We start from the raw sequence: 57671 nt of genomic DNA, 5'->3' as shown, positions 1-57671 counted from the left end.
TTAAAAATAGCATTGTCTCTGGAAGTTTTGACATTTTTCAAAGAAAAACAAACGACTTATTAGCTAAAGTCCCTCTTCCTCCAGGTCAAGGTCTATCTGATTCATTTGTAAAAAATGTTGGATCAACAGAAAGTAAAGGTTTTGAATTAAACTTGAATAGCAATGTAATTGATAATGATAACTTTAAATTTTCAATTAATTCTAATATCGCTTATGCTTACGCTAAGGTTTCTGATTTACAAGGCATTTCACAGATTCCTACTGGAGACTCCGGTTTACCAATTCAAACAAACATACAATTAGCTAGACATGCAGTAGGATACCAACCAAGATCTGCATGGGTTTTTGAACAATTATACAACTCAAATGGTCAACCAATTGTAGGTTCTTACGTAGATAGAAATGGAGATAATAAAATAACAAATGAAGACAGATATTACAAAGCTTTAACTCCAAACTGGACTTATGGTTTTGGCCTAAGCTTTAATTATAAAAACTGGGATTTGAGTTCAAATTTTAGAGGTCAACTAGGTGGTCAAGTTTATAATTCTGCAAAAGTTGCTCTTGGTTGGATTGACAAAGCAAAACCTATAAACACAAGTAGTTTAAGTAATGTTTTAAATTTCTATGAAGGTGCAGCTGACCCAAACTTTGTTAATATTCAAGGAAACATTCCTTTATCTGATTATTACTTAGAAGATGCAACATTCTTACGTTGTGAAAATATTGTTTTAGGATATGTGTTTAATAATTTCTCTAAGAATGCTTCTCTAAGAATTTATGGAGCTCTAAATAATGCCTTCATTTTAACTAAGTATTCTGGTCAAGATCCAGAAAATTTTAATGGTATAGACAGTAATTTTTATCCAAGACCTAAAGTATATACCTTAGGAGTAAACTTAAATTTTTAAAAACTATGAAAAAAATAAAATTAACAAGTTTCATTATTTTTGCATTTATTACATTTAGTTGTGTAAATGAATTAGATACTGAACCAAAAGTAGAGCTTTCATTACAAGAGCTTTTACAAAAAGACCCTGAAGCAATAACAGGTATAATGTCAAAACTATACGGTTCTTTCGCGTTATCAGGTCCAAATGGAGCAGGAAGTTCAGACATCTCAGATGACCCAGGAGAATCTCCGTTTTTAAGAGGAATTTTAAACCTACAAGATTTTACTGCAGATGCTATGAAAAACCGTTGGGGAGATGATGGTTTGGATCAACTAACTACCACTTCTCAATGGGACTCAAATAATAAGTTTTTTAGATATTTGTATAATCGTGTATATTATACTGTACCTCAATGCAACAATTTATTGGCTATTTTAAATAATGTTGATATACCTAATAAAGATCAGACTATAAGTGAAGTAAGGTTCTTAAGGTCTTTAGCCTATTATTACATGATTGATTGTTTTGGAAAAGGTGTACTATTAACAGAAGATGATTTAGGCACAACAACTCCTTTACCTCAAGCTTCAAGATTAGAGTTATTTAATTTTGTAGAAAGTGAATTATTAGATGTTGAAAATAAAATTTCATTAACTAATTCATATGGAAAAGCAAATAAATCTGCTGTTAGAATGTTATTAGCAAAATTATATTTAAATTCCGAAGTTTACACAGGAACTCCAAGATGGAATGATGCTTTTATATATTCTGAAAAAGTAATCAATGAAGGAGGTTATTCACTTGAAAGTAATTTTAGAAAAAACTTTTCAAGTGATAACAATACTTCTTCAGAAATTATTTATCCTCTTATAGCAGATGCTTTAAATAGTCAAAGTTTTGGTAACACTACTTATATCGTAAATGGGAGTTTAAACTCTGCTAATATGTCTTTAAACGATTATGGAGCACTTCAAGGTTGGGCAGGACATAGGTCATCAAAAGCATGGTATGGATTATTTGGTGATTTAAGCTCAACAACAGATGTTAGAGGACAATTATTTTGGCAAACTGGTCAAACTTATGAAATGACTGATTATAAAGAGTGGACAAATGGATTCCCTAGTGTAAAATTCACAAATCTTAATTCAGATGGAACAGGAATTTCAACAGACTTCTCATCAACAGACTTTCCTCTATTTAGATTAGCAGATGCTTATTTAATGAGTGCAGAAGCACAAATCAGAAAAGATGGAAGTGCTAATTCTCAATCTTTAGGATATGTAAATTTAATTAGAAATAGAGCAAATGCAACTCCTATAACTTCATTGCCACCAAGTGGCTATACATCTCACGTACTTGGAACAAGTGATGCATTATCTTATATTCTTGATGAAAGAGCAAGAGAATTAAACTTTGAAGGACATAGAAGGTCTGATTTAATTAGATTTAATGCTTTTACAGGAAGTAACTATATATGGCCGTGGAAAGGTGGTGTAGTTGATGGCACTTCAATTCCAAATACTTATAAACTATTTCCAATACCGGCAACTGCATTAGATGCAAACCCAAACTTAACACAAAACCCTGGTTATTAATATTTTAAAAACATAAAAAATGAAAAATATTTTAAAAACAAGTGCTTTAGCATTTTTATTTCTAGCAAGTTTATCTTGTGAAAATGACGACCAAACTATTGCAACTGCAAAAGGTGGCCCAGAGCTACTAACTCCTTTAGATGGCAGCTCATATGTTTTAACTCCAGATAATGCTCAAAATGAAGCAACTACTCTTGTATGGAATCATGCAGATTATGATGTACAAACCGAAGTTAATTATGAAGTTCAAACAGCATTGTCAGGAACCGATTTTACAACTATTGTTTCTGCTGGAACAACGACTAGTAGATTTATGGTATTAACAGTTGAACAACTTAATACAGTTGCCTTAGATTTAGGTATAAATCCTTTTCAAGCAACAGATGTAGATGTAAGAATTAAATCCTCTTTAGGATCAAATACATCTTTAGAAGCATATTCAAATACCATAAAAATTACAATAACTCCTTATACAACTGATTTACCAAAACTAGCAGTTCCAGGTAATCATCAAGGATGGGATCCACCAACAGCACCTTTGTTAGCTTCTTCTGGTTTTGGAGAAACTGATTTTGAAGGTTATATATGGTTAGACGGAGAATTTAAATTTGTTGAAAGAAACGATGCTGGTGTTTTTGAATGGGGTAACACTGACTATGGTGATGATGGTTCTTTTTCAGGTGTTTTAGCTGAACAGAATGAATCCAATGCAATTGCTACTGCTGGTTATTACCGTGTAAAAGCTAACACAACTGCGCTAACTTACTCTACTACTTTAACAAATTGGGCTGTTACTGGTTCTGGAACCCCTAATGGATGGCCAGATAATGGTGTAGTAGATCATAACATGACTTACAATCAAACTACAAAAAAATGGGAGATTATTCTTGCCTTAAGTGGAGGTAATGAAATTAAATTTAGAGCCAATGATGATTGGGCATTAAATTATGGAGACACTGGTGCAGATGGTTTATTAAATGAAAGCGGAGATAATATTGCCGTTCCTGCATCTGGAACATATCTTATCGAGCTAGACTTAAGCAATCCAAGAGCTTACACTTATACTTTAACTCCTCAATAAAATTATATAAAGGGCTGTTTCATAACGGCCCTTTTATTTTAAAATATTGTTATGAAAAAAAACTTATTTATATTATTTACATTCTTAATCTCATTTATATCAAATGCACAAGTTACAATATCACCAGCAACATTTAATGTAACTGATCCAATAACTATTACAGTAAATTTAGCACAAAGTAGTTGTAATTCAATTCCTACCACAGCAAATAAAGTTTATATGCATGCTGGTATTGGAGATGATTCAAATGCCTTTGGTTTTGCAGTTGTTGGAAATTGGGGACAAGATGACGGTGTTGGTTTAATGACAAACCAAGGTGGAGGAATTTGGAGTATTACAATTACACCAAGCACATACTTCAATTTAAACACTTCACAACAAGCAAATGCTACAAAAATTGGATTGGTATTAAGAAATGCAGCTGGTAATCAAGAAATGAAAAAAACACCTAGCTGTACAGATTTCATTTTTAATGTTGGAACATATCAAGTGAATTTAACTTCTCCAATAAATAATAGTACAACTATCATTAATGCTGGTGGAAATTTAAATATTACTGCAACAAACACTGGTGGAAATGCTTCCTATAATTTAATGGCTAATGGCGTTTCTATAAACACAAATGCTGCTACAACAAACTACTCATTTAATCACACAAATATTTCAACGAATACAAATTATGAATTAGTAGTTACTCAAAACTCTTCAGTAATAACTAGAAAGTTTAATGTAATTGTAAACCCTAATACTATTACACAAGCTATTCCTTCTGGTTTAGAAGATGGTATCAATTATAATGCAACTGATCCAACAAAAGCTACATTAGTTCTAGATGCACCAAATAAAGATTTTGTCTATGTAGCAGGAAGTTTCAATAATTGGCAACCCAATTCAGCTTATGCAATGAAAAAAGACCCAAGTTCTACAAAATTTTGGTTGGAATTAACTGGATTAACATCAGGTCAAACTGAAACTTACCAATATTGGGTTGTAGATCAAGCCCCAATTGCAAATTCACCTTCTTTAGTCAAAACTGCAGACCCATACTCTACCCTAGTTTTATCACCATTTGATGATCCATGGATTCCTGTAAACTCATATCCAAATATGCCAGTCTATCCTGCAGGTCAAGAAAGAGAAGTTACGGTTTTAAAAACTGGACAAACACCATACAATTGGCAAGTAACAAATTTTACAAAACCTAATAAAGACAATTTAGTTGTTTATGAAGTTTTAATCAGGGATTTTGATGCAAATAGAAACTTTCAAGACTTAATTAATAAAATAGATTATTTCAAAAATCTTAAAGTAAATGCCATAGAATTAATGCCTGTTATGGAATATGAAGGAAATGAAAGTTGGGGATATAACACTTCCTTTCATTTAGCTTTAGATAAATATTATGGCACAAGTGATAAGTTCAAAGAATTTATAGATTTATGCCACCAAAATGGTATTGCGGTAATTTTAGATGTTGCTCTAAATCATGCTTTTGGAAGAAACCCAATGGTAAGAATGTGGATGAATGATCCTGATGGCGATGGCTGGGGAGAACCAAGCTCTGAAAGTCCTTATTTTAATCAAGTGGCTACTCATAGTTATAGTGTTGGAAACGACTTTAATCACCAACAACCAAGAACAAAAACCTATGTCAAAAGAGTCGTTAAACAATGGATTGAAGAATATAAAATTGATGGTTTTAGATGGGATTTAACTAAAGGATTCACCCAAAATGCCACTGGTAGTGATTCTCAAACAAATGCATACCAACAAGATAGAGTTGATGTCTTAAAAGAATATGCAGATTATTCTTGGTCACTTGACCCAACTCATATTGCTATTTTTGAACATTTAGGTCAAGATAATGAAGAACAACAATGGGCAAACTATAGATTAAATGAAGGAAAAGGAATATTAATGTGGGGTGAATTGTATGAACCATACAAACAGCTTGAAATGGGATTTGCAACTAACGCTGACATTACAAGAATGGGGCATGTTAGTAGAGGATTCACAGGCAAAAGATTGATTGGATATCCTGAAAGTCATGACAAAGACAGATTAGTTTACGAGGCAATAACTTATGGAAATGGTGGTGGAACAAATCCTACAAATGGAAACCTTACGAATTCTATCATGAGAATGTCTGCTATCGGTGCAACAAGTATTTTAATTCCAGGTCCAAAAATGATTTGGCATTTTGGTGAATTAGGAATGAATAATTCAATCTATACTTGTGAAAATGGAACGGTAAACAATGAAACTGACCCAATTGCTGGTGATTGTAAGTTAGCAACTAAACCACAACCTCAATGGACTAATAACTGGTTAACTGACGCTACAAGAAGTGTTGTCTATAATAATTGGTCAAAATTTATTGATTTCAAGAAAAACCTTCCTGTATTTAACGGTAACTATACTATAAGTCCGGATGGAAATAATATTAGACAAAGAATCTATGTATATGATAATTCATTACCTTCAACAGAATTAAAAAATGTAGTCATCTTAGCTAATTTTTCTGTTGCTGCCCAAAATATAACTCCAGATTTTCCTTATACTGGAACTTGGTACAACTTAATGGACAACTCACCAATTACAGTTTCAAGCACAACAGCACAAATAAATATTTCATCAGGAGGATTTAGAATTTACGGAAATCAACCAGCTGTTCTAAAAGATGAAAAATTTAATTTCGACACAAGTTTTATTATTTATCCAAACCCAATTAATGATGCTTTTGCGGTTTCAATTGACACAAAAAAAATTGAAATTTACAATGTAACAGGACAATTGGTAAAATCTTATAACAATAAATTTAGTGATGAATTACTTTCAATTTCAGATCTCCAAAATGGAGTTTATCTAGTTAAAGTAATTGATAAAAATAATAATCAAGCTACAAGAAAACTTATAAAACAATAAAATAAATACCGAGTTAGTTTATTTTAAGATTCAAAACCTTCTAAGCAATTAGAGGGTTTTGTTTTTAAAAAAAGATTTAAAAAAATAAAAGCCCAAACTTACGTTTGGGCTTTTGTGCGGGTAAAAGGACTCGAACCTTCACACCTTGCGGCACCAGATCCTAAGTCTGGCGTGTCTACCAATTTCACCATACCCGCAAATTTGGTTTCTCGTATTATGAGGGTGCAAATATAAAAATAATTCTTATATTTAAATTAAGAATCGTAAATTTTTTTACCATCTATTTTTTTGTATTTTTGACATTATACTTAAAATAGCAAGATGAACAACATAAAAGCATACGTTCAAGAAAATAAAGAACGTTTTTTAAACGAATTAATTGATCTTCTGAAAATCCCTTCTGTTAGTGCTGATAGTGCTTATTCTCACGATGTTATTGCAACAGCTGATGCTGTTAAAAAAAGTCTTAAAAAAGCAGGATGTGATTTTGTAGAACTTTGTGAAACTCCAGGTTATCCTATTGTTTATGGTGAAAAAATCCTAGATAATTCTTTGCCAACAGTTTTAGTGTATGGACATTATGACGTTCAACCACCAGACCCAATGGAACTATGGACTTCTCCTCCATTTGAACCTGTTATTAAAACTACAGAAATTCATCCTGAAGGAGCTATTTTTGCACGTGGTGCTTGTGATGACAAAGGTCAAATGTACATGCATGTTAAAGCATTTGAATACATGATTGCTAATGATTGCTTGCCGTGTAATGTAAAATTCATGATTGAAGGAGAAGAAGAAGTTGGTTCAAAAAGTTTAAGTTGGTTTGTAGAACGTAATCAAGAAAAATTAGCCAATGATGTTATTTTGATTTCTGATACAGGAATGATTTCTAATCAACAACCATCTATTACAACTGGTTTACGTGGTTTAAGCTATGTTGAAGTTGAAGTTACTGGTCCAAATAGAGATTTACATTCAGGTCTATATGGTGGTGCTGTTGCAAATCCTATTAATGTATTAACAAAAATGATTGCATCACTTCATGATGAAAACAATCATATCACAATTCCTGGTTTTTACGACAATGTAGAAGAGCTGTCTTTAGAAGAAAGAGCAGAAATGGCAAAAGCTCCCTTTTCATTGGAAAATTATAAAAAAGCATTAGATATTGAAGATATTTATGGTGAAAAAGGATATACTACTAACGAAAGAAATTCAATTCGTCCAACATTAGACGTAAATGGAATTTGGGGTGGATATACTGGTGAAGGTGCAAAAACAGTTATTGCAAGTAAAGCATTTGCAAAAATTTCAATGCGATTAGTACCTAATCAAGATTGGGAAGTAATTACAGAATTATTTAAAAACCATTTTGAAAACATAGCACCAAAAAGTGTAAAAGTAAAAGTCACACCTCATCATGGTGGTCAAGGATATGTTACACCAATCGATAGCATTGGATATCAAGCAGCAAACAAAGCTTACACAGAGACTTTTGGTGTACCTGCAATTCCAGTGCGTTCAGGAGGAAGCATTCCAATCGTATCTTTATTTGAAAAAGAATTAAAATCAAAAACTATTTTAATGGGGTTTGGCTTAGACTCTGATGCAATTCACTCTCCAAACGAACATTTTGGAGTTTTTAATTACTTAAAAGGTATTGAAACAATACCATTATTTTACAAATATTTTGTAGAACTTTCTACACAATAAATCTACCTAGCATTTAAATTTAAATTCCGTTAATTCTTCAATGAGTTAGCGGAATTTTGATTTAAAAAAAATTTTATAAAAAATTAAAAGCAAAATTGATACTTGTTGTTGTTTTTTAATTTTTAATTACAATTATTCAAACAATTTCGCTATAAATTTTCTTTATTTTTTTGTTGTAATTTCCTACGAAAAAAACATACAAATTGTTATAAAAAAACTTCTAGCAAGTTAAAATGTTAGAAATTATTGACCTTTTAGATTCACAAAAATATATTTTTTGCATTATGAATTCGAGAATGTTTTAACATTACATTTGCGATATATACTAACATTTTTCAAATATGACAAAAAATTACGATTCAGTTGAAACCTTTCTATTGTCTGGTTCAACAATTTCTTCAAGTAAAGGAATTACATCGTACAAAACTAAAAAACGAACAAGGCTTTCGTTTTTAACAGTGTTTGTAGCGTTGTTTTCTTTTATTTTCGCGCAAGCACAGTCAACAGCAAATTATACTTTTAGTACAAACACTACTGGTTCATTAGCATTAGATGCAAATGGAAATACAGTTGACATGTCTACAGGAACAGCACAACTTATTGGTGCTGGGTTAGATGCAGCTTCATCTGGTGTTAACAACATTGGATTTAACTTTATTTTTATGGGAAATAATTACACCCAATATTCTGTTAATGAAGATGGTGTCCTTCAATTAGGAGGAAGTGCAGTAGGTACAAATATCTATACAATATCGGGTGGAACTTCAACATCCCCTAGATTAGGCGCATTCAATGCTGACATGAGAACGGGAACTATAACGGGAAAAGTTCATGCAAAAGTTATTGGAACTGCTCCTAATAGAGTTCTTGTTATAGAATTAAAGGACATGCAGCTATATTATACAAGTACTGCAGCCGCTGGAAATTCAACTTATCAAATAAGATTATATGAAACAACTGGAATTATAGAATACGTTTATGGCACTATGAATGTTACTGTTGGTACTCCTGCATCAGGAATGTCAATCGGATTTTATACTGGTTCAGCTGCTGGAAAGTTTGCTTCTGTTAATTATTTAACAAGTACGTACACAACAACTGGAACTTATACTGCAAACACTACTCCTTCTACATTAGGTGCGATTACCAACCTTGACTCAAGTGCAGATGGAAACAGAAGAACATATAGCTTTACTCCACCAATAATTTCAGGAAATGTAACTGGTTTAGCTTTTAGCTCTATTACAACGAACACAACTACTTTAGAATGGGTAGATAATGCTACTAATGAAGTTTCATTTTTAATTACTCGTGCAACAGATGCAGCTTTTACTCAAAATATAGTAAATACAACCATAGCTTCTACAACTTCTATAGGTGTAGGCACAAATTATAATTCTATTCAAACTGGCTTAGCTGCTGGTACAACTTATTATTACAAAGTAACAGCATTAACAGAAGGTAGTTCTTCTTCAGTTATTTCAGGTAGTCAAGCAACACTTAATGGAATAAGTTATTATTGGACGGGCTTAACTGGAGGTAATTGGAATGATTTTGCAAATTGGAATACTGCAGCAGATGGAACAGGATCTATACCAACTGTATGGGCTACTTCAGATGTACACATTATTGATGGTGCTGGTATTACTCCTGGTGGAGTTTTGTCAATATCAGTTGATAGAACAAGTTTTACTGTTGGTCAAATAAAAATTATTGATAATACTGACTTAACTTTATCTTCAAGTGCAACAACTACAAGAACAATAACTATTTCAGGTGGTCCAAATGATGATTTTATTTTAGAAGCAGGAAGTACTTTAAATCTTACTTCAGCTACAAACGCAGTTGCTTTTGCTTTTACTGGCTCTGGAAATACAGGAACTTTATCAGGAACTTATATTGCTAGTGGTTCAACATCAAATAATATTAGTACAACTGGAGGAACAGGAACTTTATTCACAGTGACTTCTACTGGAAATATAACGAGTAATTTAAATTCTAGTTCAGCTTGTATTACTGGTAATGCAACAAATTTAATTTTTCAAAATGGAAGTAATTATACACATTCAAATAGTACTACAGTAAATTATATTCCAACTGCAACTTGGCAAGCCAATGCAACTGCAACATTAAATGGAAATACTTCTGGAACAACTTTAACCTCTGGTTCTACTAGTTTAGGTAATTTAATTGTAAATAATACTTTGTCTACTGGAACTTTAAGCGCTTTCACATCTAACTCAAGAACAATTCAAGGAAACTTAACTGTAAACAGTACTGGTACTGGTAAATTCAGAGCAATTACATCTGGAGTTCTTCAAATCAATGGGGATTTAATTATCAATGGTGGAATTTTTGAAATTGGAAGCACAACCGGTGGTGGAGTTATTGTAAAAGGAAATACTTCAGTAGCTTCTGGAGGTATATTAGACCTGAATCAGTCTACTTTACAAAATGAAGGAAATATGATTAATAATGGATCTGTGTTGAGTTCTGAAACTACAACTGCCAATTCAAGATTAAATTTCCTTGGCACATCTACTGCACAAACATTATCAGGATCTGGAACTTTCACAGGAAGAGTTTCTTCTTTAGGTATCGCAAATCCAATGGGATTAACAATTTCAACTCCAGTTTTAGTTCAAAGAGTGAATTTATTTTATGGCTTAGTTACTGGTTCATCAAACATTACAATTGGAACAGGTTTAGCCCTTGGAGCTGCCGTTCAAATTGGTCAAGCATCTAATCCTAATTCAGGTGGAAATTTTGATGTTTCACCAATTTATAATCTTGGTACTGGTTCTTACACAATTTTATATTTGAGTGAAACAACTCCTAGAACAACAGGATTTGAAATACCTCCATCAAGAATAGTTAACAACATTACGTTAGACAATACAAATGGATTAACAATCGCTGGAGGTGTAATTGAAGTTTTAAATACTTTAACATTAACTAATGGAATTGTTTCTACAACTTCAGCTAACCACATTAGTCATGGTTCTGCAACCACAGCTGGAACCTTGACTGGTGGTTCTACGAATTCATTTATAGATGGTCCTATTGTAAGAACAATTAATGATGCTAATGCTGCTTCAAATTATGTACTATACCCAGTTGGTAAAGCTGGAGTGTATTCTCCTATTTGGTTAGCTCCTACAACAACATCAGCATCAAAATTTAAAGCAGAAGCATTTAATACTAATTCTGGCACAGAAGACGCGTCAATCATAGGATTATCAACTAACAGAAGATGGGAAGCTATTCCTACAACTGGTACTTTTACCGATATAAATGTTCGTTTGGCTGATGCTAATTTAGTTTCAACAAACATTCCAGTTCATGCAGTAACAGCAAATGGAGCCTATAGTTCCGCTTTTGGAAGTGTTGCTACTTTTACCGCTGGTACACCTAATACAGTTCAATCAAATTTTTCTTTACCAAGTGCAAACTATAATGGTTTTTTATCATATGCTAATTCAAATACTTGTAGTGGAACACCAACACCAGGAAATACAATATCTTCTTCAAATTCAATTTGTTTAGGTGAAAGCATAACTTTGAGTTTACAAAATATAACAACTGGTTCTGGGGTTACATACCAATGGAAGTCTTCAACAGATGGAATTACTTATACTGCAATAAGTGGAGCTATAAATCCAACACTAACGATTAGCCCTACGCAAGCTGAATTTTATATTTGTGAAGTAACTTGTTCTGCTGGTCCAACATCTGGAAGTTCATTACCATTTCAAATTATTTTCACTAACAATATTACGTCTACAATTCCTAATACAAGATGTGGTACAGGTTCAGTTGATTTAATGGCTACTGGTAACACTGGAACAACTATCAATTGGTATTCAGATTCAGTAGGTGGCTCACCTTTAGCAATAGGAAATACATTTACAACTCCAAGTATAAATACAACAACAACATATTATGCTGCAGCAACAACATCTTCTTCTGGAAACATAACTCTAGGTGCTGGTGCAACTAATTCAAGTAGTACTGCTGCAAGTTTTTTCCCTGGTTCTTGGGGAGGTGCTAAAACACAATATATTATTAGAGCATCAGAATTAATTCAAGCTGGAATAACTGCTGGTCCAATAACCAATTTAGGTTTTGAACCAACTAACTCTGGTCAAACCTATCAAGGTTTTTATGTAAATGTTGGTCACACTACATTAAGTACTGCTCCTACTAGTACATTTGTTCCTAATACGAACCTTACTTTGGTATATGCAGGAAGTGAAGCTAACGATGGATATACTCCAATAGCAAATACAATAAATAATTTAGTCTTTGGTACAGGAACAGGAACTTCAAATAGTTTTATTTGGGATGGTGCTTCAAACATTGTTATTTCGATCTCATGGTCAAGAGTTCCTTCTGCTTCTACTTCTACCTCTACAACTATGAAAGTGGACAATGTAGGATTCGTTTCATCAGCTTATAGACAAAGAGACAATGTTACACCTACCGCTATGCTAGATGAAACATCTGTAAACAGCACATCTTCTAATAGACCTAAATTTACAATTAATGGTCAATTATTATGTTCTTCACCAAGAGTTGCAATTGTTGCTTCTGTTACAACTCCTCCTAACTTGTCTTTAAGTTTACCTAATGTTACTATTTGTGAATCTGATACTTCTGCTACTATTACATTAACCTCTTCGGTTGGTGATTACAATACATATACTTGGTCTCCTTCTTCTGGAGTTACGGGTAATGAAAGTACAGGATGGCAATTTAATCCAACTGTTTCAACCTTATACACTTTAACAGCTTCACAAACTAGTGGCAGTTTATGTTCAACAACAACAACTTTTAATGTTATAGTTAACCCATTACCAACATCATTAATTATAACTCCTACATCAACTTCAACATGTATTGATACTATTCAAAGTTTAGTTACATCAGGAGGTATTATTGGTGTAGAAGGAAAAGTAGGTTCTGGGACTTCAACTAATACCACTTCAACACCTTTCAAAGGATATTGGGGAGGCTCAAAAACACAAGCATTATATACTGCTTCTGAGCTAACTGCATTAGGAATGGTTGCGGGACAAAACATCAACACAATTGGATTTGTAGCCTTATCTGGAACACCTAATTTATTGAATAACTTTACAATTAATGCTGGGTTTGTTTCTAATTCCACACTAGGCACAGATTTTATTTCTGGAGCTACAAATGTTGTATTAGCACCTGCAAGTTACACACCTAGTTCTGGTTCTGGAAATTTAGATTTTACAATGACTACACCTTTAAATTGGGATGGAGTTTCAAATTTATTAATTGAAACTTGTTTTAACAATAACAATGGTGGAGGAGCAATAGCAAATTCTATATCTGTTGAATCTTCAACTGTTGTATCTGGTTTGAATTTATATCGTTCACAAGATAACACGGCTGATGTTTGTTCAAACACAACTCTTCCATCAGTTTCAACAAACAGACCTAACCTTAGAATATCAACTATTGAATCAACTTTAATAACATGGTCTCCAGTAAATGATTTATACACTGATGCAGCAGCAACTATAGCTTATGTTGCAAACACTAATGCTCCTACAGTTTATTATAAGTCTTCAATTGCAAATACCAACACTTATACTGCAACTGCAACCACTGCATTTAACTGTTTTGTAAACACTACTGCTTCAATTACAACATTAGATTGTGGTATTCCTTATGTAAATTTACAATTTCCAGGAACAGCTACAATTGAAACATGTAACACTCAAACATTCTATGCTCAAGTATACAAAGCAGGTGTAACAGAAGCTGCTGGACAAGGCTCAGGCATAACAGCTTGGATTGGAACTAACACAACAAATACAGATCCTGCAACTTGGCCAGAAACTAGTTGGCAATTAGCTACATTTAATGTACAATTTGGTAATAATGATGAATATCAAGCAACATTTGGACCAATGGCAGCTGGAACATATTATGTTGCGAGTAGGTTTGTATTTACACCAGGGAATTATGTTTATGGTGGGTATACTCCAACTGGTGGTGGTATTTGGGATGGAACGAATAATATAAGTGCCGTTTTAACAGTTAATGATGTTACTGCTCCAACCGCATCATCTCAATCATTTTGTAATAGTGCAACAGTAGCTGATTTAGTTGCAACTGGAACCGCTTTACAATGGTACACTGCTTCTACTGGAGGAACTTCTTTGACAAGTACAACTCCTCTAGTTTCTGGAGATTATTATGTTTCTCAAACTATAAATTCTTGTGAGAGTATTAGAACAATGGTAAGTGTTACAATAAACGTAACTTCGGCTCCAACAGCTTCATCTCAATCATTTTGTAATAGTGCAACAGTAGGTGATTTAGTTGCAACTGGAACTGCTTTACAATGGTACGCTGCTTCTACTGGAGGAACTGCTTTGGCAAGTACAACTCCTTTATTTTCTGGAGATTATTATGTTTCTCAAACTATAAATTCTTGTGAGAGTATTAGAACAATGGTAAGTGTTACAATAAACGTAACTACTGCTCCAACAGCTTCATCTCAATCATTTTGTAATGGTGCAACAGTAGCTGATTTAGTTGCGACAGGAACTGCTTTACAATGGTACACAATGTCTACTGGTGGAACTGCTTTAGCAGATACAACTACGTTAGTTTCTGGAGATTATTATGTTTCTCAAACTTTGAATTCTTGTGAAAGTCCTAGAACATTAGTTACTGTTTCTATAACAACAGTGCCAACCCCAACAGGTAATACACTTCAAACCGTAACTGAAACCAATGCATCAGATGCAACTATTGAAGATCTTGTTGTTTCTGGAACAGGAATTATTTGGTATCCTAGTAGTGCAGATGCTGCGGCTGGAACAAACGCAATCGTTGCTGGAACACAATTAATTTCTGGAGCTACTTATTATGCGGTTTCTGTTTTAGGATCTTGTTCAAGTACTCCTTTAGCGGTGACAGTTACTGTAGTACTAGAAACAAAATCATTTGATGTGAAAGGATTAAAATATTATCCAAATCCTGTTTTAGATGTATTCACAGTTAACTATTCACAAAACATTACTTCTATAGAAATATATGATTTAAGTGGTAGAAAAGTGAAAGGCAACAAAGTAAACAAAACTGAAGTATCTATTGACATGTCAGAACTTGCTGCTTCAGTTTATGTTGTAAAAGTCTTTGCAGAAGGCCAATCAACAGAATTTAAAATAATAAAAAAATAATATATTATAATGACTTTGTAACTTAAACCAAGTCAAAATTTAAATCCGTTTATTCTTCATTGAGTAAACGGATTTTTTACTTTACTAAATTAGTTATCAACAACTTACAACATTTCGTAACATTTAGCGTTAAATTTGTACTTATAATCATCAATCAAATCAAAATCAATTATCATGTTAAAACGTTTTTTTATTCTTTGCTCTGGTGTCGATAAAGACATTGTTCAAAATTGTTCTGATGGAGAACAAAACAAATATGCCGGAATTGGAGCCACAGTTTTTTTTACAGCAGTTATGGCTTTCTTGGCAGGTTCTTATGCACTTTACACTGTTTTTGACGACTACTATGTGGCTATTTTCTTTGGCTTAATTTGGGGTTCACTTATTTTTAATTTGGACAGATTCATAGTTTCAACTATCAAAAAAAGTGATAATTTTATGGATGAATTTATTCAAGCAACTCCAAGAATTGCTTTAGCCATCATTATTGCAATCGTAATTTCAAAACCTTTAGAAATCAAAATCTTTGAAAAGGAAATCAATACAGTTCTCTTGAAAGAAAAAAATGCAATGGCTTTGAATAACAAAAAAGAAGTTGCTAATTATTTTCAAAGTGATTTGGACAAAAATAAAGCTCAAATTGACAGTTTAAAATCAGACATTACTAAAAAAGAAAAAGAAGTTAACGATTTATATGCTGTTTACATTACAGAAGCTGAAGGAACAGCTGGAACAAAAAAATTAGGAAAAGGTCCTGTTTACAAAGAGAAAAGAGAAAAACATGATGCTAGTTTGCAAGATTTAACTACTTTAAAAACTACTAATCAAGCTAAAATAGCCGATTTAGAAGCTAAAGCAAAAACATTACAAGCTGATTTAGATAAAAAAGTTTCTGAAACGCAACCTATAATCGATGGATTCGACGGTTTAATGGCACGAATTAATGCTTTAGACAAATTGCCTTGGCTACCTTCATTTTTCATTATGTTATTGTTTTTAGCCATTGAAACCTCTCCAATTATTGCCAAATTATTATCACCAAGAGGAGAATATGATTTCAAACAAGAAGATAAAGAAATGGGCATTATAAATGTCATTGCCCAAAATAAATATCAAAGTGAATTACAACGCAAAACCGATGCTGAAATTTATGATAAAGTGTATGAAGATATTAAAGACGACAAAGAACTTTATGACTACAAGAAAAAAGGTGCTATGGAATTGTTAAAGCTTCAAGCGGATGGATTTGTAGAAAAGCAGAAAAAAAGTATGTAATTTTAATCAACAAAAAAGAACTCTAATAACTTATAATTATAGGGTTTATTTTTCAATTTCAGCTTGTAGTTTTTTGGTCAAACTTTTAAAAACCAATTCATAAGAGTGGTTGATTAACTCTAAAATCATTTTATCAGAAACATCATTATTAAAATCAACTGTGTTCCAGTGAATTTTACTCATATGCCAACCTGGTTTTATAGCTTCATATTGTGCTCTTAACTCTAATGCTTTTTCTGGATCACATTTTAAATTTATCGCTGGAATTCCTTTTTCCCAATTGGATAATGAAGTTAAAGCAAACATTTTTCCACCAACTTTAAAGACTAAAGTATCTTCATCAAACGGAAAATGTTCGGTTACTCCTTTTTTGGATAAACAAAATTCGTATAGTTGTTGAATGTTCATGTTGATTTTGAATTAGATTGTTTGTCCAAAAGTTAGAAGTGTTCCATTTGGGTCTATTATAGCAAATTCTTTTTGATTCCAAGGTTTTGTTTCTAATGCTCCATTGGGATGAATTTTTACTTCTAAATCTTGTAATTTTTGATAGTATTTTTCAATTTCTGAATTAATTCGCAAATAAATCATAAAATCGGATTTTTCTGGGAGGAATGTTGGATAAGAGAAGAAATGTATTTCCACATTATCACAGCTTAATAGCAAATAATCTCCATAATCTGAAAGAAATGAAAAACCTAATTGATTTATATAAAAATTCAATGTTTTCTGCTTGTCAATAAACGGTAGTTTTGGAATTACTGTTGTTATCATAGCCTATTTAATTATCCTTTCCATCAATTTTTCAGGATTAGCCAAAGCTTTGAATCCAAATTTTTCATACAAAAAGTGAGCATCTGAAGTAGCTAATCTCCATATTTTTACTTGATTTAATTTTGGTTCATTCATTATAGCTTTCATCAAAAGATTAGAATATCCTTTTCCTCTGTGTTCGTCTACAATAAAAACATCCATCAAATAAGCAAAAACTACATAATCGGTTACTAATCTTGCAAAACCAATTTGTTCATCATTCCAATAAACTCCAAAACAAAAAGAACTATCAATTGTAGTTTGTACATCTTCAATAGTTCTTCCTTTTGCCCAGTAAGTTTCTTTTAAAAAATTATGAATAAAAGAAACATCAAGTTTATCTTTATCTGTTAAAATGGTTATCATATAGAATACTTACATAATTTTATACAAAATAGGCTTACTCGGACTTGCATCATTCTCAAAAGAAGCGAATTGTAAATTTAATAAATACTTTCCGTCTTCAACTTTATCATCAACGTAAATTAATTCTGTTATGGTACAGTTCATTCTTGCATCATCGTTCAAATTATTGACATCTTTTACATTCCAAAAAGCTTTGTGTGCCAATAATTTCCCTTCATCGTGTTCTTTATCAACACTTGGCAAATCAATTAATAAATGCTGAATTCCTTTTTCTCTAATAAAAATAGCAGCTTCTTCGGCCAAATAAGGTGGATTTGTATTTGAATATTTTAAATGCTTTTTAGTTTCAAAATTTGGAAGTGTTCTTATTATTATAGCTTCAGGTGAATTTCCTTTTAAAGCTTTTTCTATTTGTTTCTTCGAAATAATTAAATCTTCTCCCACTTTTTCTGGTTGAACTGAAATCACTTCAGCTAAAAAGAAAAACTGTTTCAAACATTGATTGATGCTGTAAAAATCTCTTGTAATATGTCCTAAACATTCCGTATGTGTTCCATGTGCGTGTGGATTGAAGAAAATATTATTGAAATTGGTTGATGAATTTCCTTCTGAAACTTTTCCAATCCAATCGTCCATTTTTACGGGTTCTATTTCTGGAATTCCTTGGTACCAAGCTATGGGATTTTTTTTGTCATTGCTTAATGGAATGGATATATCAATGGGTTTTGATAGATCGATTTCAAAGGTTTTATTTTGATGTGAAATAATAGTTTTCAAAAGAATAATTTTAATCCAAATTTACTAAAAACAAATCACTTGCAATTCCATCACATAGAAACTTTCCTTTTTTGGTGGTTTTTAGAATATTATTTTCAATTTCTAATAAATTATCATTGATAAATCTTTGGCTTTGTTTGTTTAAATAATTCAAAGATTCTTGTCCGAATTCTGATTCAATTCTTTCTAAAGAAACACCCCAAATGGTTCGTAAACCTGTCATAATGTATTCATTGTAACTGTCTTCTTTGGTAAGTTTTTCTGATGTTAATGGTAATTTATTTTCTTGAATAGATTTGATATACAATGCATTATTTGCAATATTCCAGCTTCTTGATGTTCCATCATAACTGTGAGATGATGGTCCAATTCCGATGTATTTTTTACCTAACCAATAACTCGAATTGTTTTTTGAAAAATAGTTTTCTTTTCCAAAATTAGAAAGTTCATAATGAATGAATCCGTTTTTCTCAAGAGTTTCTACCAAAATATGAAAATGTTCTTGAGCAACTTCGTCATCTGGTTCTTTTACAATTCCTTTTTTGATGAAAGTATCTAAAGCAGTTTTGGGTTCAACTGTTAAAGCATAACTTGAAATGTGTGGAATATTAAATGAAAGAGCTTTTTCAATGTTTTGTTTCCATTTTTCGTTACTCATGCCAGGAATTCCATAAATTAAATCCAAGGAAATATTATCAAAATATTTAGTTGCAATTTCCAAACATTTTGAAGCTTCATCTGCATTATGAGCACGATTCATCATTTTTAAATTATCTTCAAAAAAAGATTGAATTCCGATTGACAAACGATTGACTTGATTTTTAGATAATTCTATTAATCTTTCTTCAGTCAAATCATCTGGATTGGCTTCAACAGTGATTTCAGGATTCTCTAAAACTTTATAATTTTTATAAACTTCATCAATCAACAACCTAATATTTTCAATTGATAAAATACTTGGAGTTCCTCCACCAAAATAAATGGTTTCGATAGTTTCATTCTCAGCTTCATTTTTACGCATAGCAATTTCCTTAGCTAATGCAAAAATCATTTCGTCTTTCTTTTTCAATGAAGTAGAAAAATGAAAGTCGCAATAATGACATGCTTGTTTGCAAAATGGTATGTGGATGTAAATTCCTGACATAAAAAAAGCAAGTTAAACTTGCTTTATTAAATTAGTAACTTGAATATACTGTTTTAAATGTTCCGTTTGTTACTTGGGTCTGATTACTATTTACGGGGTTTGTTGCAGTAAAACTGAAAGTTCCAGCTAAGACTGTAATTTGAGATCCAATTGTTTTTTCAGTAATTGTCAAAGTCCCTGAACAATTATAATCATCATGATAATCAGTTGCAGTATTATAAACTGATAAAATAGCTTTATTGTTAGTTGAACTAGAGGTAAAAGAATATGTACCTTCAGATGTAGTACTTTGATTAATAATTATAGCGATATTATTTTTATCTGAATTATAGAAGTTTAATCTAATATCAGAACCTGGAAAAAAACCTCCTTCTTGATCTTCACTTGAACTGTACCAATCTTCATTGTTTATTTTTGCATTTAACCATAATCCTGAAACAGCTGGAGTAACTACTGAATATTTTACAAGAAAACTTCCAGAAATGTTTACAAATGCAGAAGTTAAATCATGTTCGTCTTCATAAACTTTCCCTGAAAAATTTACTTCAACAGTTTTGTTTGTTTCATCAAAATTGACCATTTCAAAATTAAATGATTCTTCAGAGTAATAAGCTTGAGAATATCTTGATGGTACAGAAAAATCAGAAGAATATGTACTAGCACTTCCTAAATTTCCTTGTGCATTAAACTCAAATTGTAAGCTTTTACCTTGAGAAGTTGCAGCAGTTACAGCTAAACTGTTTTCACTTCTATATGCTTGCCAAGAAGTTACTGTTAATACTTGGCTATCGTCTGTATAATTAAAATACTCAGTTACTGATTGCGAATTGTTGCCATCATCAGACGAACAAGAGAAAATTGAAATTGTTAATGCGACGAAAAGAATTAATTTTAAATGTTTCATATATAAATTTTTTTCAAATATATATTATTTTTAAATATCATATGATATAAATATTTTAAAAAAAACATCAATTTCAATTAGCTATCATTATGGGTCTTTAATGTTCTACTAAAAATAATTTAAATGAAAATCCAACTAAAACTCTTCCAACATTTGCAATATCAACAAAAAATAAAGGTGTAGATTTAAAAAAATAATTATAATAACAAATATTAATCTTTTATTGAAACTTTTGAATTTAAAACTGTAGTAGAGCTAAGCAAATCAAGAAAACTATAATATTGCAAATAGTCCTTTTAAATATAAACAAGAAGAATAAATTGTTTTAATTAAAAGAGGTGTTTCATTTATTTTTTATTTTTTAACTCTATCTTCATTCTGTTTCACAAAAGCGTCCCAACCAGAATAACTTTTTTCACCAACCGTTTTTCCTGAATTGAAAAAGTGGCAAACAGCTGCTGCTAATCCATCCGTAGAATCTAGGTTTTTGGGTAAGGTTTTTAATCCTAAAAGTTGTTGGAGCATTTTAGCTACTTGTTCTTTGCTGGCATTTCCGTTTCCGGTGATTGCCATTTTTATTTTTTTGGGTTCGTATTCTGTAATAGGAATGTCTCTTGAAAGTCCAGCTGCCATAGCCACTCCTTGTGCTCTTCCCAACTTCAACATAGATTGTACGTTTTTACCAAAGAAAGGTGCTTCAATAGCAATTTCGTCTGGATGAAAGGTTTCTATTAGCTCAATGGTTCGTTCAAAAATGATTTTTAGTTTTTGATAATGGTTGTCGTATTTGGATAATTGCAGTTCATTGAGTTGCAAAAACTCCATTTTTTTGTTGACTACTTTAATCAATCCAAAACCCATGATGGTTGTTCCTGGGTCAATTCCTAATATGATTCTTTCGTTTGACAATTTTTAGTTGAAAGTTTAAAGTTTAAAGCTTAAAGTTTGTTTCTTTGTAATAATGATTGCTATTTCTCACAAAGCTAAACAATTCTTTTTGGTTACTGTCAAACTTTTGATTGTAAGTGGAGCAATTTATTATATCTATTGGCATTTTAGTGGTGACAAAAAGATTGATTTTAATCAGATAAAAGGTTATTTGAATTTAAAAACAATTTTAATTCTGACACTTTTTTCTTGTGCCAACTGGATTTTAGAAATTTTTAAATGGAGACATTTGGTTTCGTCATTCAATGAAACTTCTTTTTTTAAAGCGATGGAACAAAGTTTAGGTTCTTTGACTGCTTCTATTTTTACTCCTAATCGAATTGGAGAATATGGTGCCAAAGCTTTATACTTCCCAAAAGAAAATACCAAACAAGTTGTGCTTTTGAATTTTATTGGAAATAGTAGTCAAATGGTTATAACTACTGTTTTTGGAGTTGTTGGTTTTAGTTTAATTGGTTTCAATTTGTTTCAGTTTGTTTCAGTTTGGATGATTTTTGGTTCTATAATTGTTGGAATTTTAGCAATTTATTTATTTAGAAATATAGAAATATATGGTTTTTCGATAAAAAAATTAATTCAAAAAATTGGTTCATTTTCAAATAAATTTCATCTTAAAAATCTTTTATTTTCGACTTTCCGATATTTGGTTTTCTCTTTCCAATTCTTATTATTGTTATTAATTTTTGAAATTGATCTTGACCTTGATATTGCTCTTGGAACTATTTTTACCATGTATTTTTTAGCATCTATAATTCCGACTATTCATTTTTTGGATGTTGCTGTTAAAGGAAGTGTAGCATTATTTTTATTTAGCCAATTGGGTGTTGAAGATTGGAAAATTGCTGCTATAATCTCGATAATGTGGATTTTTAATTTGGTTTTGCCTTTGCTTGTTGGAAGTGTTTTTGTGTTGAACTATAAACCTTTGCGTAAATGATTTTAGTAGTATTTTATTTAACTCTGTTGATTTATGTAATTTTTATTAGTGCATTTATTTTAGGTTTTGGCAAAATAAAATCAAAGATATCAGAGTCAAAAAATCCTAAAACGACATTTTCTATTATAGTTCCTTTTAGGAATGAAACTGAAAATTTACCTCAACTTTTGAAATCTATTTCTTTATTAAATTATCCGAAAGAATTGTTTGAAGTGATTTTGGTTGATGATGACTCTTTTGAGGAATTTAGAATTCAAAATTTAGAATTTAGAATTCAGATTATAAAAAATATTCGAAAAACTAATTCTCCAAAAAAAGATGCTATCAATACTGCGATTGCAATGGCTAAAAACGATTGGATTATAACAACTGATGCTGATTGTTTGGTTCAAAAAAATTGGTTAAAATCTTTTGATAATTTTATTCAGAAAGAAAACACAAAAATGGTTGCTGCTGGAGTTTGTTATTTACCAAAAAAAGGATTTTTACATGATTTCCAAAATTTAGATTTTTTGAGCTTGCAAGGTGTTACTATTGGAAGTTTTGGTATTCGCAAACCGTTTATTTGCAATGGTGCTAATTTTGCTTATGAAAAAGCGTTTTTTAACAAACTGAATGGTTTTGAAGGAAACTCAGAAATTGCAAGTGGTGATGATGTTTTTCTATTACAAAAAGCATTGAAATTTGATGCTAAATCCGTTGGATTTTGTACTGATAAAGAAAGTATAGTTGTTACAAAAAGCGTTTCGAGTTGGAAAGAGTTGTTTTTTCAACGAGTTCGTTGGGCAAGTAAATCGAGTGCTTATGTGGATTGGTTTTCTAAGAGTTTAGCTATTGTAGTTTTCCTAACGAATTTTTTCTTGGTTGTTGGTTGTTGGTTGTTGGTTGTTGGATTGCTGAGTTATGAAAATTTACTTATTTATTTTGGCATTAAATTTTTGGTGGATTTTATAATGATTCAAAAATCAGCTAGTTTCTTTAATCAACCTGTTCGGTATGTTTTAATTTCTAGTTTTATTTATCCTTTTTTTACAAGTGCTGTGGCTTTGTATTCGCTGTTTGGAAAATATTCTTGGAAAGGAAGAGTTTTTAGAAAATAGTGCTCCGTATTTAGGAACTAGTTGGTAGTTAAAAACATTCTTTCATGAAAAAGTTTATTATGAAAACGGATTTCATAGCCCTGATAGAAACGGCATCCTTTTTGTTTTTTCTTTAAAAACAAAAAGATATAGTGGATAGCAGGAAATAGCTCCAAAAAAAACTACTTTTTCTTTATAATTACTGGTAAAATAAATTGAGTTTTTACTTTCACACCTCTTTTACTTGCTGGTTCAATAGGTGGAAAATTAGACAAACTACTTTGGATAATACTATCAATTTCTTTTAAGTTGTAGTCTAAACTATCTTTTGATTCTTGGGTTTCAAAAATTGTTGATTTATCTGGAAAAACAGTCACTTTCACTTGAATAGTATCTATGTTTGGATATAACATTTGAATGGAATCAACACTGATTTTTTGCTGTATTTCTTGGGATAGATAGTCAAAAAAACATTGCTTTTGTGCTTCTTTATTTTGCATGGTATCACAAGCATAAACGGAAGGATATTCGTCCACTTCACTCCAATTTATTTTTTGAAGTTCTTGTTGCAATAGTTCATTTTCATCAGGTACTTTTTTATCAAAAAGCTGACAAGAAACTATAAGAAATAATAAAAGAAGACTAAGTTTTTTCAATTTTTTTGTTTCTTTTTTAAATAATCTTCATACGTTTTACTTAACCATTCTTTTTGGTTCTTCATGGCTTCCTCTTTTTCTTTTGGGTACAATTTAGCAAAACGTTCTGAAAATATAGCAATTTTTACGGTATAAGTATAGAATTGTTCTTCAGATAAAATCTCATTATTATTTGCACCAGCTTTTTGATGAAATTCCATAAATAATTCATCAAACTGTTTTAAAGAATAATTGATGACTTCTGGTCTATATTTTTGGTATAATGAATCTTTCAAAATTTGCGAATCTGATTTATTTTGAGCCACAATCACCATTGAAAAAAACAAAAAAATGTAAACTATATTCTTTTTCATAAATGAAATTAATTACCAAAAATAAGGTTTTTTATTTTTAATGAAATTAGGAAGCACAAAAAAAACCGCTAATTGCTTAACGGTTTTGTGTTTTTTATTGTTTTTCTATTGTTGGTACTGGAGGTGCTGGTGGAGGTGGTGGAGCAATTCTGAACATTATTGGCTGAGCATAAGAAACTTTTACCGGCTTACCTTCATAAATTCCAGGTTTGAATTTTGGGAGTAATTCTATTATTCTTTTGGCTTCAGCTTGAATAATTTCTGAACCTTCTTTTCCTTTTGTTCTAACATCCACAACATTTCCGTCTTTATCAATATTAAAAAGAACTATTGTTCTTCCTTCCATATTTTTATCAAGAGCTTCTTTTGGATAATTGAAGTTTTTTCCAATATGTTCATTCATAGCCTTCATAAAACACTGTTTTGCTTCTTCACCTTCACTTGTAGAACAACTTTCAAATTGTGGAATTTGTTCGATTGTTGCAAAAGGAACTTCTTTTGACTTTTCTGCATTTTTATTAGATTTTTCTTGGGCTACAACAGTTGTAGAAAACAACATTAATGACACCACTGTCATGGGAACAACTACTAAGTACTTCATCATTCCGGCTTTTTTGGATTTTGATTTTTGTAACATAACTAAACGTTTTTTGATTAATGATTGATTGTAAAAATTATTGGTTAATGTAATGGAATTCACTTCAAAAATTTGACATATTAAGTTTTCGTAATAACTACTTTTATTTTCGGAAATACTATCTGAATCTGCTTCAAATTCGTGGATTTCAACTATTCTTTTTTGGAAAAAAAAAATTAAAGGATTGAACCAAAAAACAATTTTTAAAAACTCTAGAAATAATAAATCTAAAGAATGTAATTGGTTTTGATGTACTTTTTCATGCTTAATAATGGTATCTAAATTTTGATTTTCTTTTCCAATAAAAATATAATTCAAAAAAGAAAATGCTTGTTTTGAATTTTCAATTCTATATATTTTTGTATCGTTAATTATTTCAAGGGTTGTTTGTTGTTTTAATTTGAAAATCTTAAATAATTTAAAGATGAAAAAAGATAGAAATACTAAAAATCCAATTCCGTAAACAATATTTAAACTAGTTTGAAAAGAAATATTCTCTGTTTGATTTTCAACAAAACCTGCATTTGACAATACAACTTCTTTTAATTGAAAAACATATTGCTGTTGAGCTTTTCCATGAATTGGTATTTTCAATAAAGGAATTATTAATGATAAAACTGTACTTCCTAAAAGATAAAAACGATTGGCTTTAAAAAAAGTTTCTTTCTTGAAAAACAATTCAAAAACTAGTAAAAAAAGCAACTGCAAAATGACAGTTTGCAAACTATAAATTAAAAAATCATTCATCTTCTTTATGTTTAATTTCTTTAATAATTTGTTCGATATCGGCTAAATCCACGTCATTTTTCTTAACGAAGAATGAAACCATATCTTTAAATGAACCTTGAAAATAATTTTCAACCAACTTGTTAATTGAAGAATTACTATATTCATTTTTCTTTAAAATTGGAAAATAAATATATCCTTTCCCTTCTTGTAAGTGATTCACAAAACCTTTGGTTTCAAGGATTCTTATAATAGTAGAAACAGTGTTGTAAGCAGGTTTTGGTTCTGGAAGTTGTTCTATAATATCCTTTACATTTGATTCTTTCAAATCCCACAAAACTTGCATTATTTCTTCTTCTGCTTTGGTAAGTTGCTTCATTGTTTTGAACTATGTTTTTAGTTTGATAATTCAAATATAAACTAAATATTTAGTTTAAACTAATTTTTTAGTTTAAAAGTTTATAAAAAAACACCAAATTAAAAAATGGTGTTATTATTTAATTATTTTTTTTCCTTAAAAAATTAATTTAGTTTAAATATTATTGGCAAAGCAAAAGAAACGTTTACAGTTTTTCCTCGTTGTGTACCAGGTTTAAACTGAGGTAATAACTTTACTATTCTAATTGCCTCTTCTTCTAATAAAGTTCCTTCCCTTGGTCCTCTTGCTCTTACATTCGTAACATTACCTTCTTTGTCTATTATGAACATTACTGTTACTCTTCCTTGTATATTATGTTCTCTAGCTAATGTTGGATATACAAGATTTTTAATTATATGAGCGTTGATTTCTTGTTTGAAACATTCCATACCATTTTCTAATTCAGTACTTTCACAGGATTGAAATTGTGGAATTTTTTCTATAACTGCAAAAGGAATTTCCTGAACCTCATTGGTTTCTTCCGCTTGAATAGCTGGAACAACTTCTTGAGCAAATCCAATTGATGAACAAAATATAAAAAGCATCAAGCTTAATTTAATTGCAAAAACAATCCAATTTTTCATAAATTATATTTTAGATTAGCTAATAAAACAAATATATACTTTTTTTGTAATTAAATAAATCATTTCAATATGGAATATGCCTTACTAATTTTTGGACTACTTTTAATTCTTTTAGGAATAGTGGGTAGCATTTTACCAGCTTTACCAGGACCACCAATTAGCTGGGTTGGTCTTTTATTAATTTATTTAATTCCAGCTATTACAATTAATTATTGGGTTTTGGGAATCACTTTGGTTCTAACCATAGTTATTGCAGTGTTAGATTATGTTTTACCATCAAAAGGAACTAAACATTTTGGAGGAACAAAATATGGAATTTGGGGAACTAATATTGGGTTAATTATTGGTTTGTTTTTTCCACCATTAGGTTTTATTATCGGACCGTTTATTGGTGCTTTTGTGGGTGAACTAATATATAATTCAAAAAATCCAAAAGGTGCTTTTAATGCTGCAGTTGGTTCTTTTCTTGGCTTATTAGCTTCTACTTTTATGAAAATACTATTCTGTTTAGTTTTACTTGGAATTTACCTTGTGGTTTTCTTTAGCAATTTAGATATTTGGTTTTAACAAAAAACCACCTGAAACTTTCATTTCAGATGGCTTTTCAAACTTAACTTAATCTAATTTTCTAATTTATTATTAGTTTTCGTTTGACAACTAATTTATTTTGTGTTTCTATTTCAATAAAATAAATACCTGAATTTAAGGCTGACAAATCAATTGATTTTGTTATTTCATTAACTTTATTTAAACGAATTACTTGTTTTCCTAACATATCAATTACATTCACATTGGCAATAACTTCATTTGTATTATCCAATGAAATAGTTACTTGATTTTTGGCTGGATTTGGATACATCGTAATATTACTTTCATTAAATGTATCAACCGCTAAAGCTGCAACAAATTCAGTTGCAAATGTGTTAGTAACGATTGCTGGATTGTAATCAAAATAAATATTTGCTGTATTCGGAATAATATCTCCAATTGCATAACCTGGTTTTGGTTTTACTTTAAAAGTAATATAACCTTTTCCTGTAGTAGTATTAGCAACTGAAACTGGTAACTGAATGTTATCAAAATACCATTTCAAACTTGTTCCCATTCTTTCTAATGTATATTCATGACTTGCGTCTAACATTCGGATTGAATTTTCATCTAATTTTGCATCAAGTATATCTTCTACTCTCACATTTACTGCACTTGCTGTTCCTGTATTTTCAAATCTAATGGTGTAAATTAAATAATCTTCAGAAGTAAATGAACTGTGTAAAATTTGTGTTCCTCTTGATTCCATTTTATCATTTGGATCATAAGAACCAATTATAATTTGTGAACTTGAATTTGAATTATTCAAAGGAACTACATCACCCGTTAATGGTGTAATATTTACTGAATTGGTTAATAATTGACCCAATTGCACTGATGGAATTGTTGGCACTTGCATTGTCACATCCATTGAACGGATTTCAAATGGCAATAAATTAGAATAATCATAAGTAAAACCAGCAGCATTAGCAACTGTACCTGTTTGTGTAATATTTGTAATTACTACGTTAGGGTCTTTAGCAAAAGTAAGTGTTCCAGTTGGAATTGCTTGACTACCTAGGTTAGCATAAACTATTTTTTCTTTGTATGTAAATCCTGGTCTTGGTTGTTGTAATGGAACTATGTACGTAGCAACATCTAAATAAGGTTGTGTAATCGTTACCGGAAAATTATAAGTTTGTAATCCTCCACCAGCAATTATCATCAAATCTTGATAACTTGGAGTAGTAACGCTATAATACGAAGCATATTCTGGCAAAATACTATATGAAACATCATAACTATTTGTTGGATTGTTTTCATATATAGTATATTCTCCATAAGGTGAAGTCACATTGATATTATTTCCACTATTGTTTAATTGATAACTGAATGTTCCAAGAGGAAAATTAATTTCTCCTGTATCTTGTGCTCCATTTCCGTTAACATCTAAGAATGCATTAAGATTTAAACCAGAACAATCAATATTAGCAGTATTTCCTTGTGTTTGAGAAATTTTAATATAACCTGGTTGGTTACTAAAATTTGTTACCATTATTAGGTAATATTGACCAGGAAGAGCATTTGTAATACTTAATGTTTCTGTAGCACTTGCAGAATAACTACATCCTACTACATTATTCATTGGCATATTACAAGCATTACCTAATGAAGCAAATGGTCCGTAACAAATATAATCCACATCTAAATTACTAACACCAAAATTAATGTCTGTACTTTGTTGAATTAAAAACTGTAAATTTCCGGCAGAACTTACTGGTAAATAAAACCAAGTAGGGTTTGGTTGTGAGTTTAAACAGGCATAATTATTTCCAGGCTCTGCAGTTACACCTTGAAAAGTATTAACAAAAGGCTGTCCTAAAGCATTACATAACGAATTTGCTTCTGAACACACATAAGCATTATTACAAACAGCAAAAGCCTTTAAATTTATTTTAAAAATTGTTTCACAAGTTGAATTAGTGTAAGTTGCCCTAGCAAAAACAAATGTACTCACTGGCTGCAATCCTACACTATATGCTGTTGGGTTTGCAATAGGATTTAAATTATTAACCGCATTAGCTTGAGAAGTATAATAAGTAACTACTGAAGGGCTATTCATATTTATAACTGCATCTGTTAAATCAAAAACAACTTGACCATCTAAATCATCGTCGCAGTTATTTAATGTTGCAATAGATAAATTTGTATTTATTATTGTTGTTTGTGCATTTATTACAAAATAAGCTGTTTGATAATTTGAAGGATTTGCGTTTTCTTGAACTCTTACATAGATTGCTTGACTACTTGTAGTTATACAATAGTTAGAAGGATTAGTTATAACATCAGTATTAGAAGCTGCACCAGAAACAGTTGTGTGATAAGAAACCGTATATTCTGAAGGATTTAAATTTCCTAGAGCAGGACTTGTATTTTGTGTTAAATCGAAACAAGCTGAACCGTTCTCCAAACATGCATTTAAAGAAGATACTTGGCCTATTTGTAAGCATGGAGCAGTTTGAAAAGTAAATGCACTCCAAGCACTTTGCTCTGTTGCAGAACAAATTGATCTAATCTCATAGGTAATTGTACTTCCACATTGAAGTCCTGTTAAAACATATGGGTTGAAAGAAACATTTGTTGGAGGAATAACACTTACACCATTCATACTTGCTTTTATTTCCCATTCTGTTGCAGTACCTGATTCTGTCCAACCTAAAACAGCTGAATTATTTGTAATACTTGAAACCATTAAATTTGTTGGAGCAGGGCAATTTGGATTATTACAGTTTTGAATAATTAAGTATAAATTAGTTATTGTATAACATCCTGTCAAAGCATTTTCAACTCTAACGTAAAGTGTCATTGGTGATGGAACAATATTTTGATAATATGAAGGAACAGCATTCATTCCAAACTCTGCATCTAGAGAAGTTTCATGAATAGTTACTATCATATTAGTCTGACCGTTTGAATAAGAATTATAAACTGAAGTTAAATCAAAAGTCGCAAATCCAGTATTATTTGGATCACAAGCAGTAATTGTCTGTGGAGATGCAACTGGAGTAGGATTAACCGTCAAATCATAAATTACAACTTGATAAACACTAGTTACTGTATTTAAGTATCTAGCATAAATAGTTTGAGGATTTGAAATATTTGTATAAGTATTAGGAAGAGGATTTGTTCCGTTAGCAGCATCAATTTGAGTTAAGTGATGAGTAACTACAATGTTTTGAGAATTTCCCATAATTTCTGACGAAATCTCTTGCATAAAAAAAGAAGCAAAGCCATCATTATTATCATCACAAACATTATTAAATTGTGTGGGTTGAAATGGACTTTGCGCAAAAATTGCAGTAAAACTTAAAAGGAATACTAAAAGTAAAGTTTTTTTCATAAGATTAGTTTTTTGAATGATAAATCTATAAAATTAATTAGAATAATGATTCTAAGAATTAGAATTTATTTGTTTTCAATTAGAATTTGCAAAATAAATAGCTAATCAATATGCAATATACTAATTTTTAATCATTTAAAATGAATTCGTAAAAATGAATAGAAAAAAATTTGATACTGTCCAAAAAAACAAAAAAGCCATCCCTAATAAAAGGAAAAGCTTTTCATCGGTTTAACTACTAAACCACGGTCAACGTTACAAAGGCTGACCAAACAACACAACTAATCTTTGATGCTTATTTTGGGCAAAAAAGCGATTCATTTCTGAATCGCTTCTCCCAATTTTAGCGGTCTGGACGGGACTCGAACCCGCGACCCCATGCGTGACAGGCATGTATTCTAACCAACTGAACTACCAAACCATTGCTTTATTGCGGTTGCAAATATAAGACGCTTTTTCAATTATACAAACGTTTTTGCAAAAAAAAATTAATTATTTTTTAGGTTTTTATCCAAACTTTTGTTTTTCAACAAGATATGTGGTTAAAATTTTTTCAAAATTTTCTTCTATTGAAACAGGAATATATTGAATTTGATATTGCATGCAGGTATTCGCTATCGTTTTATTGTATTCAACTACCTTCTTTTCATATTCTTGTTTAATATTTTCTGCAAAAAGATTGATTTCTTCACCTGATTCAACATCAATAAATTTCCTTGGTTTATTATCATAATCAAAATCTACTTCTGTTTTTTTATCATACACATGAAATAAAACCACTTTGTGCTTGTTGTGTTTTAAATGTTGTAAGGCTTTAAATATCTTTTCTTCATCTTCTTTTTGAAACATATCAGAAAACAAAATAATCATGGAGCGACGATGAATATTTTCGGCAATTTGGTGTAGAAATGTAACTGTGTCTGTTTGTTTTTGTTCTGGCTTACTCTCTAATACTTCTTCCAGCTTACTCAAAATCATTCTGTGGTGACGATCACTACCTTTTTCGGATGCATAATATTCATAATTGTCTGAATAAATACTTATTCCAACTGCATCTCTTTGCTTTTTAAGTAAATTCATTAAAACAGCCGAAGCCAAAACTGAAAAACCTATCTTATTTTGATAGAAAAGCTCGTTTTCTGCCAACTTTGGATAATGCATGGAAGAAGAGTTGTCTAAAATTAAATGACATCGCAAATTGGTTTCTTCTTCGTAGCGTTTTGTGTATAATCTATCTGTTTTTGCAAAAAGTTTCCAATCAATATGACGTGTGCTTTCTCCAGGGTTGTATATTTTGTGTTCGGCAAATTCGGCTGAAAATCCATGAAAAGGAGATTTGTGCATTCCAGAAATAAAGCCTTCAACAATTTGATTGGCTAATAATTCTAAATGTTCAAAACTGGATATTTTTTGTAATTGCAATTCTATCTTCATGTATCAAAGATAATTTGAAAATTTGAAAATAAAGATAATTTGAAAATAAATTAACAAATGGAAGCTCTTTTAGCCCTGATGGGAATGGCATCTCCCGATTCATCGGGAATAGAATGGACAGCAGGAATTACATAACCAAGTACAAAACGACCATTCGCTTGAAAAAAAAATAACTAAATTTTTTAGATTCTGAAACAAGTCAGAATGACAAAATTGGGAATAAAAAAAGGCTCAACTTTCGTTGAACCTTTGATTTCTTTTTCAAAGATATTATAGTAACGCATCGATTGCGTCTGTATATGTTTTCTTAGGAGCAACACCTACTTGACGACCAACTACTTCTCCGTTTTGGAAAATTAATACCGTTGGAATGTTACGAACACCATATTTTGCTGCAAATTCTTGGTTTGCGTCAACATCTACTTTACCAACTACGGCTTTTCCTTCATATTCTGAAGAAACTTCATCGATAACTGGTCCAACCATTCTACATGGTCCACACCAAGCTGCCCAAAAATCTACTACTACTGGTTTTTCTGACTTCAAAACTACTTCATCAAAAGTAGCATCTGTTATTGCTAATGCCATTTTTATTTTTTTTATGTTTGTTATTTATTGTTCTAATTTCAAATACAAAGTTAGAAATAAATATACCAACTTTTGTTCTTTAAGATAAATTTTACTTATAGTTTTATTTATAAATTCTTTAAAACTGCCAATAAAAGTTCTCCTTTTAAACGAGTTGTGTAGTTTGGATTGATGTACATGAATTCAATTTCGCGTTTTTCATTTAAGACATAAACCGTTGGAACAGGAAGAAAACCTGGATTTTTTCCTTCTGAATATTTGTCTAATTTTGGTTTATCTTTTTTAAAAGCTACTCCAATGGCTTGAGCAAATTTTCCTTCACTGTCTGAATATAAACTGTAATTTAATTTATCTTCGGATGCTGTTTCTTTAAGGAATTTTGGAGCATCTGGACTAACAGCAACAATTTGATATCCTAAATCTAAAATGTCTTTTTCAATATCTTGCATGTCTGCTAATTGTCTGTTGCAATAAGGACACCAACCTCCACGATATACTACAAGAACTGTTTTTTTATTGAATATTTCTTTAGTAGAAACTTCTTTGTTTTCAATGGTTCTTAATTGTATTTCGGGGATTTTTTCTCCAATTAATAATGGACTAACATCTTCTGGTGAATCTGCTATTTGAGCTTGCACATTGAATGCAAATGCTAACAGTATTATTGCAATTAATTTTTTCATAACTAGTCTTTTTTTAATTTATTATTGCAAAGATAGTACCGAATATTTTTTTGGCTTGTTGGGTAGCTAACATTAATTCAATTTAAAGTTAATCTGCATTTTTTCCAACTCAGCTAACAACTCATTTGAAATTTGAATTTTCATTTTTCTACTAGGCATACTCAATTTTGTAACCACAATAATTTCTTCTTCAATGGTTGTTTCAACTACTGTGGCTGTTTCTTCTTCATCAGTTGATTCGTTTAAAATTAATTCTTCCTCATTTTCATCCTCAGAAGGTTCAAAAGCTTGAATTTCTGAAACCACTTCTTTCTTGATTTTTTCCAATTCCATTACTTCAATTGTAACTTGATGATCACCTTTACTTTTAGTAAATAATTCATTCAAGGATTGAATCATTTTTTCTTGAAGTTCAGTAATACTAAATTGAATGATTAGCTTTTTAGCATAGGTTGTCAATACATCTTGAAGCATTTTAACTTCTAAAAACTGTAACCTTGGATCACCTTTTTTTCCTTCTTGATTTGTCCATCCCTCTTTGACATTAAACCGAATGAATGTGAAGTTATTTTGAATTAAAAAATGTCGGAATTTCAAATATTCTTCACCAAAAATTCGGAATTCAAAACTTTCATCATAACCCTCTAAAGAAAACATTCCCCAACCCTTTCCGTTTTTAGCAACTCTATGTTCCACTTTTGTAATGATTCCACCAACACTTATATTTTTACCAACTTGACTATTCAAATCGTTTAATTCTTGTAATCTAGTATTGCAAAAATATTTCATTTCGTATTTATAATCATCTAATGGATGTCCTGAAATATAGATTCCAACTACTTCTTTTTCTTTGGCTAATTTTTCCATGGTGCTCCACTCATCACAAGGTGGCACCACTGGTTCTGCAATTTGAACTTCTGAAGCATCACCAAATAAACTTACTTGCGATGAATTTTCATTTTCTTGAAATTTGGCTCCATATTTAATGGCTTTTTCTAAAAATGTAATTCCGTCTCCATCATCATGAAAATATTGTGCTCTGTGCGTATCGGTGAAACAATCAAAACCTCCAGCTAATGCCAAACTTTCAAAAGCTTTTTTATTTGCTGCACGTAAATCGATTTTCTTGGCAACATCAAAAATAGATTTGTAAGGAGCATCTTTTCTATTTTGAACTATAGTATCAACAGCATTTGCTCCAACACCTTTTACTGCTCCCATTCCAAAACGAACCGCATAATTTTCGTTTACAGTGAATTTATAATAAGATTCATTAACATCTGGACCAAGAACATCTAATCCCATTCGTTTACATTCTTCCATAAAAAAAGAAACTTGTTTGATATCGTTCATGTTATTGGAAAGCACAGCAGCCATATATTCAGCTGGATAATGTGCTTTTAAATAAGCCGTTTGATAAGCAATCCAAGCATAACAAGTTGAATGTGATTTGTTGAAAGCATAACTTGCAAAAGCTTCCCAGTCTTTCCAAATTTTCTCTAAAATCGTTGCATCATGACCTTTTGCAGAAGCTTGTTCCACAAATTTAGGTTTCATTTTATCAAGGACATCTTTTTGCTTTTTACCCATTGCTTTACGCAAAACATCGGCTTCACCTTTGGTAAAATCGGCTAAAGATTGCGACAAAAGCATCACCTGCTCTTGATAAACTGTAATTCCGTAAGTTTCTCCTAAATATTCTTCACAAGCATCTAAATCGTATTTGATTTCTTCTTCTCCATTTTTTCTTCTAACGAAAGATGGAATATATTCCAATGGTCCAGGACGATAAAGTGCATTCATGGCAATTAAATCTCCAAAAACTGTGGGTTTTAAATCCTTCATGTATTTCTGCATTCCAGGAGATTCATATTGGAAAATACCAACCGTTTCACCTCTTTGGAATAACTCATATGTTTTTTCATCATCAATTGGAAATTCATCTGGATTTAGTTGAATTCCTGTGCGATATTTTACTAGTTTGACTGTATCTTTAATTAAGGTTAATGTTTTTAACCCTAAGAAGTCCATTTTTAACAATCCAGCACTTTCGGCAACTGAGTTGTCAAATTGTGTTACATATAAATCTGAATCTTTTGCCGTTGTGACTGGAACATAATTGGTAATATCAGAAGGTGTAATGATAACTCCACAAGCATGAATTCCTGTATTTCGCATGGAACCTTCAAGAATTTTTGCTTGTTGAATGGTTTCTCCAGCTAAATCTCCTTCATTGGCAATGGCAATTAATTCTTTTACTTTATCAAATTCATCTGAACGCAATGCTTTTTTTACATCATCTTCTTTTTCGGAAATAAATCGAGCTAAATTCCATTTAGAAGGCATCATTCCTGGAATTAATTTGGCAATTCTATCCGCTTCAAATAAAGGTAAATCCAACACACGTGCTGTATCACGAATAGCTGATTTTGTTGCCATTTTACCATAAGTAATGATTTGTGCTACTTGATTTGCTCCATACTTATTGATTACATAATCCATGACTCTTCCACGACCTTCATCATCAAAGTCAATATCAATATCGGGCATCGACACACGGTCAGGATTTAAGAAACGCTCAAAAAGTAAGTCGTATTTAATAGGATCAATATTTGTAATTCCTAAACAATAGGCAACAGCTGAACCTGCTGCCGAACCACGACCTGGTCCAACGGAAACATCCATTTTTCGAGCTTCTGCAATGAAATCTTGTACAATTAAGAAATAACCTGGATAACCTGAATTGGAAATCGTTAATAGTTCAAAATCCAATCGTTCTTGAATTTCAGGTGTGATGTCTCCATATCTTTTTTTAGCACCTTCCATGGTTAGATGACGTAAATAGGCATTTTCTCCTCTTACTCCATTGTCCTTTTCATCTTCTGGATTTATAAATTCTTGAGGAATATCATATTTTGGAAGTAATACATCTCTATATAATGAATAGGTTTCAACCTTATCTACAATTTCTTGAATGTTGATAATCGCTTCAGGTAAATCAGAAAATAGTTTTTTCATTTCTTCTTCCGATTTGAAATAATATTCTTGATTTGGTAAACCATATCTGTAACCTCTACCACGACCAATTGGTGTAGCTTGTTTTTCACCATCTTTTACACACAATAAAATATCGTGAGCATTGGCATCTTCTTTATTTAAATAATAGGTATTGTTTGTTGCAATTAACTTGACATTGTGTTTTTGGGCAAATTCAATCAAGGTTTTGTTGACACGATTTTCATCTTCTTGACTGTGTCGCATGATTTCCAAATAAAAATCAGCTCCAAATTGTTCTTTCCACCAAATTAAGGCTTCTTCAGCTTGATTTTCTCCAATATTTAATATTTTACTCGGAATTTCACCATACAAATTCCCAGACAAAACCATGATATCTTCTTTGTATTTTTCAACAATGTTCTTATCAATTCTTGGCACATAATAAAATCCATCTGTGTAAGCTAGTGAAGACATTTTGGCTAAATTGTGATAGCCTTTTTTGTTTTTCGCTAATAAAACTACCTGATATCCATTGTCTTTTTTGGTTTTATCAGCATGATTTTCACAAATATTAAATTCGCATCCAACAATTGGTTTTACTTCTGAATCTTCTGGTTCTTCTCCTGCTTCAATGGCTGCATCAATTTTGACTTTAGCTACTTTATTGTGATTCATTACAGCACTCACAAAATGGAAAGCACCCATCATGTTTCCAGTATCTGTCATGGCAACAGCTGGCATTTTATTTTTTGCAGCAGCAGCTACTAATCCAGGAACACCAATAGTTGATTGTAAAACCGAAAACTGGGTGTGATTGTGTAAATGTGCAAACTTGGCTTCTTTTAAATCGCTTTTATCAGCTTCAGAAATGGTAGTTTGCGTATGTTCTTGTTCAATTTTTTGAAGTCGCTTTCTAATATCATCAGAAGCTTTCTTTAAATTGATGTGTTTTAATCCAATTAACTGGATTTCTCCTAAATTATGTTCTTTGAATCGGTGAAAATAATCTGGAGTAACATCTAATTCTTCTTTGGTAAAAACTTCACGTTTTATTAATTCTAAAAAACAACGCGTAGTTGCTTCCACATCGGCAGTTGCATTGTGAGCTTCTGCAAAAGGTTCGTTGAATAAATATTCGTGTAATTCAGTTAACGTTGGTAATTTGTATCTTCCTCCTCTTCCACCTGGTAATTTCAACAATTCTGCAGTAGTTTCTGTACAAGTATCTAAAACTGGCATTTTAGTCATGTCTGAACCAACGTTCATTCGGTGAAATTCACAACCCATAATATTGACATCAAAACCTACATTTTGACCTACAATATATTTGGTTTTAGAAAGTGCAATGTTGAATTTTTCTAATACTTCAATTAAAGGAATTCCTTGTGCTTCGGCTAATTCTGTTGAAATACCGTGAATTCGTTCTGCATCATAAGGAATATTAAAACCATCTGGTTTGACTAAATAATCTTGATGTTCGATTAAATTACCCATTTCGTCATGCAACTGCCAAGCAATTTGAATACATCTTGGCCAGTTGTCTGTATCCGTAATTGGAGCAGACCAACTTCTTGGTAATCCGGTAGTTTCGGTATCGAAGATTAAATACATCTGGAAATAAATTTTTGAATTGAAGTTGTAGATTTTAGCTATAAATCTACATTTTCAAAAATACTATTTCAGAATTTAGAAATCAATTTTAGTTATCAACAAAAATAAAAAACCACGCAATTAGCGTGGTTAATTTCTTCAATATTTTTTTATAAAACTATTTTACCGGAATACTATAAATAACTCCATTTGTAAAACCAGCTTCAGTTCCGTCTGCATTAACAGCTCTAAATTTGAAAGTTCCAGATAATTTTCCAGTAACAGTAGGACTTTCTGTGATTTTTAATTCTCCACTTCCAATATCAACTCCTGTTTCATACGTATCAGTAACTCCATCAATTGTAGATTCATATGTAGCAATATTTGATGTATTTACACCAAAAGTACGTGTTCCAACATTAGCAGATGAAACTTCAAAAGTTACAATTTCAAACTGTGAATATGCTTCAACAATCATAGAACCATCAGGGTTTAAGATAACTCTGGCATCATTTGCTCTCCAAGTCTCTCCATCTTTCATTCCTTGAAAAGAAGGATCATTAAAAGTAACATCATCAGTACAAGAAACAAATGAAACTAGTATTGTTAAAACTAAAATTAATTTTTTCATTTTTGATATTTTTTAGTAGGTATTGAAACATATAAACGCACAAATGTAAAATTTTGTATTAAAAAAACGAACAAAAAGTAATAATTTTTAAAATATAAATTTAGTTAGCCAAAAGTTTTATATATTTGCACCCTTAATTAACAGAGGTCGTGTACCTCACAATTTAATCACAAGATTATGTCTGTAAAAATTAGATTACAAAGACACGGTAAAAAAGGAAAACCTTTTTACTGGATCGTAGCAGCTGATGCTAGATCAAAAAGAGATGGTAAATTCTTAGAGAAAATCGGAACTTACAATCCAACTGCTAACCCAGCAATCATTGATTTAAATGTTGATGCAGCTGTTCAATGGTTACACAATGGTGCTCAGCCAACGGATACTGCAAGAGCAATTTTATCTTACAAAGGTGCTTTATTGAAACATCATTTAGATGGTGGAGTTCGTAAAGGTGCTTTAACTCAAGAACAAGCTGATGCTAAATTTACTGCTTGGTTAGATGAGAAAGCTGGAGCTGTAAATGCTAAAAAAGACGGTTTATCAAAAGCGAAAGAAGAGGCAAAAGCAAAAGCTTTTAAATTAGAACAAGAAGCTAATGAAAAACGTGCTAAAGCTGCTGCTGAAGCTGCACAACCTGCAGTAGAAGAGGTAGCTGAAGAAGCAACTGAAGTAGAAGCTACAACAGAGGAAACTCCTGCTGTAGAAGAAAACAACGAAGAAACACAAGCTTAATTTGATGCGATAATGCAAAAAGAAGAATGTTTCTATCTTGGCAAAATCGCTAAAAAATTCAGTTTTAAGGGTGAAGTCTTAATCTATTTAGATACTGACGAACCTTATTTGTATGAAAATTTGGAATCAGTTTTTGTGGAATTACACAAAAACTTGGTTCCATTTTTTATTTTAAAATCTGGGATTCATAAAAATAATTTCTTACGCGTTAAATTTGAAGATGTTAATTCTGAAGAAGATGCGGATGAAATTATGAATGCAGATGTTTATCTCCCAATGTCATTTTTACCTAAATTAGAAGGAAATAAATTTTATTATCACGAAATAACTGATTTTCTTGTAGAAGATGTTCGTTTAGGAAAAATTGGAAATATCAAAAGAGTAAATGATAGCAACCATCAACCTTTATTAGAAATAATGAATGGTGAAGTTGAAATTTTAGTTCCGTTGATTGATGATTTTATCATTGAAGTTGACCGAAAGAACAAAATTTTTAAAATGGATATTCCGGAAGGACTTGTTGAGCTTTATTTGTAGTGTTCAGTAATTTATATTAAATCAACAATCATTTTGTTTTCATTCAAGCAATTTTCTGTAGAACAAGACCGTTGTGCCATGAAAGTAGGTACAGATAGTGTTTTGTTGGGTTCTTGGTGTCCTATTGACAACAACCCAAAAACAATTTTGGATATTGGTGCTGGAACTGGAGTTTTATCTTTAATGATGGCTCAAAGAACTAATGCTGATCAAATTGATGCTGTGGAGATTGATGAAGATGCTTATGAGCAATGTGTTGCAAATTATGAAAATTCTCCTTGGAGTGATCGCTTATTTTGTTATCATGCCGCTTTGGACGAACTAATTGAAGATCCAGAAGATGAATATGATATTATAATTTCTAATCCACCATTTTATTCAGAAAATTTTAAAACCGACAATTCTCAAAGAGATCTAGCTCGTTTCCAAGATGCCATGCCTTTTGAAGAATTGATTGAAGCCGCTGATTTATTATTATCAGAAAACGGAATTTTTGCTGTAATAATACCTTTTAAAGAAGAAGAACGCTTTCTGAATTTGTGTGCAGAAGTTGAACTTTATCCTGTGAAAGCTACTCATGTTAGAGGTTCACACAAAACTCCGATAGTTAGAAGTTTACTGGCTTTTAAACGTTATGAATTGTCTGTTTTGGTAGCTGATGAATTGGTTATTGAAATTAATCGCCATGAATATACAGACGATTATATTGATTTAACTAAAGATTTTTATTTGAAGATGTAAGCCCTAGCCCAGATAGAAACGGCATCCTTTTTATTTTTTTTCCAAAAAAAATAAAAAGATATAGTGGATAGCTGGAAATAGCTTCAAAAAATATAACACTTCTTCTGTAATTTGTTAAATTTCTTTACGTAAATTTGCAAACGATTTCGTAAATCATATTACGATATACATTTTACAACAATACAATATAAAAGATATGAAACCCGATTTATTTCAAGCACCTGATTACTATAACTTAGACGATTTATTAACCGAAGAACACAAATTAGTTCGTGATTCTGCTCGTGCATGGGTGAAAAAAGAAGTTTCTCCTATCATTGAAGATTATGCGCAACGTGCCGAATTTCCTAAACAAATCATAAAAGGTTTGGGTGAAATTGGAGGTTTTGGTCCTTATATTCCAGAAGAATATGGTGGAGCTGGTTTAGACCAAATTTCATATGGTTTAATCATGCAAGAAATTGAAAGAGGTGATTCTGGTGTTCGTTCAACTTCTTCTGTACAATCTTCTTTGGTTATGTATCCAATCTGGAAATACGGAAATGAAGAACAAAGAAAAAAATATTTACCAAAATTAGCTACTGGAGAATTCATGGGTTGTTTTGGTTTAACTGAACCTGATCATGGGTCAAATCCTGGTGGAATGACTACTAATTTTAAAGATATGGGTGATCATTATCTTTTAAATGGTGCTAAAATGTGGATTTCAAATGCTCCTTTTGCTGATATTGCTGTAGTTTGGGCAAAAAATGAAGAAGGAAGAATTCACGGTTTAATTGTAGAAAGAGGAATGGAAGGTTTTTCAACTCCTGAAACACATAATAAATGGTCGCTACGTGCTTCTGCAACTGGTGAATTAATTTTTGACAATGTAAAAGTTCCAAAAGAAAACTTATTACCAAACAAATCTGGATTAGGTGCTCCACTTGGTTGTTTAGATTCAGCTCGTTATGGAATTGCTTGGGGTGCTATTGGTGCTGCCATGGATTGTTATGATACAGCTTTGCGTTATGCAAAAGAAAGAATCCAATTTGATAAACCTATCGCTGGAACTCAATTGCAACAAAAGAAATTAGCTGAAATGATTACAGAAATCACAAAAGCACAATTATTAACTTGGAGATTAGGTGTTCTTAGAAATGAAGGTCGTGCAACAACAGCTCAAATTTCTATGGCTAAAAGAAATAATGTAGATATGGCCATCAACATTGCTCGTGAAGCTCGACAAATTTTAGGTGGAATGGGAATTACAGGTGAATATTCAATTATGAGACATAGCATGAATTTGGAATCCGTAATTACTTATGAAGGAACTCATGATATTCATTTGCTGATTACTGGTGCAGACATTACTGGAATTCCTGCTTTTAAATAAGAAATTCCAAAACTATTTCTGTCAAGCTGAACTTATTTCAGCTTCTAAAACTGATTTCAAATCAAAAATAGATAAGATTCTGAATCAAGTTCAGAATGACACAGAAAGGTTAAATTAAACAATAAATAAAATTTATACAAAATGCTTCTCATTCTCGGGAAGCATTTTTACTTTTGTAGAGCAATTAAAACCGTTTGGTTTGGTTTTTGCGTATATCTTATTAGAAAAGAAAAACATCATGAATACAACTACTATAAATAAAGTTATTTCTCCATACAAAGAACAATTATTAAATCATTCTTTGTATGACAACGTGAAATCTATTGAAGATTTGCATCATTTTTTAGAAAATCATGTGTATGCTGTTTGGGATTTTATGTCTTTGTTGAAAGCCCTTCAAAACACATTGACTTGCACAACTACTCCTTGGATGCCTATTGGAAATCCAGAAATTCGTTATTTGATTAATGAAATTGTAGTTGCCGAAGAAACGGATTTGTCTTTGGATGGAAAACGCCAAAGTCATTATGAGATGTATTTGGATGCTATGAATCAATGTGGTGCTAAAACATCAGACATTATTGCATTTTTAGAAGAAGTTGAAAGTACCAAAAACATATTTGTTTCTATCAAACAAAGTAGTTTACACCCAAATATAAAAGCTTTCTTAGATTTTACGTTTAGAGTAATTGAACAAGGAAAACCTCATGAAATTGCAGCTGCTTTTACTTTTGGAAGAGAAGATTTGATTCCGAATATGTTTACTGAAATCTTGAAGAATTTTCAAAAGAATTTCCCTGAAACGGATTTGTCTAAATTGATTTATTATTTTGAAAGACACATTGAATTAGATGCAGACGAACATGGTCCAATGGCAATGCAAATGATTGATGAATTGTGTGGAACGGATGAAAAAAAATGGAAAGAAGTAGAAACTGTTTCGATTGATGCTTTGGAAAAAAGAATTGGACTTTGGAATGCTATTGAAGAACAAATTCTACATTCTGAACTGACTTGTTAATGCATGAAAACTCAAAAAACCATACTACTACTTCTTATTTCGATTATTCTATTGAGTTGTAGCAGTGAGGAAAAAATGATTCATCAAACTCCATCAAATAAAACAGATAGCCGGAAAATTTTAGCATTAGGTGATAGTTATACAATTGGTCAAAGTGTATGCTCGACTTGTAAATTTCCAGAACAATTAAAAGATAGTTTAATAGTAAATTTACCTGATTCTTATAGAATTTCGCTTCAAGTTATTGCACAAACAGGTTGGACCACTACAAATTTAATTGCTGCAATTAATTCACAAAATCCAACTTCTGATTTTGATTTGGTTACTTTATTAATTGGAGTAAACAATCAATATCAAAACAAACCCTTTTATTTATATGAAACTGAATTTCCTCAATTAGTTACAAAAGCAATTTCATTTGCTAAAGGAAATAAATCAAAAGTAATTGTAGTTTCAATTCCTGATTATGCTTACACTCCTTTTGGACAAGGAAGTAGTAATTCTCAAAACATTTCTACTCAAATTGATCAGTATAATTTATTTGCTAAAAATTATTGTGATTCAAACAATATTGATTTTGTAAATATTACAGATATTACTCGATTAGGTTTACAACAAACTAATTTGGTTGCCAATGATGGTTTACATCCTTCACAAATTGCTTATTCAAAATTTGTAGAGCGAATTTTACCTTGGGCTATAGAAAAAATTGAGTAAAAATTTTATTCGTTTAAGATAATCCTTATTTTAGATAAAATTTTCAACATGTCATCACAAACCAGACTAGACAAAGCATACAAAGAAGCCAAACGAATAAGTTTTGATAATACTTCAAAATTTATTTTGTTTAGCGATTGTCATCGTGGTGATAGTAGTTTTGCGGATGATTTTGCTAATAATCGAAATATTTATTTTCACTCTTTACAACATTATTATAAAGAAGGTTATTCGTATATTGAATTAGGTGATGGTGATGAATTGTGGGAAAATATGTTTTTCAAGGACATTTTTGAAGCCAATAAAAATGTGTATTTGTTGATGCAAAAATTTTATAATGAAAATCGCTTGCATCTAATTTTTGGTAATCACGATTTTGTTTATAAAAACCCAAATATTGTAAAACGCTTACTATCTGAATATTTCGATACTAAAGAAGGTAAAAATGTGCCTTTATTTCCAAACATTAAATTCAATGAAGGAATAATTTTAGAACATCAAGAATCTACTCAAGAACTATTTCTTGTGCATGGTCATCAAGCCGATTTTATGAATTATGTGGGTTGGAAATTCAATCGTTTTTTGGTACGTGTTTTATGGAAACCTTTGCAAGTTTGGGGAATCAAAGATCCAACAAGTCCAGCCAAAAATTATGTTGAATTAATTAAGGTGGAAAGAAGAATTAAAAAATGGATTGCTGATAATGGAAATAAAATCACAATTACTGGTCACACACATCGACCACGTTTCCCAAGTCCGAGTGAAAATGCTTTGCATTATTTTAATGATGGAAGTTGCGTACATCCAAGAAGCATAACTGGAATAGAAGTCGCTGCTGGAAATATCTCTTTAATAAAATGGTTTATTGACACTAAAGAAGATGGAACGCTTCAAATTGTAAAAGAAATTTTAGAAGGTCCAGCTCGATTGGAAGATTATAAGTGATTTTTTAAATTTTCGGATATTGGATATTCAGATTATTGTTCAGGTGCAATTTCTAATTCTAATCCATCTAATTCTTCATCAATATGAATTTGGCAACCTAACCTACTATTGTCTTTTACATGATAAGCATCGGCTAACATAGCTTCTTCATCGTCATTACGTTCTGTTTTTAAAACATCATTCAATACATAACATTGACACGAAGCACACATAGCCATTCCACCACAAACACCAACTGTTCCTTCTTCTGCTAATTCATAAGAACGGATTAATTCCATTACATTCATGTTCATATCTGTTGGAGCTAAAACTTCGTGCTTTATACCGTTTCTGTCTGTTATTTTTATGGTGATGTCTTGAGGCATTATTTATTTAAGTTTCTGATCAAACCTAACAGGTTTTAAAACCTGTTAGGTTTAGTTTAAATTTAATCAATTGATTTAACTACAGCTTTTTCAGCTTCTTTTCTTGTACCGTCAAATCCATCAACTCCTGAAACTGTTGTATATTTCAATACATAACGTTTTCCTGGATTGATTCTGTTGTAAACACTTTGACACATTAAAGTAGCTTCGTGAAAACCACAAAGAATCAATTTTAATTTTCCTGGATAAGTATTCACATCACCAATGGCATAAATTCCATCAATATTGGTTTGGTAATCTAAAGCGTTGTTTACTTTGATGGCATTTTTTTCAATTTCTAATCCCCAATTGGCAATAGCTCCTAATTTTGGAGTTAATCCAAAAAGTGGAATAAAATAATCCGTTTCAACATTCATTCTAGCCCCATTGATTTCAATATCAATTGATTCTATTCTTTCTGCTCCACAAAATCCAACAACTTCGGCTGGAGTTATCATTTTTATTTTTCCAGCATCTTTTAATTCTTGTACTTTTTCAACAGAATCTAAAGCTCCTCTAAATTCATTTCTTCTGTGCACTAAAGTGACTGATGAAGCAACATTAGTTAAGAAAATACTCCAATCTAAAGCAGAATCTCCACCACCTGCAATTACAACATTTTTGTTGCGATATTTTTCTGGATCTTTGATGAAATAATCAATTCCTCTATCGTTTTGTTCGTAAAAATCAACGTCTTTTAACAATGGTTTTCTAGGTTCAAATGTTCCTAAACCACCTGCAATTGCAATAGCTTTTGCTTTATGTTCTGTGCCTTGTTTTGTAGTGACAATAAATGTACCATCTTCCAATTTTTGGATAGTTTCTGCTGTTTCACCTAAAGTAAAACCTGGTTGAAACTGTTTGATTTGTTCCATTAAATTGGTTACCAAATCTCCAGCTAAAACTTCTGGATAACCTGGAATATCAAATATAGGTTTCTTAGGATATAGTTCGGCTAATTGTCCACCTGGTTGTGGCAAAGCGTCAATAATATGACATTTTAATTGTAATAATCCTGCTTCAAAAACAGCAAAAAGTCCTGTTGGACCAGCTCCAATTATTAATATATCTGTTTCAATCATTTTTGAGTAAGTTGCAAGGTTTTGTATTGCAAAGTTGCAAAGTTAAATGCTATTTAAATATGACTTTTGTCATACTAATGAAATTAAGCTACGTTTTCTACGGTTTCAATTTGAGGAACTACTCTTTTGATTGTGGATTCAACACCAGCTTTCATAGTGCTTTGATTTATACTACAACTATTACAAGCTCCTTCTAAACGTACTTTAACATGTTTACCATCTAAAATATCAATCAACGTAATGTTCCCTCCATCTGAAATTAAGAAAGGTCTAATTTCGTCTAAAGCTTTTTCAACACTTACTTTTAAATCTTGTGCATTCATATTTTTTGTATTTAGTGATTAGTGAATAGTGAATAGTAATTAGCTATTATTTTAGCTGAATACTAATAACTGAACACTGCCTACTTTTTATTAACAGCAGAACAACCTGCCATTGTAGTAATTTTTATTGCTTCTGTAGGAGCTAGATTTTCGTTTCTGTTAATCGTTTCTTGCACTACATTTCTTGTAATTTCTTCGAAAATTCCTTCTAAAACCGAACCCGTTTGTAAAGCTGCAGGACGACCATAATCACCAGCTTCTCTGATGCTTTGTAACAGTGGAACTTCTCCTAATAATGGAACATTTAAATCTTCTGCTAAGTTTTTTGCACCTTCTTTTCCGAAGATGTAGTATTTATTGTTTGGTAATTCTTCTGGTGTGAAATAAGCCATGTTTTCAATAATTCCTAAAACAGGAACTTTGATAGCATCTGACAAGAACATGGAAACTCCTTTTTTAGCATCAGCTAAAGCTACAGCTTGAGGTGTACTCACAACTACTGCTCCAGTAATTGGTAAAGATTGCATAATTGATAAATGAATATCTCCCGTTCCTGGTGGTAAATCAATTAACATAAAATCTAATTCTCCCCAATGTGCATCAAAAATCATTTGGTTTAATGCTTTTGCAGCCATTGGTCCTCTCCAAATTACGGCTTGATCTGGTTTTGTGAAAAATCCGATAGAAAGCATTTCTACACCATAACTTTTTACAGGTTCCATTTTTGATTTTCCGTCAACGTCAATTGAATTTGGCTTAGCGGTTTCTACGTCAAACATAATTGGCATAGATGGACCGTAAATATCTGCATCTAAAACTCCAACTTTGAATCCCATTTTTGCTAATGTTACGGCTAAATTGGCTGTAATGGTTGATTTTCCAACACCACCTTTTCCAGAAGCTACTGCAATAATATTGCTGATTCCGGGAATTTGTTTTCCTTTGATTAAATTAGGATTTTCTGGTTTTTGAGGAGCTTCAACCTTAATATTGACTTTTATTTTTGCTTTTTCATAAACTTTTTCGTGTATCACTTTCATGATATCTACTTCAGCTCTTTTTTTAATGTGTAAAGCTGGTGTTGATAAAACCAAATCAACCACAACCTCGTCTCCAAAAGTGATTACGTTTTGCACAGCACCACTTTCAACCATATTTTTACCTTCTCCAGCTACTGAAATAGTTTCTAGTGCTTTAAGGATTTCTTTTCTATCTAGTTTCATTCTAACTTTTTTATATCGAAATACTTGAATCTTTATTAAGACTGAATTTGAATTGCAAAGATAGTTAGAAGTTTACAAGTTTGAAAGCAAGAAGGTTTAAAGTTTTCTTATAATTAAATAGCTGGAAATTATAATTGGTCATACTTTATCAAATTCAATTTTAGGATTGTAAATTGATATTGTAAATTATTTTTTAAAACATCGTATTCTGCTTGTAAAAACTGATTTTTAACGGATGAAAAAACAACCGCTTCAATCTTGCCTGCTTCAAATTTAGATTGTGATGTTTGAAATGTTTTTTCATTTAATTCTTTAATAACAAGTAATTTAGTCTTTAAGAATGTAATTTGTTTTATTTTTTCTTTTTCAATTTCAATTTGTTGTTTGAGTTTTAAGTCTTCTAAATTTAATGCTACTTTCTCTTTTTCATTTTCAAATTTTAAAGCTTTTACATTTTTAGCATTTCTAAATCCATTGAAAATTGGAACATTTAATTGTAATCCTACTTGTTGGTTTTTGTTATCTGCAAATTGATTGCTAAAGCTATTTACTATTACATTTGGTTGATTTAATGGCTTGTAATAAAAAGTGGAATAATTGTAAAATGCACTTAATGTTGGTAGATTGTTTCCTCTAAATTGCTTAATTCTTTTTTGACCTAATTCATAGGTAAGACTTGCTAATTTAAGTTTTGGATTTGAAAACCCCTCATTCCTTTCAATAGATTCAGCGTTTAAATAAGGTAACAAAATACAACTTTCAATATCCATTTGGTTTGCGTTGAGCAATTGAAATAATTGTGCTTTTTGAATTTGAGCTAATTGTTTTGTTGTAATTATATTTTTTTCTTCAATAGCTACACTTAATTGCATATCATATAAATCGCTTTTAGGTTTACTTCCAATAGACTCTTCTTTTTCAATTCGTTCTAAATTTAATTTTGCATTTTTAAATTGAGTTTCTTGAATTTTCAACAATTCTTGAGTATATAATGCTGTGAAAAAACTCTCTGCTATTTGAAGTTTGTATTCGTTTTCCAAAACTTCTTGCTCAACTTTTGCTCTTTCTATATCTAATTTTGTAACTTGTGAAGTAGCAATTTTATTGAAATCAATCAAATTCATACGAGCACTTAAAAAGAAATTATCGTATTGAATATTTGAACTAACTCTTCCGTTTGTTGAAGGATCAATAGTGGAACCAAAATTATAACTTTGATTAGCATCAAAACCAACTGTTGGTAACAAATTATTGGCTATTGAATTATGCTTTTTTTGTGTTCGTTTGATTTCTATTTGTTTAATTTTCACTTCCAAACTATTTTCCAAACCTAAAGCAATGCATTGTTCTAAACTCCATGTGTTTTCTTGTGCATTTGAATTTATTATTATCAAAAAGAGAAGAATAAAAAGGGCTATCTTATTCATATTTCAGGTATTTTAAAACATTTACTCTTGTTGCAACATATGCTCTAGAAAGTACAACTAATAAAGTCAAAATCAATAAAACTATGAATCCAACAGCAAAAGGAATCCAAGAAATTGAAATTCGGAATGCAAAATTTTCCAACCAAAGTGTCAATAAATAATAAACTGGAAACAATGCAATTACAAAACCTATAATGCAAAATAGTAAATATTGTTTTGACAATTCTTTCAGTAAAACTGATGTTTCAGCTCCTAATGTTTTTCTTATGGCAATTTCTTTCATTCTTCTTTGAATGGAGTATGTTGCCAAAGCAAACAATCCAAAAAGTGCAATTAAAATTACAATGAAATTCAATAATGTAAATAGGTTTCTTTGTTTTACATAGGAAGCGTAAGTTCTAGCATATTGTTTGTCTACAAAATCATAGGTAAAAGGGTAATCTGAATCCACATTTTTTATCCAAAATTTTTGAATATTGGATATGGTTTGTTCTAAATCATCGCTTTTTACTTTTACATGAATTTTATTAGCATTTTGTAACATCCAATCCACTGTTTTGAAGTGAAAGAAAACCATTGGTGGAATCTCAGCTTGTGGACCATAGATGTGAAAATCTTTTACAACTCCAACAATTTTTAGTTTATGGTCGTTCCAATCTACTATTTTTCCAATAGGATCTTTCTCGTCCATCATTCTTAAAGTGGTTTCATTAACAAGCATAGAATTAATCGTGTCTGAAGCCATTTTATCAGATAAAAATCTACCTTCTTTTAGTTTGATTTGCATCATTTCAAGCATTCCAAAATCAATTCCCATATTTTTGGCTTGAATGTTACCACTTTCCTTATACGAAAATCCAGAAGATGAACCGTTTGATGAGCCAAAAGAAAAAGCACCAGTTGCAACTTGCTCAACACCATTAATCTTTGAAACTTCATTTTTAATCATATTGTATCGACTAAAAATCTTTTCTTTATAACCTTCTTCTCTCCAATTATATTTATTGCGATAATCTATTGAAAGTACTTGTTCTCCTTTAAAACCTAAATCTTTAGTACTGATAAAATTGATTTGTTGGTAAACGATATAAGAGCCAATGATAAAAAATGTGGCGATTGCAAATTGTAAAATAAGCATTCCGTTTCGCAACCAAACTCCACTTTTATTTCTACCAAAATTTCCTTTTAAAACTTTTAAAGTTTCAAAATTTGACACATAAATGGCAGGAAAAATTCCAGCAAAAACCACAGTTGTAATGAAAATTAAAATCAATTGTATGTAGAATTGACCTCCAAAAATGATTAAATCTTTACCTAAAAACTGATTATAATAAGGCAATGAAAGTTCAACAATAACTAACGAAAGTAGGATTGAAAACAAAACCATAATGATAGTTTCAAACAAAAACTGCTTTACAATATTACCTTTTGAAGCACCTACTATTTTTCGAACACCTACTTCTTTGGCTCTACTAATTGCATTTGCAGTAGCTAGATTGACATAGTTTACAATAGACAAAACTAAAATCAAAATGGATAAACCAAACATCGTTAATAAGAATTGATAATTTCCTCTTCCTTCTGCATAACCTTCAGAAATTGAATGTAATCTTGCTGTTTTTAAAGGTTCTAAGACAAATTGAAACTCTTCTCCACCATTTTTCTTAATCCATTCATCGATTGAAATACCTTCTTCAGCTGCCCATTTTTCAGCACGATTTTTTCGCATTAACTTTTCCATTTTGGCTTTAACTTTACCAATGTCATCAGGATTTTTAAGTTTTAATAACAAACCGTAGCTAAAATTTCCCCAGTTATCTTTATCATCTTTTAACCTCGCATTAATAACAATATTTGTAACAACTTCCGGTTGTATGGAAGATTTTCCTATCAACTCATAAACACCTCTAACTACTAATTTTCTTCCTGAATAAGTAACTTCTTTGCCAAGAATATCAATAGTTCCAAATAATCTTTCAGCTGCTTTTTTTGAAAAAACAATACTTGTGTTGTCCTTTAAAGCCGTTTTTGAATTTCCTTTTAAAAAAGGAAAAGGGAACATTTCAAAGAAGTTTTTTTGAGAATCAACAATTTTAAAAATTTCTTTTTTGTCTTTGTATTGCACAATTTCTTCATAATACCAATTATCTAAATAACAGTAAGCTTCTAATTCAGGGAAATCGGTTTTAAAATAGGGTTCAAATGGTGCTACATTACTTGCCCAGTATTCATCTGGACCAACTTTACTTATAGATTGAAATACTTTTCCCTTTCCAGGATTCCATTCGTTATAACTGTGTTCATCATTCCAATATAAAGTTGCGAATACTAAACCTGCGATTCCAATGCTTAATCCCAAAATATTAAGAATTGTAAAAAGCTTATTGTTTTTTATATGATAGATGAAGAGATTTGTCCAATTTTTTAACATGACTATTCGTTTTTTACTGAAATGAGTTCAGTATTACTGATTGATTTTGATGATTATTTGCTTTTAACTGAACCCGAAGAACTTTCTTCTTTTTTAACTTCTAATGGGTTTCCATAATAACTAATTGAAGCACTTGATGATGCTTTTGCTTCTATCGATTTTGTAACTTTTATAGAAACATCGGCAGAAGAACTCGCTCCAATTATTGCTTCTTCAACCGTAAAATCTTTTAAATTACAATCTGATGAACTGCTGGCTTTTACTGAAATTTTTGTAGCTCTTCCAGATAAATTCACATCGCTCGAACTGCTTGATTCGATTCCAACTGAGGCAGCATTAATTTTACCTGTGAAATCTCCACTCGATGAAGCGTCTATTGTTAAATCTGTACAATTAAAACTTCCTGAAATACTTCCTGAAGAACTTACTGCTACATCTAAATTTGAGCTTTTATTGGTGTTTTCAATTTTAACATCAGCCGATGAACTTGCTTTTATTTCAACTAGATTTGGTCCAGAAACAGTGATTTTTAAAACTTGAAAATCAACACCATTTATAAAACTAATGTTACTTCTTTTATTTCCTTTCTTGGTTTCTTTTTGTTTGTAACCTTTGGTGTCTACATATAATTTTAATGTTCCTTTTTCTACTTCTGTTTTAATTAGCTTTAATTTTTCATTATCATCCGTTTCTACTTTCACGCTAATTTTATCTGAAATCGTATAAAAAACATCGATTGAATTAGAAACTCTTAATTTTGAAAAATCAGTAACTTCTCGTGTTTCTGAAACTTGAGCTAAACAAATTAAACTGATTAAAAATGCGGTTATTGTTACAATTATTTTTACCATGATTTTGTTTTTAAGAGATTAAAATATCAACGTTTTTACTATTCAGTTTTTCAGAAAGTATCATTCCGTCTTTCATAATGATTGTTTTTTGCGAAAATGAAGCATCATAATTGGAATGTGTTACCATTAAAATTGTAGCTCCTTGTGCATGCAAATCAGTTAATAATTCCATTACTTCGTTTCCATTTTTTGAATCTAAATTACCTGTTGGTTCATCGGCAAGAATTATTTTTGGATTGTTGATTAATGCCCTTGCTACAGCTACTCTTTGTTGTTGACCACCAGAAAGTTGTTGAGGAAAATGCTTCAATCGATGCGAAATTCCTAAACGTTCAGCAATTTCATTTACTTTTTGTTTTCTTTCTGAAGCAATAACGTTATTGTAGATTAAAGGCAATTCGATATTATCATAAACAGATAATTCGTCAATTAGATTAAAGTTTTGGAATACAAAACCAATATTTTGTTTTCTAACTTTTGCTTTTTCTTGCTCTTTTAAACCTATCATTTCTTGATTTAGCAATTGATAACTTCCACTTGAAGCGTTATCTAAAAGCCCAACAATGTTTAAAAGTGTTGATTTTCCACTTCCTGATGGACCCATGATGGTTACAAATTCTCCTTGATTGATTGTGATTGAAACTTCGTTGAGTGCTTTGGTTTCTATTTCTTCGGTTTGAAATACTTTAGAAATGTTGTTGATTTGTATCATATTTTAGTAATTAGTCGTGAGTAATTAGTGATTAGCTTTTATTCTTCAATATTTAAAATTTCTACGTCTTTATAATCTTGGTACGATGATGTAATAACTCTATCATTTGGTTTTAACCCCTCTAAAACTTCGTAGTATAGTGGATTTTCTCTTCCTAATTTAATGTTTATTCTTTCTGCTTTATTTCCGTTTACTACAAAAATCCATTTTCCTGAAGTGTCCTGATAAAACCCTCCTTTTGTTAAAACTATTGTTTTTACTTTTTCAGACAAATTAATTCGCACACCAAAAGAAATACCTTGTTTCAAATCTAAATCCTTTTGATTGATAAAGTTTAATTCTACTATAAATCTACCATTTTTTACTTCAGGAATAACTTTGGTAATTTGCACTTCTACTTTCTCATTATTGAAATCTACACTTCCTTTTTGTCCTTCAGCTATTCTGTTTAGATAAAATTCATCTACATCTGCAACTAATTTATATCCTTGCATCACATCAATAGTTCCAATGCTATTACCCTGTGTGAATGTTTTTCCTAATATAGGTTCAAAGGAAGAAAGTCTTCCAGAAAGCGGTGCAGTTATCAAGAAATTATTCTTGTTTTTTCTAAGAATTGACAAGCTTTGATTCATAATCCCAATCGATTGATTTAATTGACCTATTTGAATTTGATTGGCTTGTTTTTCTTTAGTCACACTTTGCTTAATGATTTGCATTCTTTCTTTTTGGAAACGATAATTTTCTTGCGTTACTTTCCATTCATTTTTGGCTAAAATTTCTTGTTCGAATAACTTTTTATTCAAATTGTATAAGTTTTCTGCATCTAAATAATCGTGTTCGATTGCAATTAAATCTTTGGCTAAATTCAATTCTTGGTTTCTTAAATCTAATTTGGCTTTATTCAAATTATTGATTTGTTCGATGATAGAAGTTTCTTGTTGCATGTAGGTCAATTCCGTATTTGGATTATACAAACGAACTAAAGGTTGTCCTTTTGTAACCATTGAACCATTTTCAACATAAATCTCTTGAACCGAACCACCTTCAATCACATTAACTAACATGGAATTTAGAGGTGTAACCTTAGCTTCAAACAAAATAAAATCTTCAAAATAATCAGATTCTACCGAATTTATTGTTATTTCTGCTCTTTTTACATTAAATGTTTTCTTCTTGGTAAAAGCAGCAAAAATCAAATAACCCAAAATCAAAATTATTGGAATTATAAGTAATAGCTTCTTTTTTTTGTTATTTTTACGACTGATGACAGTATCCATATTAATTATTTTAATAAGATACTTAACAAATTTAGGCCAGAAATTTAAAATTTATAAGTTATTGATTATCAAATATTTATAAATTAATTAAAGAATCAAGTGTTCGTTTTTGAACACTTTTTGTACGAAACTGAACACCATGAAAAAAACGCAAGCTTCTATTTTAGTAATTGATGACCAAGAAGATATTCTTTTTAGTGCCAAAATGTTATTAAAAAAGCACTTTGAAACCATTTATACCTTGAGTAATCCTAAAAATGTGATTCAACTTTTGGCAGAAAATGAGATTGATTTGGTCTTACTAGACATGAATTATCGCATTGGTTTTGAAGACGGAAAAGAAGGTATGTATTTGCTTAAGGAAATCAAAAAATTGGTTCCCAATACTGTTGTAATCTTAATGACTGCTTTTGGAAAAGTAGAAACAGCTGTAGAAAGTTTAAAATTGGGAGCTTTTGACTATATTTTAAAACCTTGGGATAATGACAAAATGCTTGAAACCATCAAAAAAGGAATTCAAGAACGAAGAAAAGTGGTTTCAAAAGAAGTAAAAAACGAAAATGTAACTTCCTACTTTATTGGACAATCAAAATCCATTGAAAAAGCTTATGCTTTAGCTCAAAAAGTAGCCAAAACAGATGCTAATGTTTTAATTTTAGGTGAAAACGGCACTGGAAAATATGTGATGGCAAACTATATTCATCAAAACTCAGAACGAAAAAATGAAGTTTTTATTCCAGTTGACTTAGGCTCGTTGAATGAAAATATTTTTGAAAGTGAATTATTTGGTTATGCAAAAGGTGCTTTTACGGATGCCAAAACTGATACCATAGGTAAATTTGAAGCGGCTCAAAATGGTACTATATTCTTAGATGAAATTGGCAATGTTCCTTTGCATTTGCAATCTAAATTATTGCAGGTAATTCAGACCAAAATGGTTACCCGTTTAGGAGAAACCAAGCAAAGGCCTTTAAACGTAAGAATCATTACGGCAACCAATATGAATCTCAAAGAAGAAGTACAACAAAAAAACTTTAGAGAAGATTTATATTATCGCATCAATACCATGGAAATTGTTTTACCAGCTTTGCGAGAACGAAAAGAAGATAAAGTTCCGTTAGCTCAATTTTTATTAGAGAAGATGATTGCTAAATATGAACGAAATGAGATTGTTTTTGATGAAAAAGCTTTGGAACAAATAGAAAAACATGCTTGGCATGGAAACATCAGAGAAATGGAAAATCGCATTGAACGTGCTGTAATTCTATGTGAAAATAACATGATTAAAATTGCAGATTTGGATTTAGAAAACATCACAACTTTTGATGAAAACACAGATGATTTTCAACTTTCGGACATTGAAAAAGTAGCTATTGAAAAAGTCTTGGTGAAAAATGAATTCAACATCAGTAAATCAGCTGAAGAATTAGGTTTATCTAGAGCTTCCTTATACAGAAGAATGGAAAAATATGACATTGATAATAAGTAATAAAAATGAAATCATTTAAAATTTATAACCAACTTTTTATTAGAATTATAATTCTTTTAATTGGATTTGGAATAATATTTTTTATCTATCAAAAAGGATTGATTTATACAGCTATTTTTTGTGGCTTGGTTTTAATTTTAATGCTTGTTGAAATGTATCAGTTCATTAAAAATGCTTTTCTTATTTATGATAAAACTATTGCTTCTATTTTAGAAAGAGATTTTTCTTCTGATTTTTCTAAACATAAATCACAAGATAATTATGCCAAATTATTCAAGCTTTATGCTGTTTTAAAAACTAAACAAAATGAAGAAATTTCAAAAGATATCATCTACCAATCTATTTTAAACAATATTGATACGGGCATTTTAATTCTTCAAAAACAAGAGGGAAATTGGACTGTTTTTTTAATGAATGATTATTTTTCAAGTCATTTTAATGTGCCAAAAGTCTCTAAATGGAAATACCTTAAAAACCAATTTCCTGCTTTGTGCGATTTGATTGAATCCAATGGTTTTGAAGAACTAAAAACCACTTTACAGATTAGAGTCAACAGCGAAGATTCACAAACATTTGTTATGCAAACTTCAAGAACTAAAACCTATAACCAAGAATATTATGTGGTTTTATTGGATTCGATTCAAAAGGTTATTGAGAAAAAAGAAAAAGAAGCTTGGATTAATTTGATGAAAGTGATTTCACATGAGCTTTTAAATTCGTTGACACCTATTCGCTCGTTATCACAAAATTTACATGAATTAGTCCAACAAGAATCGCTTTCGACAGAAGATTTGGATGACATGAAACAAAGTGTTGTTACTATGCTCAACAGAAGCGATCATTTGCAACAATTTGTGGAGAGTTATAGAAAACTAGCTATGTTACCAACACCACAAAAAACAAAAGTTGAAATTAGTGAGTTAATTGAACAATCTCTTACAATTATGAACTCTTTATTTAAGCAACATAAGATTGAAGTTATAAATGAAATCAATCAAAAACGTTGGCTTTATGTAGATGCTTATCAAATGGAACAAGTGTTTATTAATTTGTTTACCAATAGTATTTTTGCTTTAGAAAATCACGAAAAAAAACAAATAACTATTTCGGCTGAAGCCAAAGAAAAACGCTTTTTCATTAAAATTATTGATTCAGGAAACGGAATAGATACTGAAATTGAAGATAAAATATTTCTACCTTTTTTCACTACCAGAAAAGAAGGAGCAGGAATTGGTTTAACCTTGTCTAAAAATATTTTGGAAGCCCATGGTGGTTATTTAGCTTATCAAAATAATGAAACTCAAACGACTTTTATGATTTGTTTGATGGAGTGATTTGTGTAATTATTTGTGATTTTTGAGGAATTAGGAAATAATTTTTCAGTAAACGATAACTTACTGAACACTAAAAACTGATAACTGAGCACTAAAAATCAGGTTCCCAAAAATGCTTTTCAAAATTTACAATTTGATTGTCAACT

General features: G+C 30.9%; 47 protein-coding genes and 2 tRNA genes (2 of these 49 only partly in view). 19 read left to right on the top strand and 30 right to left on the bottom strand.

The window, feature by feature from the left end; genetic code table 11:
• The 4 genes in view from ACFO3U_RS01985 to ACFO3U_RS01970 are tightly spaced (at most 51 nt apart) and all read left to right on the top strand, a layout consistent with a single transcriptional unit that may run on beyond the window.
• Positions 1-911, top strand: the 3' portion of a protein-coding gene (locus ACFO3U_RS01985; RefSeq protein ID WP_379737930.1) for a SusC/RagA family TonB-linked outer membrane protein. 2164 nt of this gene lie to the left of the window's left edge; the window shows 911 of its 3075 coding nt (coding positions 2165-3075); its start codon lies off the left edge, out of view; its stop codon occupies positions 909-911.
• Positions 912-916: 5 nt separating this feature from the next.
• Positions 917-2488, top strand: coding sequence for a RagB/SusD family nutrient uptake outer membrane protein (locus tag ACFO3U_RS01980; protein ID WP_379737928.1), 1572 nt, complete (start codon positions 917-919; stop codon positions 2486-2488).
• 19 nt (positions 2489-2507) lie between these two features.
• Complete coding sequence (locus ACFO3U_RS01975; RefSeq protein ID WP_379737926.1) at positions 2508-3569, top strand: SusE domain-containing protein; 1062 nt, start codon at positions 2508-2510, stop codon at positions 3567-3569.
• 51 nt (positions 3570-3620) lie between these two features.
• A complete protein-coding gene (locus ACFO3U_RS01970) occupies positions 3621-6494 on the top strand; it encodes an alpha-amylase family glycosyl hydrolase (RefSeq protein WP_379737924.1) in 2874 nt (957 codons plus the stop codon).
• A gap of 115 nt (positions 6495-6609) precedes the next feature.
• On the opposite strand, the gene ACFO3U_RS01965 is transcribed toward ACFO3U_RS01970, so the two are convergent.
• Positions 6610-6691: transfer RNA gene (locus ACFO3U_RS01965), tRNA-Leu, on the bottom strand.
• Between the two features lie 124 nt (positions 6692-6815).
• Between ACFO3U_RS01965 and ACFO3U_RS01960 the strand changes: the two genes are divergently transcribed.
• The 3 genes from ACFO3U_RS01960 to ACFO3U_RS01950 all read left to right on the top strand — a co-directional run bounded on the left by ACFO3U_RS01960 (position 6816) and on the right by ACFO3U_RS01950 (position 16708).
• Positions 6816-8207 carry a dipeptidase gene (locus ACFO3U_RS01960; RefSeq protein ID WP_379737922.1) on the top strand — a complete coding sequence of 464 codons (1392 nt, stop codon included), beginning with the start codon at positions 6816-6818 and terminating at the stop codon, positions 8205-8207.
• A gap of 341 nt (positions 8208-8548) precedes the next feature.
• Positions 8549-15433, top strand: coding sequence for an Ig-like domain-containing protein (locus tag ACFO3U_RS01955; RefSeq protein WP_379737920.1), 6885 nt, complete (start codon positions 8549-8551; stop codon positions 15431-15433).
• A gap of 174 nt (positions 15434-15607) precedes the next feature.
• Positions 15608-16708 carry a DUF4407 domain-containing protein gene (locus ACFO3U_RS01950; RefSeq protein ID WP_379737918.1) on the top strand — a complete coding sequence of 367 codons (1101 nt, stop codon included), beginning with the start codon at positions 15608-15610 and terminating at the stop codon, positions 16706-16708.
• Positions 16709-16753: 45 nt separating this feature from the next.
• Here ACFO3U_RS01950 and ACFO3U_RS01945 read toward each other — a convergent pair whose 3' ends face one another.
• From ACFO3U_RS01945 to ruvC, 7 genes are all read right to left on the bottom strand, one after another.
• Positions 16754-17116, bottom strand: a complete 363-nt coding sequence (locus ACFO3U_RS01945; protein WP_379737916.1) for an MmcQ/YjbR family DNA-binding protein — start codon at positions 17114-17116, stop codon at positions 16754-16756.
• Between the two features lie 12 nt (positions 17117-17128).
• Positions 17129-17482, bottom strand: coding sequence for a bleomycin resistance protein (locus tag ACFO3U_RS01940; RefSeq protein ID WP_379737914.1), 354 nt, complete (start codon positions 17480-17482; stop codon positions 17129-17131).
• A 3-nt stretch (positions 17483-17485) separates the two neighbouring features.
• A complete protein-coding gene (locus tag ACFO3U_RS01935) occupies positions 17486-17887 on the bottom strand; it encodes a GNAT family N-acetyltransferase (protein ID WP_379737913.1) in 402 nt (133 codons plus the stop codon).
• A 9-nt stretch (positions 17888-17896) separates the two neighbouring features.
• Complete coding sequence (locus tag ACFO3U_RS01930; protein WP_379737911.1) at positions 17897-18664, bottom strand: cyclase family protein; 768 nt, start codon at positions 18662-18664, stop codon at positions 17897-17899.
• Between the two features lie 10 nt (positions 18665-18674).
• The gene (gene hemW / locus ACFO3U_RS01925; protein WP_379737909.1) at positions 18675-19808 is read right to left on the bottom strand and encodes a radical SAM family heme chaperone HemW; all 1134 of its coding nucleotides are present in this window, start codon (positions 19806-19808) and stop codon (positions 18675-18677) included.
• A gap of 31 nt (positions 19809-19839) precedes the next feature.
• Positions 19840-20712 carry a hypothetical protein gene (locus tag ACFO3U_RS01920; RefSeq protein WP_379737907.1) on the bottom strand — a complete coding sequence of 291 codons (873 nt, stop codon included), beginning with the start codon at positions 20710-20712 and terminating at the stop codon, positions 19840-19842.
• 354 nt (positions 20713-21066) lie between these two features.
• The gene (gene ruvC / locus ACFO3U_RS01915; protein ID WP_379737905.1) at positions 21067-21621 is read right to left on the bottom strand and encodes a crossover junction endodeoxyribonuclease RuvC; all 555 of its coding nucleotides are present in this window, start codon (positions 21619-21621) and stop codon (positions 21067-21069) included.
• A 52-nt stretch (positions 21622-21673) separates the two neighbouring features.
• On the opposite strand from ruvC, the gene ACFO3U_RS01910 reads away from it, so the two are divergent.
• Both ACFO3U_RS01910 and ACFO3U_RS01905 read left to right on the top strand, forming a co-directional pair.
• A complete protein-coding gene (locus ACFO3U_RS01910; RefSeq protein WP_379737903.1) occupies positions 21674-22597 on the top strand; it encodes a hypothetical protein in 924 nt (307 codons plus the stop codon).
• The gene (locus ACFO3U_RS01905) at positions 22594-23697 is read left to right on the top strand and encodes a glycosyltransferase family 2 protein (RefSeq protein ID WP_379737902.1); all 1104 of its coding nucleotides are present in this window, start codon (positions 22594-22596) and stop codon (positions 23695-23697) included. The genes ACFO3U_RS01910 and ACFO3U_RS01905 overlap by 4 nt, the downstream gene beginning before the upstream one ends.
• A 161-nt stretch (positions 23698-23858) precedes the next feature.
• On the opposite strand, the gene ACFO3U_RS01900 is transcribed toward ACFO3U_RS01905, so the two are convergent.
• The 5 genes from ACFO3U_RS01900 to ACFO3U_RS01880 all read right to left on the bottom strand — a co-directional run bounded on the left by ACFO3U_RS01900 (position 23859) and on the right by ACFO3U_RS01880 (position 27050).
• On the bottom strand, positions 23859-24332 hold the full coding sequence (locus ACFO3U_RS01900; protein WP_379737900.1) for a hypothetical protein: 474 nt from the start codon (positions 24330-24332) through the stop codon (positions 23859-23861).
• Positions 24329-24685, bottom strand: coding sequence for a hypothetical protein (locus tag ACFO3U_RS01895; protein WP_379737898.1), 357 nt, complete (start codon positions 24683-24685; stop codon positions 24329-24331). The genes ACFO3U_RS01900 and ACFO3U_RS01895 overlap by 4 nt, the downstream gene beginning before the upstream one ends.
• Before the next feature lie 94 nt (positions 24686-24779).
• Complete coding sequence (locus tag ACFO3U_RS01890; RefSeq protein ID WP_379737896.1) at positions 24780-26069, bottom strand: M56 family metallopeptidase; 1290 nt, start codon at positions 26067-26069, stop codon at positions 24780-24782.
• Positions 26062-26427, bottom strand: a complete 366-nt coding sequence (locus ACFO3U_RS01885; protein WP_379737894.1) for a BlaI/MecI/CopY family transcriptional regulator — start codon at positions 26425-26427, stop codon at positions 26062-26064. Before ACFO3U_RS01885 ends, ACFO3U_RS01890 begins: the two co-directional genes overlap by 8 nt.
• 143 nt (positions 26428-26570) lie before the next feature.
• A complete protein-coding gene (locus tag ACFO3U_RS01880) occupies positions 26571-27050 on the bottom strand; it encodes an energy transducer TonB (protein WP_379737892.1) in 480 nt (159 codons plus the stop codon).
• Positions 27051-27119: 69 nt separating this feature from the next.
• Here ACFO3U_RS01880 and ACFO3U_RS01875 point away from each other — a divergent pair, with 69 nt between their 5' ends.
• Positions 27120-27617: a DUF456 domain-containing protein gene (locus tag ACFO3U_RS01875; RefSeq protein ID WP_379737891.1), complete on the top strand. Its 498-nt coding sequence runs from the start codon at positions 27120-27122 to the stop codon at positions 27615-27617.
• Between the two features lie 61 nt (positions 27618-27678).
• Here the strand turns inward: ACFO3U_RS01875 and ACFO3U_RS01870 are convergent, their stop codons facing one another.
• The 7 genes from ACFO3U_RS01870 to ACFO3U_RS01840 form a co-directional block, all read right to left on the bottom strand.
• Positions 27679-30978: a T9SS type A sorting domain-containing protein gene (locus tag ACFO3U_RS01870; RefSeq protein WP_379737889.1), complete on the bottom strand. Its 3300-nt coding sequence runs from the start codon at positions 30976-30978 to the stop codon at positions 27679-27681.
• Between the two features lie 347 nt (positions 30979-31325).
• A tRNA-Asp gene (locus ACFO3U_RS01865) sits at positions 31326-31399 on the bottom strand.
• Positions 31400-31485: 86 nt separating this feature from the next.
• The gene (locus ACFO3U_RS01860) at positions 31486-32412 is read right to left on the bottom strand and encodes a DUF58 domain-containing protein (protein ID WP_379737887.1); all 927 of its coding nucleotides are present in this window, start codon (positions 32410-32412) and stop codon (positions 31486-31488) included.
• 270 nt (positions 32413-32682) lie between these two features.
• Complete coding sequence (trxA, locus tag ACFO3U_RS01855; RefSeq protein WP_379738153.1) at positions 32683-33006, bottom strand: thioredoxin; 324 nt, start codon at positions 33004-33006, stop codon at positions 32683-32685.
• A 101-nt stretch (positions 33007-33107) separates the two neighbouring features.
• Positions 33108-33683, bottom strand: a complete 576-nt coding sequence (locus tag ACFO3U_RS01850) for a peroxiredoxin-like family protein (protein WP_379737886.1) — start codon at positions 33681-33683, stop codon at positions 33108-33110.
• Positions 33684-33755: 72 nt separating this feature from the next.
• Positions 33756-38291, bottom strand: coding sequence for a DNA polymerase III subunit alpha (gene dnaE / locus ACFO3U_RS01845; RefSeq protein ID WP_379737884.1), 4536 nt, complete (start codon positions 38289-38291; stop codon positions 33756-33758).
• Between the two features lie 157 nt (positions 38292-38448).
• The gene (locus ACFO3U_RS01840) at positions 38449-38901 is read right to left on the bottom strand and encodes a DUF6252 domain-containing protein (RefSeq protein WP_379737882.1); all 453 of its coding nucleotides are present in this window, start codon (positions 38899-38901) and stop codon (positions 38449-38451) included.
• Positions 38902-39078: 177 nt separating this feature from the next.
• Here ACFO3U_RS01840 and ACFO3U_RS01835 point away from each other — a divergent pair, with 177 nt between their 5' ends.
• From ACFO3U_RS01835 to ACFO3U_RS01805, 7 genes are all read left to right on the top strand, one after another.
• On the top strand, positions 39079-39633 hold the full coding sequence (locus ACFO3U_RS01835; protein WP_379737880.1) for a 30S ribosomal protein S16: 555 nt from the start codon (positions 39079-39081) through the stop codon (positions 39631-39633).
• A 12-nt stretch (positions 39634-39645) separates the two neighbouring features.
• Positions 39646-40170: a ribosome maturation factor RimM gene (gene rimM, locus ACFO3U_RS01830; protein WP_379737878.1), complete on the top strand. Its 525-nt coding sequence runs from the start codon at positions 39646-39648 to the stop codon at positions 40168-40170.
• A gap of 33 nt (positions 40171-40203) precedes the next feature.
• On the top strand, positions 40204-40911 hold the full coding sequence (locus tag ACFO3U_RS01825; RefSeq protein WP_379737877.1) for a tRNA1(Val) (adenine(37)-N6)-methyltransferase: 708 nt from the start codon (positions 40204-40206) through the stop codon (positions 40909-40911).
• A 196-nt stretch (positions 40912-41107) separates the two neighbouring features.
• Positions 41108-42286: an acyl-CoA dehydrogenase family protein gene (locus tag ACFO3U_RS01820; protein ID WP_379737875.1), complete on the top strand. Its 1179-nt coding sequence runs from the start codon at positions 41108-41110 to the stop codon at positions 42284-42286.
• Positions 42287-42524: 238 nt separating this feature from the next.
• The gene (locus tag ACFO3U_RS01815) at positions 42525-43307 is read left to right on the top strand and encodes a DUF3050 domain-containing protein (protein ID WP_379737873.1); all 783 of its coding nucleotides are present in this window, start codon (positions 42525-42527) and stop codon (positions 43305-43307) included.
• Positions 43308-43310: 3 nt separating this feature from the next.
• The gene (locus ACFO3U_RS01810) at positions 43311-44024 is read left to right on the top strand and encodes an SGNH/GDSL hydrolase family protein (RefSeq protein WP_379737871.1); all 714 of its coding nucleotides are present in this window, start codon (positions 43311-43313) and stop codon (positions 44022-44024) included.
• Between the two features lie 48 nt (positions 44025-44072).
• Positions 44073-44969: a metallophosphoesterase gene (locus ACFO3U_RS01805; protein ID WP_379737870.1), complete on the top strand. Its 897-nt coding sequence runs from the start codon at positions 44073-44075 to the stop codon at positions 44967-44969.
• A gap of 32 nt (positions 44970-45001) precedes the next feature.
• Here the strand turns inward: ACFO3U_RS01805 and ACFO3U_RS01800 are convergent, their stop codons facing one another.
• From ACFO3U_RS01800 to ACFO3U_RS01760, 9 genes are all read right to left on the bottom strand, one after another.
• Entirely contained in the window at positions 45002-45334 is a 333-nt protein-coding gene (locus ACFO3U_RS01800; RefSeq protein WP_379737868.1) for a 2Fe-2S iron-sulfur cluster-binding family protein, read from the bottom strand.
• 62 nt (positions 45335-45396) lie between these two features.
• Complete coding sequence (locus tag ACFO3U_RS01795; RefSeq protein WP_379737866.1) at positions 45397-46455, bottom strand: NAD(P)/FAD-dependent oxidoreductase; 1059 nt, start codon at positions 46453-46455, stop codon at positions 45397-45399.
• Between the two features lie 83 nt (positions 46456-46538).
• Complete coding sequence (locus tag ACFO3U_RS01790; RefSeq protein WP_379737864.1) at positions 46539-46778, bottom strand: NifU family protein; 240 nt, start codon at positions 46776-46778, stop codon at positions 46539-46541.
• 80 nt (positions 46779-46858) lie between these two features.
• On the bottom strand, positions 46859-48001 hold the full coding sequence (locus ACFO3U_RS01785; protein WP_379737862.1) for an Mrp/NBP35 family ATP-binding protein: 1143 nt from the start codon (positions 47999-48001) through the stop codon (positions 46859-46861).
• A 128-nt stretch (positions 48002-48129) separates the two neighbouring features.
• On the bottom strand, positions 48130-49428 hold the full coding sequence (locus ACFO3U_RS01780; RefSeq protein ID WP_379737860.1) for a TolC family protein: 1299 nt from the start codon (positions 49426-49428) through the stop codon (positions 48130-48132).
• Complete coding sequence (locus ACFO3U_RS01775) at positions 49421-51859, bottom strand: ABC transporter permease (RefSeq protein ID WP_379737858.1); 2439 nt, start codon at positions 51857-51859, stop codon at positions 49421-49423. The genes ACFO3U_RS01780 and ACFO3U_RS01775 overlap by 8 nt, the downstream gene beginning before the upstream one ends.
• Positions 51860-51912: 53 nt before the next feature.
• Entirely contained in the window at positions 51913-52710 is a 798-nt protein-coding gene (locus ACFO3U_RS01770; protein ID WP_379737856.1) for a GIN domain-containing protein, read from the bottom strand.
• A gap of 10 nt (positions 52711-52720) precedes the next feature.
• Positions 52721-53422, bottom strand: a complete 702-nt coding sequence (locus ACFO3U_RS01765) for an ABC transporter ATP-binding protein (protein ID WP_379737854.1) — start codon at positions 53420-53422, stop codon at positions 52721-52723.
• Positions 53423-53460: 38 nt separating this feature from the next.
• On the bottom strand, positions 53461-54702 hold the full coding sequence (locus tag ACFO3U_RS01760; RefSeq protein WP_379737852.1) for an efflux RND transporter periplasmic adaptor subunit: 1242 nt from the start codon (positions 54700-54702) through the stop codon (positions 53461-53463).
• A 139-nt stretch (positions 54703-54841) separates the two neighbouring features.
• On the opposite strand from ACFO3U_RS01760, the gene ACFO3U_RS01755 reads away from it, so the two are divergent.
• Both ACFO3U_RS01755 and ACFO3U_RS01750 read left to right on the top strand, forming a co-directional pair.
• On the top strand, positions 54842-56191 hold the full coding sequence (locus ACFO3U_RS01755) for a sigma-54-dependent transcriptional regulator (RefSeq protein WP_379737851.1): 1350 nt from the start codon (positions 54842-54844) through the stop codon (positions 56189-56191).
• A 5-nt stretch (positions 56192-56196) separates the two neighbouring features.
• Positions 56197-57525 (top strand): sensor histidine kinase, encoded by a 1329-nt coding sequence (locus ACFO3U_RS01750; RefSeq protein ID WP_379737849.1) that lies wholly within the window; start codon positions 56197-56199, stop codon positions 57523-57525.
• Between the two features lie 91 nt (positions 57526-57616).
• Here the strand turns inward: ACFO3U_RS01750 and ACFO3U_RS01745 are convergent, their stop codons facing one another.
• Positions 57617-57671, bottom strand: partial view of an MGMT family protein gene (locus ACFO3U_RS01745; RefSeq protein ID WP_379737848.1) — the 3' end only. Its footprint extends 281 nt past the window's final position; only the last 55 of its 336 coding nucleotides appear in the window; its start codon lies off the right edge, out of view; the stop codon is at positions 57617-57619.

This window comes from Flavobacterium ponti (genome assembly GCF_042652765.1).
Taxonomy (GTDB): Bacteria; Bacteroidota; Bacteroidia; order Flavobacteriales; family Flavobacteriaceae; genus Flavobacterium; species Flavobacterium ponti.
The sequence above is the reverse complement of the archived record's forward strand: the minus strand, read 5'-3'. Positions and strand labels throughout refer to the sequence as shown.

Excerpts from the sequence above, each read along its gene's own strand:
- ACFO3U_RS01980 (WP_379737928.1), top strand. The coding sequence starts at position 917 with ATGAAAAAAATAAAATTAACAAGTTTCATTATTTTTGCATTTATTACA.
- ACFO3U_RS01975 (WP_379737926.1), top strand. The coding sequence starts at position 2,508 with ATGAAAAATATTTTAAAAACAAGTGCTTTAGCATTTTTATTTCTAGCA.
- ACFO3U_RS01970 (WP_379737924.1), top strand. The coding sequence starts at position 3,621 with ATGAAAAAAAACTTATTTATATTATTTACATTCTTAATCTCATTTATA.
- ACFO3U_RS01960 (WP_379737922.1), top strand. The coding sequence starts at position 6,816 with ATGAACAACATAAAAGCATACGTTCAAGAAAATAAAGAACGTTTTTTA.
- ACFO3U_RS01955 (WP_379737920.1), top strand. The coding sequence starts at position 8,549 with ATGACAAAAAATTACGATTCAGTTGAAACCTTTCTATTGTCTGGTTCA.
- ACFO3U_RS01950 (WP_379737918.1), top strand. The coding sequence starts at position 15,608 with ATGTTAAAACGTTTTTTTATTCTTTGCTCTGGTGTCGATAAAGACATT.
- ACFO3U_RS01945 (WP_379737916.1), bottom strand. The coding sequence starts at position 17,116 with ATGAACATTCAACAACTATACGAATTTTGTTTATCCAAAAAAGGAGTA.
- ACFO3U_RS01940 (WP_379737914.1), bottom strand. The coding sequence starts at position 17,482 with ATGATAACAACAGTAATTCCAAAACTACCGTTTATTGACAAGCAGAAA.
- ACFO3U_RS01935 (WP_379737913.1), bottom strand. The coding sequence starts at position 17,887 with ATGATAACCATTTTAACAGATAAAGATAAACTTGATGTTTCTTTTATT.
- hemW (WP_379737909.1), bottom strand. The coding sequence starts at position 19,808 with ATGTCAGGAATTTACATCCACATACCATTTTGCAAACAAGCATGTCAT.
- ACFO3U_RS01920 (WP_379737907.1), bottom strand. The coding sequence starts at position 20,712 with ATGAAACATTTAAAATTAATTCTTTTCGTCGCATTAACAATTTCAATT.
- ACFO3U_RS01910 (WP_379737903.1), top strand. The coding sequence starts at position 21,674 with ATGATTGCTATTTCTCACAAAGCTAAACAATTCTTTTTGGTTACTGTC.
- ACFO3U_RS01905 (WP_379737902.1), top strand. The coding sequence starts at position 22,594 with ATGATTTTAGTAGTATTTTATTTAACTCTGTTGATTTATGTAATTTTT.
- ACFO3U_RS01895 (WP_379737898.1), bottom strand. The coding sequence starts at position 24,685 with ATGAAAAAGAATATAGTTTACATTTTTTTGTTTTTTTCAATGGTGATT.
- ACFO3U_RS01890 (WP_379737896.1), bottom strand. The coding sequence starts at position 26,069 with ATGAATGATTTTTTAATTTATAGTTTGCAAACTGTCATTTTGCAGTTG.
- ACFO3U_RS01885 (WP_379737894.1), bottom strand. The coding sequence starts at position 26,427 with ATGAAGCAACTTACCAAAGCAGAAGAAGAAATAATGCAAGTTTTGTGG.
- ACFO3U_RS01880 (WP_379737892.1), bottom strand. The coding sequence starts at position 27,050 with ATGAAAAATTGGATTGTTTTTGCAATTAAATTAAGCTTGATGCTTTTT.
- ACFO3U_RS01875 (WP_379737891.1), top strand. The coding sequence starts at position 27,120 with ATGGAATATGCCTTACTAATTTTTGGACTACTTTTAATTCTTTTAGGA.
- ACFO3U_RS01870 (WP_379737889.1), bottom strand. The coding sequence starts at position 30,978 with ATGAAAAAAACTTTACTTTTAGTATTCCTTTTAAGTTTTACTGCAATT.
- ACFO3U_RS01860 (WP_379737887.1), bottom strand. The coding sequence starts at position 32,412 with ATGAAGATAGAATTGCAATTACAAAAAATATCCAGTTTTGAACATTTA.
- ACFO3U_RS01850 (WP_379737886.1), bottom strand. The coding sequence starts at position 33,683 with ATGAAAAAATTAATTGCAATAATACTGTTAGCATTTGCATTCAATGTG.
- dnaE (WP_379737884.1), bottom strand. The coding sequence starts at position 38,291 with ATGTATTTAATCTTCGATACCGAAACTACCGGATTACCAAGAAGTTGG.
- ACFO3U_RS01840 (WP_379737882.1), bottom strand. The coding sequence starts at position 38,901 with ATGAAAAAATTAATTTTAGTTTTAACAATACTAGTTTCATTTGTTTCT.
- ACFO3U_RS01835 (WP_379737880.1), top strand. The coding sequence starts at position 39,079 with ATGTCTGTAAAAATTAGATTACAAAGACACGGTAAAAAAGGAAAACCT.
- rimM (WP_379737878.1), top strand. The coding sequence starts at position 39,646 with ATGCAAAAAGAAGAATGTTTCTATCTTGGCAAAATCGCTAAAAAATTC.
- ACFO3U_RS01820 (WP_379737875.1), top strand. The coding sequence starts at position 41,108 with ATGAAACCCGATTTATTTCAAGCACCTGATTACTATAACTTAGACGAT.
- ACFO3U_RS01815 (WP_379737873.1), top strand. The coding sequence starts at position 42,525 with ATGAATACAACTACTATAAATAAAGTTATTTCTCCATACAAAGAACAA.
- ACFO3U_RS01810 (WP_379737871.1), top strand. The coding sequence starts at position 43,311 with ATGAAAACTCAAAAAACCATACTACTACTTCTTATTTCGATTATTCTA.
- ACFO3U_RS01805 (WP_379737870.1), top strand. The coding sequence starts at position 44,073 with ATGTCATCACAAACCAGACTAGACAAAGCATACAAAGAAGCCAAACGA.
- ACFO3U_RS01800 (WP_379737868.1), bottom strand. The coding sequence starts at position 45,334 with ATGCCTCAAGACATCACCATAAAAATAACAGACAGAAACGGTATAAAG.
- ACFO3U_RS01795 (WP_379737866.1), bottom strand. The coding sequence starts at position 46,455 with ATGATTGAAACAGATATATTAATAATTGGAGCTGGTCCAACAGGACTT.
- ACFO3U_RS01790 (WP_379737864.1), bottom strand. The coding sequence starts at position 46,778 with ATGAATGCACAAGATTTAAAAGTAAGTGTTGAAAAAGCTTTAGACGAA.
- ACFO3U_RS01785 (WP_379737862.1), bottom strand. The coding sequence starts at position 48,001 with ATGAAACTAGATAGAAAAGAAATCCTTAAAGCACTAGAAACTATTTCA.
- ACFO3U_RS01780 (WP_379737860.1), bottom strand. The coding sequence starts at position 49,428 with ATGAATAAGATAGCCCTTTTTATTCTTCTCTTTTTGATAATAATAAAT.
- ACFO3U_RS01775 (WP_379737858.1), bottom strand. The coding sequence starts at position 51,859 with ATGTTAAAAAATTGGACAAATCTCTTCATCTATCATATAAAAAACAAT.
- ACFO3U_RS01770 (WP_379737856.1), bottom strand. The coding sequence starts at position 52,710 with ATGGTAAAAATAATTGTAACAATAACCGCATTTTTAATCAGTTTAATT.
- ACFO3U_RS01765 (WP_379737854.1), bottom strand. The coding sequence starts at position 53,422 with ATGATACAAATCAACAACATTTCTAAAGTATTTCAAACCGAAGAAATA.
- ACFO3U_RS01760 (WP_379737852.1), bottom strand. The coding sequence starts at position 54,702 with ATGGATACTGTCATCAGTCGTAAAAATAACAAAAAAAAGAAGCTATTA.
- ACFO3U_RS01755 (WP_379737851.1), top strand. The coding sequence starts at position 54,842 with ATGAAAAAAACGCAAGCTTCTATTTTAGTAATTGATGACCAAGAAGAT.
- ACFO3U_RS01750 (WP_379737849.1), top strand. The coding sequence starts at position 56,197 with ATGAAATCATTTAAAATTTATAACCAACTTTTTATTAGAATTATAATT.